This window comes from Phyllobacterium trifolii (genome assembly GCF_014192095.1).
GTDB lineage: Bacteria > Pseudomonadota > Alphaproteobacteria > Rhizobiales > Rhizobiaceae > Phyllobacterium > Phyllobacterium trifolii.
In genome coordinates this window covers 114,459-167,727 of the sequence record NZ_JACHXN010000012.1, presented here as the reverse complement: position 1 = coordinate 167,727, position 53,269 = coordinate 114,459, and the positions used below count along the sequence as shown (strand labels likewise).

The following is a 53,269-nucleotide window of genomic DNA, read 5'->3' as shown; positions in this document are numbered from 1 at the left end:
GAGCAACATCTGTTTTTCGCGAAGATACCCGATAAGGGTCGCGGTCGGGTCACCCGATGTCTCCGGGAGGCGAAGCTGTGAAGCTAGCACTGAAGGGACGAGTTGAGGATTCGTGATCGGAGCCAAGTCGACGAAGCAAAGGCCGTGCTTGTGCGATGATGACAACTGTTCCGCCACACGAAGGCCGACGGTCGTCTTTCCAATGCCGCCTGGGCCAACGATCGTCACCATCCGTAACCGTTTAAACCGTCCTTCGACGAACTTGATCGCTTCGTCACGTCCGATGGCTTGGATCAGCTGTCGTGGAAGGTTGTTCGGCGCAGTTGTTGTTTCAGGTTCGTTTTCAACGCGGGAACGGGTGAGAGGAGCAACGAAACGATAGCCCCTTGAAGGGACGGCGGCGATATACCGGGGAGCGGCTTGATTGTCGCCGAGCACCCTTCGAAGCAACGCGATCTGAACTCTAAGATTCGACTCCTCGACCGTGGTATTTGGCCAGGCACTCGCGATTAGTTCATCCTTCGTTGCCAGCTCGCCCGATCGCCCGGTCAATGTGATGAGAACTTCGAGCGCCCGCGAGCCGATTGTGACGGGCTCGCCGTCTTTGAGCAACAGATGCCGCCCCGCATAGAGGACGAACGAACCGAAGGCGGTCGCTTCATCAGCCGCAAGCGTTGGATTCGGTGGCGCTTGCCCTTGCAATTCTATCCTTTTCTAATAACGGCGCGGTTTAAGCGGTTGGCCGCGATTAGTCGAGGTCAACCGCTTGTAAACCTATAATCCATTTCGTAAAAGAACAATTGGGACACTCTTTAAGCGTTTGATCCGCAGCAGCGGTCTTCGTGAAGCCGCATCGCTCGCATGAAATTCGGCCCACATTTGTTTTTGCCGGCATTCATTTTTGGCGCTACAGCTTCCAAAGCGGAACGATGCCGGATCTGCGTACGTGCTTCGTGCAGTGGACCGAGCAATCGGTCGGTTCTAAGTGAGATGACCATCCAGCGGAACTCACCCCGTTGGATTAGTCCAACCTGATCAGCTTACGGAGGTTAATCCCCGTAGAGTGACACGCGGTCGCAAACTGACCGCTCGCCTTGAGGCGGCCATACGCAGTTCGCTATGAGTTCGACATTAGAACGTTGGCCGCGATCGGCGAGCGGTCGATCAAGCGACCAAGATGAAACGTCCGGTTTTGGGATGAGGCAAGACCTGCCACAATGACCGAAATGCGGGCGCTTTGCAGACTGACCGGATCCGACCTCATTGCGGTCGATCCAAGGTCATTGACGGCTTCCCGAAAGCTGTCACTCCCAGCGTTCCTAACAGTCGACGTGGTTGGGGCCGTTTCCGGCCGGGCAGCTTACGGGCGCGCGAACAACCAAAGCTGCCATCGCACCTCTATGTGCAAGAATCGACTAGGCCTGAGATTTGCCGGCTTGCGCAAGCGCAGAGCGGAAGTTTGGGGACACACTTGGCCGCGCTGGTTGCGGAGCCCTAAGCAGGAACTCTGGTATCGGGCTAGTTGGCAGACCGGACCATGATGACGTTGTCCGGACCGAACCAGGTCTTCATTTTTTCGGTCTTTGCGTCTGAGGGGGGATTGAGGTCAATAACTGCAAGTCGCCTTTTCGGTCGCGAGCAAGAGACGTAGAATAAGTTACGTGTTTTGGCCCAGCGGCGCGGGTTTTTCTCCAAATCGAAGTCCGTAAGGTACTTGTCAAAGGAATATTGGGTCCAGTTTGACCCCGCGTCATCCAGCACGACAATGACGTCGGGAAACTCCGCTCCTTTCACACCATGCTTCGTGGCAAAGGGCGTATGATCGAGAAAGAAGTCCACAAAACCAATTACCTGCGTGTAGGGCAGCTCCAGAAGGGCGGCGTAGAATTTTTCGTCAGCAGCGCGATATTTGGCGTCGACGGCGTCTTGGTCTGGCACCGGCAGTGGGCCATCTAATCGCGTGGCAAGGTCCTCCAGTAGGTCGAAAAGCTGCGCTTCCCGTAGAAATAGAAGAACGTCTCGGACGGTTCCTGTCCTCCTGATCTGCACCAGTCCTTCAAGGAGCTTGCGCACCCGTGCCTTGTCCGCGATAGATCCCAGCCTGAAATTGCTGAGTTTCAAAATCGAAATAGCCTGCCCGTGCCGCCCGGCTTCCCAGGCCGCTACCAGCGACTCTACCTTGTCAATGAAAAAGGCGATGGTCTTGTCTTCCCCTCCAAGGAGGTCTTCACGAAAGAATCCCCCACGGTCGCCGTAGATGCTAACCAGCTCAAAATAGCCTCCCTTGCGTGCGATTAGCTTGTGGGTCAGCAAAAGCTGTTTGGTTTCCTCCGCGTTCAGGGTCCAGCCACGTTCCTTCAAGAGTGCCTCTGCCGCATCCAAACCGCCTTCAGGCGGCGCACCAATATAAATCGCCTCGCCCTGCGCGTTGTCGGCCGCGGGGACTTGCTTGATGTCGTCACGCACATGGTTGAGCAGGTTGATGACTGCGATCGGACAACGCCGATTGTCCGGCTTAACTACGGGATGGAGTCGTGCGCGAAGCTCTGCCGGGATTTCACCAATACCCGGGTGGCTAGACCCACTGAAGATGTTCTGCATCTTGTCGCCAAAGAGGCCGACAATAACTTTGTCCTTTGCTGTCGGCAGAATGGTGTCCAGAACGATGTCGATAACCGGGCGACTGGTGTCCTGATATTCGTCAATGAAGATAAAGGGGTACTTGGCGACCGCTATCTGAGCGAGTCGGGGATGTTCCTTGAACATGATCCGGGCAACGTCAAGCAGGTCGTCGTGGAAAAGCCGACCCTTGCGCAGATTGGTCCCAAGATCTGCGTAAACTATACGCTTTCCAATCAGCGCGGCGGCCAATTCTGCGGCCTCAACCTTCCTGCTGCTTTCAGGTTTTAGGCCGTCGTTAAATACCAAGACAGCAGCCCGCAGCTCCTTCTGATGGGAAGCAATGAGACTCCAAAGGAAGTCGTGAATTGTCGTGACCGAAATGAGCGGATCGAGATTTACCCGTGACGCGATTTCGTTCTTGGCGACGTTGGTGAAGGTGATGCAGGCAACCTTCTGCCCCTTCGCCCTCAGCTCGGCAGAGTGTTGGCGCAGGATCAGTTGCAACACTTTCACGAGCGAGTATGTCTTGCCGGCGCCCGCACCGGCATCCAGCAGAAAGCTGGTGCGTGTTTTGATGCATTCAGCGAGTTGTTCGTCAGCGGAGGTCATCCCTGAACTCCCGCGAGCCACGCCAAACCATCTTTAATATACTTCGGTGTCTTCCATCCGGCGACAAGCATGAGGTCAACAGCGAAGTCTGCCTTCGGAAATTCGATGTTATAGGCATCCGCAATCAGGGCTGCTGCATCAGCGTGCTGGAAAAGATCGCCGGTTCCCAGCAGCTTGCCCTTGTTCGCATAAAGCCATTCGGCATTCGCGTAACAAAAGGCCTCTTCAAAGCTTCGGCCACAAAGACCCGCATTGGTTTCACTTACTTGGAACGCGACCCGGATCACGCCATCTGTCAATTGCTCCGGCGTTGCCGCGCGGATATCCGCAAGCGGAACCTTGCCTGGCAGCCATTTTGTCAACGTGGCATTGCTGGTCGTAATCCCTTCATCGACGCGACACTTTACCCGCTTCACCTTGATTGAATCCAGATCGGTAATGATCAGGGTAGGGATGCCAAGGAACTCGAGGAAGTCCTTGAAAATATGGGCATAGGCACCGCCGACTTCGACGATCGACAGATAGCTTGGCGTGAGGTCAACTCCCTCGGCACTTGCCGCTTCGATCATGCGTGGTAGCAGTAGACGTTCGACGGACCCTTCAATCAAAATTGCCTTGTCAGCATAGAAGAGGTCGCATCGCGTCAGGGTCAGGTATTTTGCGACAAACTCAAATGCTTCTCCTTGGCCCTTCGCAGTTTCCTCTCCCTTGAAGGCCATCAGGTCTTTTACGCCCGCGCTCCCTCCTTTTTTGCGGAAGTATCGCACGGCAGACAACCCTGCAGCAGCGGTGATGTGTGACGAGTGAGTTGTGATGACCAATTGTGTCCCTTCCTCTCCGGCATGACTCAGGAAGGACTGGGCCTTCCGCAAGAAAACAGTCTGCATCTGCGGATGAAGATGGGCCTCCGGTTCCTCGACAACAATGAGGTGAACCCTCGGGCGGAAGCCGTCTTCACCGATCAATGCGTCACGAAAGGCCTTGAGCTGAAGGACCATGTAGATGAGATTTTTGAATCCCAGACCATTAAACCGCTCGGGAAGCTGATGGGTCTTTGCTTCTTCACCCTCAATGTCGCCGGCGGGATCGATGGAAGCGACGTAGTATATTTTTGTGCTGTCCTTGAAGATGCCACCTGCAGACAGCTCTGCTTGCACCAATATCTCTGGTGTTTCGGGATAGCCGAAGAGCTTCAGCGCCTCAGTCACCTCCTTAAAGGCCTCGCCATATTTCGCCGTCAGCTCGACCGCTTGGGCGCTCACCACGGCTTCGACTGCCGCATAGTTCTCGGGATCGCTCGTCTTGAACCGCCGCTCGTAATGCACATGCAGTAACCGCGACAACTTCGTGGCCTGAGAGGAGGCTTCCTGATCCTCCATATGACGTTGGGCGGGAAGGAAGTCCACCTTGACAAGACGCTTGAGCAACGCGTTGGCGGCAGATGGAGCGAGCATTTCGCTGTCGTTGCCGTCGGTCGAAACCTTATAGTGTCGAAGTTCATACTGGCGCTCCAGCGTCTCCTTCAGCATCGCTGTGAGAGGCTGTTCCGGCCGCATGATACGGAATGCCTTGAAATCCTGTGCTGTCTGTTCGGGGGAGCGCGAGCAGTAGTCGATGCGAAGCACGACCTCTGCTTTGGTGTCGTCGAGGTCCATGAGAAGTTCCTCGGCAACGGAAAGGTCTTCTGCGATATCGGAATAGCTGAAGGTCAACTCCATCCTGATGAGCGGCAGCGGAGGCAGATTCCCACCCGCAAGCACGGCCATCTCGAAGGCCGCAAAAGTGGGATGGGTGCCTCCCCAGAAATCATCAAACCCGAAGCCTTTTTGGGTAGCGTTAAGAAACATGCGCAAAGCTTCAGCGACCGAAGTCTTGCCACTGTTATTCGGTCCGACAAAAACTGTCGTTCCCCCTTCCGTATGAAGATTAACGCGAGCTTCGCGAATGAGACGATAGTTTTTTAAAGAAACAACATTCAGTTTCAAATTGCGCTCCGGCCTATATTGTCCTGAACAAAGGTACTCCCAGTCGTGCGACGTCGCAACGCCGCCCGATCCGATGTCTTGTTTTCAGGCATCTATCCCTCGTAACTTCTCGTTTGCCTACATTGAGCGCGCGAACGGCGACATGTGGTCGGTTAGGTCAATATCGTTTTCAGCTGAATTGTCTGGCTAGCGGCCCATTCGCTTTTTCCTGTGATTGATTACATACGCCTGCGGCTCGATCCAGATACCATTCTTTACGATATCGGAGCTGTAAGTGGTCAGGGCTGCCAGGAGGTCCTGGTCATTGGGAAACTCGTAGCAGAACTGACTGAAAGCCGAGTAGTCGAGCATGACGAAAAAGTCTACGAGACCCTGCATCTCACGGTATCGAGCGACGAATTGACTGCCTTCGTCCAAGAACATTTCCTGGACTATGATTAGGCTGACAATGCTTTTGCCGGAAGCTTCGACGTCCAGGTCGTTGTCATCGACGGTAAGCTCGAGGATATCGTGTCCGCGCACATATTTCGCTGCCCCCTTTGCCTGGTTGACGGCTTTCTCGATCTGGTTTTGTGAGGTACGCCGCTTCCGATCCAGCGTACGGGCCAAGCTCGACCCGGTATTGGGACTGTCCTTGGCCTGTATCAGAACCAGATGAGTAGAATTTCCCGCCATCACATCGACGAGTTCTTTACCCGTATCTCTGCGGACTGGATTCAGGGCGATTTGGGGGCCTCTAAACGCGCTTTTCAGATTGAGGACTATGTCCCGCTCCTGGAAATAACCGGCATCTTCGCGCTCAAGCGTGGAACGCGAATGTCCCCCGCTGCCAAGGTAGTCATGGACCTCGGGACGGATGTCCGTGATGAAGATGTCGGAAGGAAAGAGTTCATCTTTGAAGACGACCTTTATAGCCTTGTCGTCGTCTGCAGTGGTCCTATGACCGAACCACTGCGTCAGGGCGGCGTAGATCCCGGTCACGGTCTCGTTGTGGTAGGTAAGCAGGCCGATCGGCGTGCGCTCGGCAATCACGCTACCCCCGTCCCGAAGGGTGGCCCGGTAGCTCATCCACTCCCGGTTATGCTCGTCTAGGAAGTGGATATCGAGCTCGCCGTAACCGAGCAATTCGAGGATGTCCTTGCCATCGGGGTCATTAAAGATGCCCGTCTGAATGACCAGGGGCTCCTCGTAATCATCGAAGAAGGCAGTCAATGCGACGGTGAGCCCTGATGTGGACATCAGCGGAGCGAGGTAGAAGCTGAAACCACTATTTAACCGGGCAGCCAGGATGTATTCTTTTCGAGCTTTGATGACGAGCAACAGCTTGCCGCTCTCGGGATGCCTGATCGGCAACAAGCCGCCGGGATACCCGTAAACTAAAGGCGCTAGTTCTGGATGTTTGAGGGTGAGCATGGCCAAGCCTATAGCAATATGGGGAGAAAGAAAGCGAGCGCTTTGGCAGCTTACAGTCACGTGGCCACGACAAGCCGCCGCCGGCGATCAGGTAGTACTCACCCGTCAATGGGCACCTTGTCGCATCTGCTGCGCGTCTGCTTTTAGGAACTCGTGGTGTACCGTTTGACGGCCGGAATAGGGCGCGAAACGGACATTCGTACCGAAACTACACGTGCGTATGACCGGGTCGGAGATGAGCCGTATCAGCGCCCCGACCGACCGGCAGGTACGGCAAGGACCGGTCCGCTTCGCGCAGGACCTCGTAACGCTGTCCGGTCCGCTGGTAGAATTCCCGATGCAATTCCAACGCCCGGACATACCGCTTGTATTCGGAAGCCTTGGCCTTGGCGTCGGCAGTTGCATCGTCCGGTACGCAGTAATGCAGCTTTCTCAACTTCAAGGCGACGGCGTTGACCTCAGTCATGTGGGTTTTGCCTCCCGGCTCCTTGAACAGGAGTCTTCCGGAATGGAAGCGGCGCGACGGCGTCCAATCTGCGTTGAGGTAATAAGCCTCCGCTACGTGGATGATATAATCGCCTTCAGGCTTGCGATTTTTTCTGGGAGTGGAATTTTTCATTGCGGTCTGGCTCTCTCTTGGTGGCTGGATGCCATTCAAGGATTGTCCGGCATTGCTGCCGGCGCAATGATGTCGGTCTCTGGGCGAAATAGAATCAGCACGGAAAACGCGCAACACAGCCAGATCGATCTGACCGTGACAAAGAATCCGCTGATATCGCGTGTACGGCCAGATGGGATGCTTGTTTGGCAGACAGATAGATCATTGCCGCAGTCTTTTTGGCACGAACCATAGGATCCGACGATCTTGAGCGTGTCCCCAACATTCCGATTTTTACAGAACGAGTTGAGGATGTGAGTAGAAAAATGCGCCCAATCGTCTCCGATGCTGCACATGTTGTCTCTTGGGATTCTCATTCGGGAGAATGATATGGAGTCGATGGAGGTCCTGCGTGGTATATAGGATTCGCTCTCTATATCCGCTACGAAGGTCGTCTGTTCAAGGATTCCTGCTCTCGAGAAAGTCCATCTTCCAGTCCGTACCCCTCGGTGAGTTCATGGTCCGCCTGCCAATAACCTGTGCCGCGATGGAGGAACCCCTCGATACCTTCTTCGCTGCATTCGCCTCCCCCGTTTTTCGCCTGTAGCCAAGTTCTGATACGCGGACGAAGGCTGATCGGTCGCGCCATTTGATCGCCACATGAAAATCGAAACGGGGCCAGAAACTGCGGCCAGATTTCAGGGAATGTGCCAGCCCGTTCCGATTTTCCTGTGACGATGCTGAAAGAAACGAACGTCGAGAGAAATCCTCGAGTAGCTCGCTTCCGTAGAATATGCAACAGAACCAACCGACATCCGCGCAACGGCAACCAAAGCCGAAACGACGATACAGCGCCTATTTTGCTATCCCTAGACGAATTGCAACACCTCCGGAACTAGACCCTTTGGCATGGTTTGATTGCTGATTTGATCGGGCTCTCTTCTCAAATCTTGGGTCATGGAAAGGTTTGAGGATTTCGCTCCGAAAATTGTGACGTCGTCCCGTCTTCGCGGGGCGAGTATTGCTTCAAAGCGCCAGAAAAGGCGAAGTGCGGTCGAAGACCTCGGGTTGCAATTTTCCGGTCTTCATCAGATGTTGCAACGTGTATGATATGGACAGGGCGTCGTCCAACGCATCATGCCCCTGCAACGGTGGATGTTCGACGCGATAGTAGTCCGCCAACTTGTTGCTGGGTGTCTTCGCTAAATCCTCGATAGGCATTCCCGCGGCGATTAGAAGCTTGACAGCGTTATCGAACCGGTGAGCCGGGATGGGCGGCTGAATCCCCGCGATATAGCAGCTGATGGCAACCATGTTCAGCTCATCCTTACCCCACGACCAGAACCGAGCACCATCCGAGAAGCTGTCAAGGCCAGAAAGGGCCTCTTGCAAGGTCAGGCCGTTGGTGGCGATGTTTTCTTCAGTGATGCCGGTGAGATTGGTGAAATAGGGATCGAGCGGATATTTTTCGCCAAACCGATCAATCGATCGAACATAAGCCTTGTAGGTATCCAGGAGAGGAAACGCGCCCTCGAGGCCCAGTCTAACGGCTCCGATTTGGGCAATGACCGGATCGGGATCAGCCGCTGCGCACCAAAATCGACGTTGCGACCCCTCGATGCAAAGAAACTCGCAATCAAATACAATAGCCGTTTTCATAGTCGACCTCTCGCAACAGCATACGATACGAATGTCGTTGGCAGCCTGGCTCAGATGCACGGTGATTGCCAGTCAAGCGCAAGCCGTCAGTTGAAAACTAGTGCGGTCGGCAACATAAAGATTCGTATTTCAATTGATCCGCTGGCCTTTCTCGGTCTCGAAGAGGTGAGTGTTGGCAATATCACCCTTTACCGAGAGCCGCTCGCCGACCCGGACTTCAGCTGATCTCGGGAATTCGATGGTGATAAGTTTTTCGGTTCCGGCATCGAGGTAACCGAAGGTCTGGCTGCCAAGCCGTTCGACCACCGCCAATTCGCCGCTGAACCACCCCTCGGTGGCGTCGCAGACGGTCAGGTCTTCCGGACGGATGCCGAAGGTAACCGTCTTTAATGCCACGGCTGGTCCGTCCCCAGCACTTATAGCGACGTTGCCTGCCGGCAATTGCAGAACAAATTTGTTCCGGGTGGATTCAACGACATTCACCTGCAAGGTATTCATGGTCGGACTGCCGATGAAACGTGCCACGAAGAGACTTGCTGGCTTGCGGTAGAGGTCAAGCGGATGCCCGATCTGTTCGACGTTACCCGCGTTCATAACGACAATCCGATCAGCGAGTGTCATAGCCTCCACTTGATCGTGCGTGACGTAGACGGTCGTCGCCTGCATGCGGCGATGCAGCTTGGCAATTTCAAGCCGCATCTCGACGCGAAGTGCGGCATCGAGATTCGACAGCGGTTCGTCGAACAGGAATGCCTTCGGTCGGCGAACGATGGCGCGGCCCATCGCAACCCGCTGGCGTTGGCCGCCCGAAAGTTGTGCCGGCCGACGCTCAAGATAATCCTGAAGCTTGAGGATATCGGCCGCGCTTGTCACGCGCTTGTCAATTTCATTGGTGGTCTCGCCGCGCATTTTCAGGCCAAACGCCATGTTTTCTTCAACGCTCATATGGGGGTACAGCGCATAATCCTGGAAGACCATGGCAATGTCGCGGTCGGAGGGCGGCAGGGCATTGACGACCTTGTCACCAATCCTCAATTCACCCGCGCTGATTTCTTCCAGCCCGGCGATCATTCGGAGCAGGGTGGATTTCCCGCAACCGGACGGACCAACAAGAACGAGAAACTCGCCGCTCGCGACATCGATATTTACCCCGTGGATCACGGGAACTGTCCCGTAGAGCTTTCGGATCTGCTTCAGACTGATCGCTGTCATTCGATTATTCCTCCGCCCGATACGTTATTGACTTTAATTATCGATATCAATATCAATAATGATAATTAGCGTCATCTGCAATCAAGAGGAGAGCTTGCAGTGCCCGACGACTCCATCACTCGCAGATCAAATCGCCCATCCTATAGTCCGCTTCCAGCAAAGGCGGCCGTGGCGTTCGATCAATTGAAGCGGGATATCATGCTGGGAGAGTTGCGCGCCGGCGAGCCGTTGACGGAGCTTGATCTGGCGGCGCGGTTCCAGTGCAGCCAGGGTACGATTCGCGAGGCTTTGCTGCAGTTGCAGGAAGAAGGGTTGGTGCGACGCCAGGGGCACCGGGGCACCCAGGTATCTGCCTGCACGGTCGATGAAGCCGTTGAAATGTTCCGCGTGCGCCAGCAGATCGAATGCAATGGCATCGTTCGCGCGCTGCGCCACAAGAGCCGGACTCTCGTTTCCGATCTTCAGGAACTTGCGGACGATATGGCAGAGTCCGCAAACAACGGCGACGAGCTCCAGCTCGCGGCGCTCGACCGGGATTTCCATCGGCGGATTTTTCGCGATGCCGACCTGCCGGCGCTCGATCCGATCTTGCACCGGTGCCTCGTTCACAATCATCGCTTCAAGATCTCAAGAAGTATCGGTTCCCGCGATCTCATGGCGACAGCACTACGGCATCGCGTCATAATTGAAGCTATAGAGCAGGGCGATGTAGCCGCTGCAACGCAAGCCTTGCATCATCATATCGCGACGATTGTTGACTTCGGGCCAACTGTGTTTCCGGACGCTGATCAATGAACGGCGCCGGTTTTTCCAATGAACTTTCAGCGGAAATGCGCGCGTTGTTGCTGCGCGTCGAAGAGGAGCTGGGGCCGCTACCTGATCCCACATTGCTGCCACCGGAAGAGGGCAGGGCGCAATCCGAACGTTCAAACCAGCGCAACAATGTAAACCTGCCGCCGCTTGCTCGGACGCGAAACATAATCGTTGCCGCCAATACGGAACTTGGTTCCCAGGATTGCCGCATGCGCGTGCTTGTGCCGCATGATGCGGGCGCCGGTGCTGTCCTGTTCGTTCATGGCGGAGGTTTTGCGTTCTGCAGTCCTGAAACGCATGAGCGTTGTGCCCGGGTTCTCGCCAATGAAACCGCGCTGCCCGTGCTCGTTCCCGATTATCGACTAGCCCCGGAACATCCATTTCCAGCGGGCCTGCACGACGTTGTCGCCTGCCTGCGTGCCGCATTCGCGGCGACTGCAGAAGCAGGCGTATCCACGGGACCGCTCATCATCGCAGGAGATTCGGCGGGGGCCAATCTCGCGCTTGCAGCCGTCATGCACGAAGAGAGAGCTGGACGTTCACTGCCGTCGGGCATGCTTCTGTTCTACGGCGCGTTTGGTGCCGACTTCACCACGGAGTCGTATGGCCAGTTTGCCGAGGGCCCCGGTCTGACGCGTGGCAAGATGCAACGATACTGGAACTGGTATTGCGCGGATGAGGATGCCCGCCGCAATCCGCTGGTGGCACCGTTACACGCCGATGACCCTATACTGCGCGCATTGCCGCCGCTCTATCTCCTGGCCGCCGGCGTCGATCCCCTCTTGTCCGACACGCTTCTGTTTGCTGATCGGCTGAAGGCTGTTGGCCGCAACGATCCCCTCACTGTTTTGCCGGGGGTAACGCATGGATTTCTGCAAAACACGAATGAACTGGCTGCTGCGCGGGAGGCGCTTGTGGCGGCCGGGGAGGCTGCTCGAGGAATGATCCGCGGCAGTTGAAGACCCATAACAAAGGTGGAGGAAACAATGAGCATTCTCAAGAAACTGGGTATCAGTTGCGCATTCATGGCCGGCCTGGCGGTGAGCGCCGCCAATGCGGCCGAAACGGTGCGGTTCTGGTATCATTTCGACAATCCGGAAAATCCGATGTCGGATCTCGTGGCGAAGTTCGAGGCGAAAAACCCCGATATCAAAATTGAAGCGGAAAATGTTCCATGGAACAGCTACTACGACAATCTGTATACCTCTCTGGTTGGCGGCAATGCGCCGGACGCCGGGATGGTCAAGCTTTTTGCGCAGCCGCGACTGGCTGAAATGGGTGCGCTGGAGCCGATTGGCGACCGTATCAACGCCTGGCCGGGCAAAGCCGATCTTCTCGATAATCTGCTGGAATTGAACAAGGGGCCGGATGGGCAGCAGTATTACCTGCCGATCCAGTACGTCGTGCTGTATCTTTACTACCGCGCCGATCTCTTCAAGGAGGCGGGCCTCAATCCACCGGTGACATGCGAAGACTTCCGCACGGCAGCGCAGAAATTGACCAAAGCGCCCGACACCTATGGTTTTGGCCTGCGCGGCGGCAAGGGCGGCTGGGACCAGTGGGGAACATTCGTCTTCTCGCAAGGCGCGGAACTCAAGCCGGGCGGCCTTACCAACCCTGAAGCTGTCGCGGCTAACCAGTGGGTGATCGATCTGTTCCAAAAAGACAAGGTTATCCCGCCATCGGCTCCAAATGACGGCTTCCAGGAAATTGTCGCAGCGTTCAAGGCTGGCAAGACGGCCATGACCATTCATCATATTGGCTCATCCAATGATTTGGTCAAAGCGTTGGGAGATAAGGTTTCCGCTGTTCCCGCCCCCAAATGCGGCGGCAAGCAGTGGACCTCCTATGGCGATGAATCCCTGGCGATTTTCTCGTCGTCACAGGTGAAGGACGCTGCCTGGAAGTGGATATCCTTTCTCGCCGAGGGTGAAAACAACGTTGCCTTCAACAAGGCGACGGGCCAGATGACTGTAACCAAGAGCGGTTCCGAGCATTGGACCCTGCATGAACGCCGTTTCGTTGACGCCACGGTCCAGTCTCTGCCGTTTGCTCACGTGCTGCCGCAAAGCACCGCGACAGCGGAGTTCGTCAATACCGCGTGGCAAACGTCAATGCAGCAAGCGCTCACCGGCCAGATCACCTCGCAACAGATGATGCAGCAGCTTGAGAGCCTCTTCGCGCAGTAGCGCGGAGGGGTTTCGCAGCACTGGTCGACGTCCGCCGAAAGTAGATTGTCCATGTCAACGCTTGCACCATCAGCACCTCACGATCTCACGCAGGTTCGCACGCTGCGCAGCCGGCTGATGCCGTATGCCCTGCTGGCGCCGGCAGTGCTCGTGACATTGTTCATCGTTTTCTTCCCGATGGTTCAGGCGGTCGTCACCAGCTTCTACGACCTGGTCCTGTGGAAACCCAATGCCAGCCGGTTCGTGGGCTTCGGCAACTACATCAAGCTCTTGCATGACCCGGTATTCTGGATTTCGCTCGGGCATACTGCCATATGGATCGGCTTGACGGTGCCCTTGCAGATGGGTCTTGGCCTGGTCGCCGCGCTCCTGCTCAATCGCGAGTTCCCATGGCGCGGTCTGGCGCGTGCCCTCGTGATAATTCCGTGGGCCTTGCCGAGCGTTGTCATCGCGCTGATGTGGCGCTGGATTTATGATCCAACCACCGGGGTGCTCAATGACATCCTGCTGTACCTGTCGATTATCCATTCAACCGTACCCTGGCTTGCCGATCCGCATCTTGCGCTCTATGCGGTGATTGCCACCTTGACCTGGCAGGGCTTTCCGTTTTTCGCGGTGATGATCCTTGCCGGTTTGCAGGGGATACCCCAAAGCCAGTATGAAGCCGCCTCTATCGACGGGGCCAGCACGTGGCGTCAGTTCGTCCATATTACCCTTCCGGGAATAGCACCCGTGCTGGCGACGGCGGGCCTGCTGCGTATTATCTGGGTCGCAAATTCCATGGATGTCATCTTCGTCATGACAGGTGGCGGCCCGGGCTATGCCACGCACACACTGCCGCTTTATGCGTTTATCAAGGCCCGGCAAAATCTCGATTTCGGCTATGGCACCGCCATTGCCGTTACGTTCACGATCCTTCTTGGTGCCATCGTGGCGGTCTATATCGTCCGCACCATGCGCGAGGTGGAACGATGAACAAACCCTCGACGCTCCGCCGGATTCTCACGACGGATATTCCTGTCGTTTTCATCATAATGCTCGCCATGGGGCCGTTCGTCTGGATGATCCTGACGTCCCTGACACCGACCGCGCAATTATCTGCGTCCGGCGTATCCCTGTCGCCGGCGGGGTGGAGCATGGACAATTATATCCGCCTGCTGGAACAGACCTCGTTTCTCGGCAATATGCTGGACAGTCTGATCATTGCTGCTGGTACTGTCGTCCTGGGCCTCGCAGTTTCAATCACTGCGGCCTACGCGCTGTCGCGTTTCCGCTTCCCGGGCCGCAAGCTGGTCATGCTGCAGTTTCTGCTGGTCAACATGTTTCCGATCGTGCTCCTGATCTTGCCGCTCTTTATCCTGATGCGGAAGATTGGCCTTCTCGATACGCATCTTGCGCTGATCCTCGCCAATTCAACTGTCGCCATTCCGTTCGCGGTCTGGATGCTGAGGAGTTACATCGGCGCTATTCCCCGCAGCCTCGATGAAGCGGCGATGATCGATGGCTGTTCCCGGCTGCAGGCGTTGCGTCGCGTCGTTCTGCCGCTGGCCATGCCCGGCATCATTTCGACAGGCATCTATATCTTCATTACCGCGTGGAACGAATATCTCTACGCCCTGACACTTGGCGGCCGGAACGTCCGCCCCGTTACCGTCGCCATCCAGACGCTGATAGGCGAATACCAGATCGAATGGGGTCTGCTCGCCGCCGGCGGTGTCGTCGGTGCGCTTCCCGCCACTCTGCTTTTCCTTCTCGTTCAACGCCGGCTTATCGGCGGCCTCACCCAAGGCGCAGTGAAGGGATGACTCTTATTAATATCAAAGAAGGACCCATGATGAATCCCATCGGATTGATCTCCATGCAATATGCAAGGCCATTCACCGCCGAGCATTTCCATCTCTTCAAGAAAATGCGCGAACTTGGCTTTGACTTCGTCGAACTGCTGGTGCCCGAGCCCGGCGAAATCGATCTTGCCGAAGCCCGGCGCGCATTGGACGATGCAGGACTTGGCGTCGTCCTCGCCGCGCGCGTCAATATGCAACGCAACCTTTCATCGCACGAGAAAGATGCCCACCGCGCCGGCATCGACTACCTGCGCTATACGGCGGACTGCGCAGCGGAACTCGGTGCGACCGTTGTTGGCGGCCCTCTGACCGGCAATCCACTGGTGTTTGCCGGGCGTGCGCCAGTACCAGTAACCGAAGAAGAGCGGTTGGCGCGCAAGGACCGCTGTGTCGCGGGACTGAAGGAAGCGGGCGATCACGCTGCGAAGGCCGGTATTCTGCTCGCCGTCGAACCACTCAATCGCTTCGAAAGCGATGTGTTGTGCACGACACAACAAGCCATCGAGCTGCTCGACACAGTGGACCATCCGGCGGTCAAGTTGATGCTCGACACATTTCACATGCACATGGAGGAGGCGTCGATCCCCGAGGCCATCCGGCTTGGCGGCGGTCATCTCGTGCATTTCCAGGCCAACGAAAATCATCGCGGCTTCCCCGGCACCGGTTCGACCGACTGGGTTGCAGTTTGTCGTGCGCTGCACGAGGTGAACTACAAAGGCCCGGTATCGCTTGAGCCTTTCCGCCGCAATGATGATCGTTTTGGCGTTCCATTCGCGCAGTGGCGTCCACCGCATGAGGACGAAAGCGAGCGCCTCGCGGCGAGCGCGGCGTTCATCAAATCCCATCTCACACTGACGGAATATCGGCGATGACACTGAAAATCGGTTGGATCGGTTGCGGCATTCACGCAACCCAGATGCTACTTCCCCAATTGGTCCGCCATGACGTCGAAATCGTCGCGCTCTGCGATATCGATGGCAAGCGTCTTGGCGATGCCGGCCGGCAGTTTGGCGTTGCGCGCCTGACCAGCGACGCCGAGGAACTCATCCGAACGCCGGGAATCGATGCGATCGGCATGGCCGTGGGGCCGGATCAGCATCTGCATTTCGGCAAACTTGCGCTCGATCGGGGTCTGCCTGTGTTTATGGAAAAACCCCCGTCAGGAACAGCGGCTGGCGCGCGGGAACTTCGCGCTGCGTCGGAGCGCGCCGGTAAACCGTTGCTCGTCGGTTTCATGAAACGTTATTCGGTCGGCAACAAGATTGCCCACAACATCATCAAGTCCGGGCGGTTCGGGCCGGTGCTTGGCCTTACCGGATACTACATGACCGCGCCGGGCTACTTTACCGGCAATGTCGATTATACCGGCTTCTTCCTGCATCACTGCGTGCACTATATGGATCTGGTGTCATTCTTCGTGTCGCCGGTGCGAACCATTTCAGCGCGAAAGGTGGAAAAAACACCGGGCAGGCTTCTTTTCCACGTCGGGTTCGAGTTCGAGTGCGGCGCCATTGGAAATATCGCAATGGGTACGATCCAGTCGCGGGGCACGCCGGTCGAACGCATCGAGTTGATGGGTGACCACCAGCGTCTCGAGGTAGATGATGTGATTGAGGTGCGGTGGAACCGCAACCCGCCCTTCAAGGTAGACGATCCCGAAGCGACACTCGCCGACGATGTCGACACTCTGACATGGAAGCCAAATTTTACGGCAGCGGCGAATGAAGATCCGAAGGGTTATTATTCACTCTTGGCCGATGTGGTTCCGGCCCTCGGCGGTGCGTCGACTGCTGCCCCGACAATTCATGATGGGGTGATAGCCATGGAACGGCTGGAGACTTTGCGACGGGAGCTTGATTTGTAATTTCCGTGGGCTGCCGCGGTCACTCGACGTTGGACTCCATGCAGCGATACGTAAATTTGTATTCTCCTTCGGGCTTTCCCGGGTTCCTGTCGTCTCTTGGGTTATGATAACAGGCTCCCCACCTGATCCCGGAACGCCCAGCAACACTCAAAAGCTGTAGTCCCCCTTTTGCGGCGATCACCGTGGCCGGATATAATTGGTCACCTTGGTGTTGTACTACGCTGGCACAATTCAATGGTTCTTCGGATGCCTCCTCAAAGCAGATTTCGATGACCACGTCGCGATCACAATTGTTGACGAAAAGCCAACCTTTTTCGTTTTCGGTCCCGATGACGCAGCTCTTGGCATCGTCGCTAAAAGAGGGAGTAACCTGGCCGAAAAACAGGATTAAGGCGATCACGGCAAGCGTCTTGCATTTCTTCAAAAGCCTCATGTGATTCAAGCTGATGCGTCCCCGATTCGTCAAACTTGATTTTGAAGCAGCCTACGACGACTATTTCATCTTGGCCACTGTCAGCCAGATACAAACTCTCGTCTGCGGCGCGCTTGACCCGCAACGCCATGAGGTGAGGTTGCCGGTCGACGCAACCAAACGATTCTATAGTTTGTTCCGGATTGTTTTTCTCCAGATCAGCGGTGCGTGCAGGTTGGCAGACCGCACCCGACCGGCGGTCGCATCGCTTTGGAGCCAGGCGACACTGCTCTTTACGATTTCATCCACTGGCTGCGAAAACGTCGTCAAGTTATAGGACGTCCATGAGGACTGCTCGATATCGTCGAAGCCGACGATGCAGAGATCTTCCGGAATGTTCAGCCCAAAGTCGTACCGTGCACCGTCCATCAGCCCGAATGCCATCAGATCGTTGACACAGAATACAGCGTCGGGTCGCTTCGGTTCGGTGAACAATGTCTGCGCAATCTTGCGGCCGCTCTCATAGACGGTGTTCCCGTGGCGCACGACCGTGACCTCAAGTCCGAATTCGGCGGCCGCTGCGATGAAGCCGCGTTCGCGCGCCATCAGACTTGGTGTTCCAACGTCGGAGTTGGCGAATGCGAGGTGTCTGCAGCCGGCGCGCAGGAATGCACTCACGGCCACCCGTGCCGCTTGACCATCGTCGAGATTGATACGGAACGGCCCATCAATATCATCGTCGCGATTGATCAGCACGATGCGCTGGCCGCTGTTGAGGCAAAGCCGGGTGATCGCCTTGTCCGGAAGACCAGACAACAGGATGGACGCGTCGGCGCGGTAGTGCAGGGTTTGCCGGAGTGCCGCGTCAACACTGCCATCGGAACGATCTGTGTTGATGAGCATGGCAATCTTGCCCGCCGTTTGCAATTCGTGGGTGAGAGCGCGCACCAGACGGGCGCGGTAGGGCGTATCCATCTCGGACACGACCAGGCAGACGATACCGCTTTCACTGCGCATCAGGCCGCGTGCAAGCTGGTTGACGTGATAGCCAAGCGCTTGCGCAGCCTCCATGACCCGCTGGCGTGTTTCCTCCGAAACACTCGCGCCGGGCGTAAACGTGCGGGATACAGCCGAGCGCGAAACGCCCGCCCGCTTTGCCACGTCATCAGCGCTGACGAATGATTTGTTCAACTGCATGAATCCATAGTTGTTCACGGTATCTTGCACGCGCTTGCGTGCTACTGCAACCACCAGACCGCTAATTTTATTGAAGGAACGCAATAGTCCGCTTGACAGGGAGACATATCGTGTGAAACTTTTGCACACGCTTGCAAAAAAGCGTGCGGCATGGAGGTGCCGCTTTGTCAGGGAGGAAAATCATGCGTTCTGTATTCGCAATTGCCGCCGCTTTTGCTGTTGGTCTTCAAATGATGCCAACCGAGGCGCGCGCAGCGGACAATCTTAATCTTATCTGTTCGGCCGATGTCGTTATCTGTGAATTGATGAAGGGCATGTTCGAGAAGGAGACGGGTATCCAGGTCAATATGGTCCGCCTGTCATCGGGCGAGACCTATGCCAAGATTCGCGCCGAGGCACGCAATCCGAAAACCGATATCTGGTGGGCAGGCACTGGTGATCCGCATTTGCAGGCCGCCTCCGAAGGGCTCACCCAGGAATATAAATCGCCCATGCTCGACCAGTTGCAGGATTGGGCGAAGAAGCAGGCCGAGAGCGCAGATTATAAGACCGTTGGCGTTTATGCGGGTGCGCTTGGCTGGGGCTATAACACCGAGATCGTCAAGAAAAAGGGCCTGAAGGAGGCCAAGTGCTGGGCCGACCTGATCGATCCATCCTTCAAGGGCGAAATCCAGATCGCCAACCCCAATTCGTCCGGCACTGCCTATACCGCGCTGGCTTCCCTGGTTCAGATCATGGGTGAGGACAAGGCATTCGATTACCTGAAACAGCTGAACGCGAATGTATCGCAATATACAAAATCAGGTTCGGCGCCGGTTAAGGCAGCGGCGCGCGGCGAAACGGCGCTCGGTATCGTCTTCATGCATGATGCTGTTGCCCAGATTGCTGAAGGCTTCCCCGTCAAGGCCGTTGCTCCTTGCGAAGGTACCGGTTACGAAATCGGCTCGATGTCAATCATCAAGGGTGCGCGCAATCTCGACGCGGCCAAGAAATGGTATGATTGGGCTCTTTCCGCCGAAGTGCAGTCGCATATGAAGGATGCAAAGTCCTTTCAGCTGCCATCGAACAAATCTGCCACCGTTCCGCCTGAAGCCCCGAAATTCGAGGATATCAAGCTCATCGATTATGATTTCAAGACCTATGGCGATCCTGCCAAACGCAAGGAACTGCTTGATCGCTGGGACAAGGAGATTGGTGCAAGCGCCAACTGAACTTGCTTTTGCCTGATGCGATATGTCCGGATCGTTCCGGACATATCTTCAGCGCAAGTAACTTCTGCGATGAACGAGGGCGGGTGGCGTTATGGAACCTAGCGACCGGAGATTGAATATTGCGCTCGGCATCGGGCTCGCCGGGTTGAGCCTTGTCCCGTGGTACAGGATCGAAAGCGGTTTTTTCGGCCTCGATTGGCTCGGCAATTTTCCGAACGGTTCCAACGAAGCGCCTGCTCTTCTGCAGATATTCGCACACGGCCGCTGGACACTTGCCGGCATCGCGCTGCTCTTCACTGTGGGCCTATGCGCGCGGGCTTTCAAAGTCTCGTCGCTTCGTTCAAATCTGCTGATTGCGGCCGGCGCCGCTGGAATTGTTTTCCTTGTGCTGCAGGGGCTCGCTGTCGGGTTTACCGGCTGGACCTGGACGATAACGGAAGCGCTGTTCGGACCGCTTGCCGATGGCCAGCCTTCGATGGGTGCGGGCGCGGGGCTCGTGGCGCTTTCCTTCGTCCTGATGTTTTCCTTCGGACTTGCCGAGCGCGGCGTGCTCCGGGGCGATGCCTTCGTGGTCGCTTCAATCGCGCTGCTTGTCTTCCTTGTCAGTATCTTTGTGTTCTACCCCGTGGGCAGCATGTTCATCGGTGCCTTTCAAAGTTTTGACGGCTCGTTCGATCCCTCCGGATTTGTCCGCAACATTCAGGATCCATCGATCTGGAGTCTGGATTGTCTTGTTGGGGGTAATCGCTGTGGTGTCGCATGGCGCACGCTAATGCTGGCTATCCTGTCGGCGTTCGGCTCCACATTGCTCGGGCTCTGCTTCGCGCTGGTTGCCACCCGCACCCGCTTTCCGTTCAAGAAGGGACTGCGGCTGCTGACAATCCTGCCGATCATCACGCCTCCCTTCGTCATTGGCCTCGCGCTTATCCTTCTTTTCGGCCGCGCCGGTGTCGTGACCCATCAGCTTTCCAACCTCTTCGGGATTGAGCCGGGCCGTTGGCTTTATGGCCTGACCGGCATCTGGATTGCACAGGTCCTGTCTTTCACGCCCATCTCGTTTCTGGTGCTCATCGGCGTCGTCGAGGGTGTCAGCCCGTCAATGGAGGAAGCATCGCAAACCCTGCGGGCGGATCGCTGGCGTACGTTCTGGAAAGTCTCGTTGCCTTTGATGAAGCCCGGTCTCGCCAATGCCTTTCTGATCGGCTTCATCGAGAGCATGGCGGATTTCGGTAACCCTTTGGTGCTCGGCGGTAGCCATGGGGTGCTCTCGACGGAAATCTTCTTTGCCGTTGTCGGCTCGCAAAACGATCCTTCGCGTGCCGCGGTGCTGGCGATCATCCTTTTGTTCTTCACGCTCTCGGCCTTCCTTGCGCAACGACTATGGCTGGCAGGCAAGAGCTTCGCGACCGTGACCGGCAAGGGAGATTCGGGCGCGCATATTGCCTTGCCGCGATCACTGTCCATTGGCGTTCATGCCATCGTCATTCCGTGGATATTGTTCACGCTGGTCATCTACGGCATGATCCTGTTCGGAGGCTTTGTCCGCACATGGGGCCTCGACAACACCCTGACCTTCGAGCACTACCAGCGCGCTTTCTCTTTCAGCTTTGAGAACGGCGCTATCGCCTGGACCGGCGTTGCCTGGAACTCATTCTGGACAACGATAAAGATCGCGTTGATTTCGGCCCCGCTTACAGCGGCGGTCGGGTTGCTGACCGCCTACCTGATCGTCAGGCAGCGGTTTGTCGGACGAAATGTATTTGAATTCGCGCTGATGATGAGTTTTGCCATCCCAGGCACTGTCATCGGTATCAGTTACATCATGGCCTTCAATCTCCCGCCGCTGGAAATGACTGGCACGGCGCTGATCCTCGTAGCCTGCTTTGTCTTCCGCAACATGCCGGTTGGCGTGCGCGGCGGCGTGGCGGCGATGAGCCAGCTCGACAAGAGTCTGGATGAGGCATCCTTAACCTTGCGGGCAACGAGCTTCCGCACCATCCGCAAGGTCATCCTGCCCTTGCTTCGTCCGGCGATCGTTGCTGCGCTGGTCTATTCGTTCGTCCGCGCCATTACATCGATCAGTGCTGTCATATTCCTGGTCAGTGCCGAATATAACATGGCAACTTCCTACATTGTCGGGCTCGTCGAGAACGGCGAATACGGCGTGGCCGTCGCCTACTCGTCAATGCTCATTGTCGTCATGATCGTTATCATTACCTGTTTCCAGCTGCTGGTGGGTGAACGGAAATTGCGCCGCGAGAATCGCGTTGCAACGGCCTTTATTCCGTCTGCCGCACCACAAGAGAAGGCCGCATCATGACCACTCATCACACCGGCTCTGTTGTTTTCACCAATGTCAAAAAGCAGTTCGGCACGTTTACGGCCATCCACGATCTGTCTCTGGACATCGAACCTGGCACACTTGTAACGCTGCTGGGCCCATCAGGCTGTGGCAAGACGACGACCCTGCGCATGCTCGCCGGGCTCGAGCATCCAACTGCAGGACGCATTCTCATCGGCGGCAAGAATGTCACCATGCTTCCCGCCAACGAACGCGATGTCTCAATGGTGTTCCAGTCCTACGCGCTGTTCCCGCATATGTCAGTGCTGGAGAACGTTGCTTACGGGCTTGAATCATCGAAGATGAAAAGGAGCGAGGCGCGGGAACGGGCGGAAGAGGGGCTGAAGCAGGTCGGTCTTGCCGGGTACGGCCAGAGGCTGCCTGCTGAACTCTCGGGAGGACAGCAGCAGCGCGTTGCGGTCGCCAGAGCTCTGGTGCTCGAGCCGCAGGTGCTCTTGCTGGATGAACCCCTTTCCAATCTCGATGCGCGCCTGCGGCGCCGTGTGCGCACGGAAATCCGCGAACTACAGCAGCGTCTGGGGTTTACCGCAGTCTATGTCACCCATGACCAGGAAGAGGCGCTTGCGGTATCGGACAGGATCATTGTCATGCAGGACGGCGCTGTTGCTCAGCAGGGTTCGCCACGCGAGCTCTACGAAGCTCCCGCATCGTCATTCATCGCCGACTTCATCGGCGAGGCGAACGTCCTGCCTTGCGAGGTCCTGCGTAGCGATGGGGGGCAGGCGATCATTCGAGTCGGAAAGCTGGAACATTCTGTGCCAGGCCGGAGCGCCCGCCCGGGACCGGCAAGGATCGCTGTCAGGCCCAATGCGATCACGCTCGAGGCGGCAGAGAGCGGGGCGTTTCCCGGCAGCATACGGCATGCGGCCTATCTCGGGGATCATGTGGAATATGAAGTCGAGACGGAGGCTGGCACATTATTCGTCGTAGATCCGGCCATCGACAGAACGCTTCCACCGGCGACCAATGTCAGCATCGGCTTTCACCATCGCGGCATCGCCATCATCAACAATTGAAATCTGCATTCATATCTAAGGAAAGAATATGACATCCGACGTCACCGTTGATCTTCAGGATCGCTTTGCCCTGGCCCAGAAGATGGCGATTGAGGCGGGGGCCGTGGCTCTTGCGCATTTCAACGCGCGCGAAAGGCTGGTTATTGAAACCAAGGCGGATCCACACGACGTCGTTTCGATTGCCGACCGCGAAGTTGAAGATCTTATTCGGACCCGGATTGCCGCAACTTTTCCGGCCGATGCGATCCTTGGCGAGGAGTACGGTGTCAGCTCGGGTACATCGGATTACACCTGGGTCGTCGATCCGATCGACGGCACGAGCCCATTCGTCAATGGCATGCCGACGTGGTGCATTTCCATTGCTGCCCTGCACGGGGAGGAAATAGCCATCGGTGTTATTTACGTGCCGTGCAATGACGAGCTCTACGCCGCTGCCGATGGCATGGGCGCCACATTGAATGGCAAAACTTTACGGCTCGATGCAAGCCGGACGATCCGTAATGCCGTGACCGGCATCGGCGCCAACAATCACGTGGCACCGGCGACTGTCGCGTCGATCGTCGAAAAACTGCTTGATGCAGGTGGAAACTTCATTCGCAACGGCTCGGGCGCCCTGATGCTTGCCTATGTCGCCGCGGGTCGCCTTGTTGGCTATTACGAGCCTTATATGCATGCCTGGGACTGTATGGCGGGCTATTGTCTCGTCAAGGAAGCCGGTGGGTGGCATCTTCCATTTCCGGTCGAAGGCGATGGCCTCACAAAAGGCTCACCTGTGCTTGCAGCCGCCACAGGTGCCGTTGACGACCTGCGGACAATCGCGGGGCTTTAGGTTTCGCATCGCCTGTGTGTGAAATAGCGTTGACGCGGGATGCCAATTGCAGGTTCTCGCTTGATCATGAGTCTGTGGTCAAACGCAACTTCAAATTTGGTTCATGGAGTTATGGCATAAGTGCCCGCAGAGTTGCATGATACGTGCCGTGGCGGCGCGGCGCGAACGACTATCAGAGGGGCTGAAATGAACGATCCAAAGCATGAGGCGGCAAACCAGGATTGGCTTGAAGCCGAGCTCGCCGATACACTCGACGAGGATTATGAGCTCGAACTTTCCGAGCCGGCACTGTCCGACGAGATTCGCAAAATCTACCGCAAGACTCATCCACCAACCATCCCGCGTATCGAGTATTTTCGGGCCTTGCTTTCACTCCAGGCTGAGTTGATCAAACTGCAGGACTGGGTCGCCTATCACAAGGAAAAGGTCGTCGTCGTATTTGAGGGACGCGACTCTGCCGGCAAGGGCGGTGTCATCAAGCGCATTACCCAGCGGCTCAACCCGCGCACTGCGCGCGTCGTGGCGCTGCCAGCTCCTTCGGACCGGGAAAAATCCCAGTGGTACTTCCAGCGCTACGTGCCGCATTTGCCCGCCGGCGGTGAAATCGTACTGTTCGATCGATCCTGGTACAATCGTTCCGGCGTCGAACGGGTGATGGGATTCGCAAATGAAGACCAGGTTCAGCAATTCTTCCACGATGTGCCGGAATTCGAACGCATGCTTGTCCGATCCGGCATCAGGGTTATCAAGTACTGGTTCTCCATAACTGACGAGGAGCAACAGTTGCGCTTCCTCATGCGCATTCATGACCCGCTGAAGCAGTGGAAACTGTCTCCCATGGATCTGCAATCGCGCGTGCGCTGGGAAAGTTACACCAAAGCCAAGGAAGAAACCTTCGCCCGCACCAACATACCCGAAGCGCCCTGGTATATCGTTGAAGGCAATGACAAGAAGCGTGCCCGTCTCAACTGCATTGCGCACCTTCTTTCACAGGTTCCCTACGAGCCCGTACCACACGAGGAGATCACCTTGCCTAATCGCGTGTTCAACCCGGACTATGAACGTAAAGTGTTGCCGCCCGAACTTTACGTTCCGTCAAAATACTAACCTGATGCCGGCAATCCCGGCTGCGCGTTGGTCTGTGATATCTTCTCCGTTGCCTTCCCAGAGCGATCATCGGGAAGGCAATCGTTTTGATCATCTTTAAACGCTGGGGGGATAGCGACAATGGATGAACACGAGATTGATGCGGTCAGGGCCCTGCTGCAGTCTCATCCGCGACCAACGAGCCTTGCCGAGCGTCGCCAGCGCCTCGATCTCGTCGCGGCCGACGATCCAATCGCCCCCGATATCCAGTTCAAGCATCAAATGGTCGGTACGATTGAGGCTGAATGGTCGCTGGCGCCGGGAAGCGACAGCACTAAGACGCTGCTGTTTTTTCACGGCGGCGGCTATTGCTCCGGATCGATCAAAAGTCATCGCAGGATGGTCGCCGAAACAGGTCGCGCCGCGCGTGTGCGCACGCTTGCACTTGGTTACAGGCTGGCGCCCGAGAACCCCTTTCCGGCTGCGCTGGACGATGCGCTTGCCGCTTTCGCGTTCCTGATCACACAAGGCGTTCCCGCGGCGTCGATTGCGATTGGCGGCGACAGTGCTGGGGGCGGGCTGACGCTGGCGACCATGATACGTCTGCGTGACGCTGGCAGACCGCTGCCCGGCTGCGCATGGTTGGTATCGCCATGGGTCGATCTCGAAATGACCGGCGCGAGCATGGACGAGAAGGCTGCCGTCGATCCGCTGATTCACCGCGACTATCTCGAAGAGCTCGCGGGCGCCTATCTTGGTGAGACCAGCGCTCGCGAGCCGCTCGTTTCGCCGCTCCATGCTGAGCTTGCGGGACTCCCGCCGATCCTCATTCAGGTTGGTTCGGCCGAGACACTTCTCGACGATGCAGCGCGAATCGCGCGTCGGCTTGGCGCTGCCGAAGTGGCGACGAACCTCGAGATCTGGCCGCACATGATCCACGCCTGGCCCCTGTGGGCGGCACGGCTGGCTTCGGGGCGAGAGGCGATCGCCTCGGCGGGCGCGTTCATAAACAGACACCTCGCGACTTAAGCGGCGAAACCGCCAGTCGAGGCGCGCCCGCCACCTGTGCAGGTCTAAGAAATTGTGGCATAGATGAGCGATGGCGATAAGTCTCTTGGCAGTCCACAACAGCGGCGGCGAGACGGAGCAGGCAGCGGGCAATTCGCTGGCCGTTGGCTACACCGTGGCTGTGCTGTGCTGGCTGCTGTCCGCCGGCGTCTATATCTCAGCAAAATGGGTCTCTCCCGAAATGCCGCCATGGGCGTTGTGCTTCTGGCGCGTCCTCATTGCGTGGGCGATCCTGCTGCCGATCGTGCGCGGTCATTTCGGCTCCATGGCTGCGCTCGTGCGGGCGCGCCCGCTGGAGCTGATTCTCGTCGGCGGCATCGGGCTCGCGATATGTCAGGGCATGGTCTTTATGGGGCTCGAGAAAGCTGACGCCACCACGGCCGGCATCATCATGGCGCTCATCCCGATCATCACAATGATCCTCGCCCGTTTGATCCTGGGTGAGCCGATGGGGAGATGGCAGGCGATCGGATCGATCGTCGCCTTCGTCGGGATCGTGGTCATCATTGTCAAAGGCAGCCCCGCGGCGCTGATGCGTCTCGACGTGAATCCCGGCGAACTGTGGCTCGTCGCCGGTGCTTTCTGTTTCGGCCTCTATGCGGTTCTGCTCCGCCGCGCGAAATTCGATCAAGAGCGTCTTCCGCTTCTGGTGCTGCTGCTCGGGGCTGCAGCGCTGACAGCGCTCCCCTTTTACCTTTGGGAACTTGCTTCCGACGAACGCTCGGCCCTCGACAGCAACGGGCTTCTAGCCCTGGCCTATGTGGCGATCCCCGGCGGAGCGCTGATGTATTACCTCTTCAATTGGAGTGTCGAAGCGTTGGGGGCAGGTCGGGCGGGCGTGCTTCTCTACATCCAAACGATATTCGTCGCCATACTCGCCTATTTTATCCTTGGCGAGCGCCTGCAAACCTATCATCTCGAAGGCGCTGCGCTGATAGTCGTCGGCGTGCTTTTTGTCATCCTGTTCAAGCCTCGGACCAAGCCTGCGGCGACCAAATCCCTCTAAGTTGAACTGATTGTGAATGGGCTCACTCCATTTGGCGTCTATGCTGAAGTTGCGATTCCAAATGAATTGGGGCGGAGCCCTGTGCGATGAATCTCATTGTTCGGACTGCGAGAAGTGCCATTCTGGGCCTGCTTGCCCTCGGCGCCATCATCTTCGGGTCGGCCGGGACACTAGACTACTGGCAAGGCTGGGCCTTCATTGTCGTCTTTACACTCTCGACAAACCTCATTGGTGTCTATCTTGCAATCAAAGATCCAGCACTGCTGGAGCGTCGCCTGAAAGCCGGGCCTGGCGCTGAAACGCGTCCGTTGCAAAAGGCACTGATAACAGTCGCCTTTGCCGGCGCCATTGCTTTGCCGGCTGTCTCTGCGCTTGATTATCGTTTCGGCTGGTCACACGTGCCGACTTCAGTCTCCGTACTGGGAAACGCCTTGGTGGCGCTGAGCCTGATGATCGATCTTCGGGTCTTCCGAGAGAACAGCTACGGCGCTTCGACGATCGAAAAGATGGAGGATCAAAAGGTGATCTCGACCGGACCATATGCACGGGTCAGGCACCCGATGTATGTCGGGGTGCTCGTCCTCGTTGTTGGGACACCGCTCGCCTTGGGTTCATACTGGGGCCTGTTGTTCCTGCTGCTCAATGTGCCGATCCTGATGTTGCGCATTCTGGACGAGGAAGAGATGCTGCAACAGGAACTCGAAGGCTATTCGGACTATATGGAAAAAGTGCGATACAGGCTTGTGCCCGGTCTGTGGTGAGCCTGTCGTCGTGCCGCTTGATGTTAGATCGACTTGACCTCGCCGCCGTCCATACGGAGTGTCGAACCGGTCATCCATCGAGCGCCGGGTGAGACAAGAAAAGCCATCAGCTCGGCAATCTCCTCCGGTTCGCCATAACGAGCGATGCCTGCATCCTGCGGGAACTTTGTGGTTGCCGCTTCCACGCTCATATTGTGGATCGATGCCCAATGTTCGAGATAGGATCGACGGCGGCCGGTCATCACCGGGCCCGGGAGAACGCTGTTCACCTGAACGCCGTCCGTGATTCCCCGATCTGAAAATGCCTTTGCCAGTGCCACGATCGCAGCGTTGATCGTGCCAACTGCGGCATAGGGTGCTTTTGGAAAAAGCGCGGAGTTGCCTGACATCAGTACTACCGAACCTTTAGCGTCTTTCAAAGCCGGCCAAGCGGCAATCGTCAGCCGGCGTGCGCCGTGAAGCTTGAGGGCGAGGCCGCCCTCCCATTGTTCATCGGTCATTTCAAAAAGATCGATTTGCGGCACCGCGCCGGCAATATTCAGCAGGGCATCGATGCGGCCATAGGTCGAAAGGGTCTGGTCAACAACCACCCTCGCTGCGTCCGGTTGTGCCAGATCGAGGTCAAGCACGAGAGCGTCGGCACCAGTCGTCCTCACCATTTCCGCCGTGGCCTCAAGCTTGGCACGATTGCGTGACACCAGCACGATCGAAGAGAAGTCTCGCGCGAGCCGGATCGCCGTGGAGTGACCGATCCCCTGGCTCGCGCCGGTAACAATTGCAACAGACTTTTGCATGCCAAATCTCCAACGATTCAAGAGCGAGAAAGGAATTCGCGAATGGCTGCGGCGATTTCCCCGGCATGCGTTTCGAGCGCGAAATGTCCGGTGTCAAAGAACCTTACATCGGCATCGGGGATATCGCGCTTGAATGCCTCGGCGCCCGGCGGCAGGAAGAACGGATCGTTCTTGCCCCACACCGCTAGAAACGGCGGTTTGTGCGTGCGGAAATAGGTCTGGAACGCTGGATAGAGGGCAACGTTGCTTTTGTAATCGCCGAAGAGGTCGAGCTGTATGTCGGCAGCACCCGGACGCGCGAGATAGAAATTATCGAGCGATTGACCATCCGGCGACACCATCGCTACATCGCTGACGCCGTGGGTATATTGCCAGCGGGTCGTTTCGGGTGTCAGCATAGCGCGCAACGCATCGCGATTTTCCTTCGAAGAATCTTGCCAGTAGGCGCGGATCGGATTCCACCCGTCGCTCAGGCCTTCTTCATAGGCGTTGCCGTTTTGCGAGATGATCGCGGTGATGCGCTCGGGATGCCGCATGGCCAATCGAAAGCCGGTTGGTGCGCCGTAGTCGAAAACATAGACGGCAAAGCGCTCAAGATGCAGGACCTCCGTAAAGCGTTCGATTACGCCGGCAACATTGTCGAAGGTGTAGCTAAACTTATCGCGAGAAGGCATGTCCGATTGACCGAAGCCCGGAAGATCCGGAGCGATGATACGATATTTGTCACTGAGAAGCGGGATCAGATCGCGAAACATATGCCCTGCGCTCGGGAAACCGTGCAGCAGCAGCAGGATCGGCGCGTCCGCAGGGCCAGCTTCTCGATAGAAGACGTTGAAGCCGTCGACATTGGCGGTGAGATATTTGGTGGTGGTCATTGGAGTTCTCCTGTCTCTGTGCCGTAACCGTTTTGCCACTTGCATGATGGTTATGGCTCATTGGTTAGTAACCTGTCAAGATGGTATTAGCAGGTTACTGCGTATTTGCGACCGTCCCCCTTTCGACTAATCGACAGGGATGTCGTGAAACCAAAATTTCAGGCAACCCGTCCACTGATAGCCTCCGGTCTTACGTAGAGAACCAAAGCGGAGCAGATCAGCCCAAAACCCAGCAGGGGAACGAACGGCGATACCAGGGCTGCCAGCGCAAAGATTCCGAGCGCAGCAAAAGTCCGGCGGCGAGCGAGCTGGCGTGCCTGGTCAGGCATCATGGTCGAATCCGCCTGTGTCAATACTTCCCGTTCGAAGGCCAGATTAACATCAGGCCGCGGCGCGGATTGCTTCTTCAATGATGTCCACGACTACGGAAGGCGCTGTGACACTTGGCGTATGATCCACGGAATGCACCCTCACGTGGGCCTTCATGCGCTCTGCCATAAAGCGCTGTGTGCCAGCGATAATCATACGATCGTCCTGAGCCAGTAGATACCAACTTGGCAGGCTGCGCCATGCAGGAACACCGGCAGGCACAGTGATGCAGGCAATGGCAATCGGACGCTGAACAGCGGCCAGCATGCCCTGCATTTCGGGATCGGCGTTCGGTGCGAAAGCCTTAGCAAAGGCGTCATCCGGAAGCCAGATCAGAGAGTTCTCGTCCGGTGCAAGCTTTGGCGCTTGCGGATGCGGCTCGGCGCGATAAAAGACGTCGGCCACCGTTTCTCCTTCATCGGGAGCAAGTGCAGCCACATAGACCAGTGCCTTGACTTTGTCGGAGTGTGTCTCGCCAATCACCGCACCGGCATAGGCATGACCGACGAGCACCACTGGACCGTCAATCCGCGCGATGGTATGGCTAACTGCCGCTACGTCATCAGCCAGAGAGGTCAAGGGCAATGGCGCAGCCACCACCTTGACACCATGCGACTTGAGAGAAGCAATCACGCTTGCCCAGCTCAATCCATCAGCCCATGCACCGTGTACAAGCACGACTGTCGTGCCTTTGAAATCCATCGTCTCAGTCCTTGATGTCTGCGTTAAGTAACCGCTTTATCGCTCGTTTGAAGGTTACTCAAGAAAAACATAACTTGTCAACGCGTCTTAGAGTGGTTACATCACTCAGAGCCAAATCACGCATCGGGGAGAAGGAACAATATATATGGGGCACGCATACCCGCCTGCAATTTTCGTTGCCGATAGTCCTGGACTTGATTTTTTGAATTCTGTTGCAACGCCCGTGGATTCGGTAGTGGACTGGATCGGCGGAGGCGATGGTCTTGTTGATTGGCTTTCACAAGCCAACCTTGTGCCGGAGACGGTGCTTGCCGAAATCAAGGCCGGCGCGATGCCGGGCGAACTGGACAAGGTTGCCGATCAGGCACGAAGCCTCCGCGAATGGTTTCGAGGCTTTGTCCGTGAGCATAAGGGAACTGCTTTGTCGGAGAAACACCTGAAGGAGCTGGAGCCGCTCAATAGGCTTCTCCAGAGAGACGAGGCTTTTACCGAGATTGTGGCAGCGGAGGACGGAGGGATCAAGACAAAGATGTCGCGCCGTTGGCGCTCACCTGAATCACTGCTTTTGCCGGTTGGACAATCGCTGGCCAAATTCGTCTGCGAGGAAGACTTCTCAGATGTGAAGGCCTGCGAGGGTCACGCATGCACGCTCATGTTCGTTGATCGCACAAGGCGCAAATCGCGTCGGTGGTGCAGTATGGCACTCTGCGGAAACAGGGCAAAACAGGCGGCGCATCGGACACGTTCAAAAAACACAGGGCTGCGGTGAAAATCCCATAAGACACGGGATCATCGTCTAGAGGTGCGCTTCCGGTTCCTGCGCTGCTATCTGCAGCCAATTGACGAAGAGGCCGGCAGCCTCATTGTTATGCTGCCTTGTCGGGACCACGACGAAATAAGCCCCTCTGGGCTTGATCGCGGCATCAGTCAGGCGAACCAGCCGTCCCTGCTGCAACAGGTCTTCCACGAGATGTGTCCAGCCCAGCGCGATCCCCTGACCGTTGAGTGCGGCATAGATCGCTTCGGTGTAAAAGCTGCAACGCAATCCCAGCGTCTTCTTGGGAACCACGATGGAAAATGACGAAAGCCACTCATTCCAGCCTGTCCACGTTGGATCGTCGGTTTCGTTGGAAATGAGGGAATATGAGGTCAAGTCCGCCGGAGTTTTGATGCGGCCGTCTGCCCCGGTATATCCCGGGCTGCAGACCGGGAAGACTTCGTCCTCGAACAGCAATTCCGCATGACCATCCGGCCACATGCCATTGCCGAATCTGATCGCAACGTCCACCTCGCCCAGTCGGAGGTTCGGCATGTTGTCCTGAGAGAGGATGCGGAGGTTGGTGTAGGGATATTGGCGCGAGAACTCTGAAATCCTGGGCATCAGCCAGAAATGCGAGAATGCAACTGTCGCAGAGATCGTCAGCTCGTCGCTGGAAGCATCCTTGCGAAGGTCGGTAACAGCTTCCGCGATGAGATTGAAGGCGTCGCTGGTGGCCGTCGAAAGCGCTTTGCCCTTGTCCGTCAAAACCACCTTGCGGTGCAGCCGCGTAAAAAGAGCGAAGCCAAAGTCCTTCTCGAGAAGATGTATCTGGCGACTGACCGCAGCCTGGGTGACGCCGAGCTCCTCGGCGGCCCTCGTAAAGCTCGACAGCCTCGACGCCGCTTCGAATACGGTAAGTGCCGTCAATGGTGGCAGCTGTTTCCTCAAGCTTTTCACTCTTCACTCCGATTTCGCTGAGCGGCGATCAGAGTTTCCCATTACCTCAGGTAATGTCAATGGCGCACATTTGTGCAGTTGAAATATCCCAATTTGCTGCGATTCTAGACACGATTGATCCATAAGGAAACATTATGCTCAATACGTTCCCATCGCCGATCTCTTCCTTGCTCGACGCGCGTATCGACGGGCACTCTCTGCCCGCTGGGCTGTACACCCGCGAAGATGTCTTCCAGGCGGACCTGGACGTGTTTTTTTCCAGGCACTGGATTCATGTTGGTCTCGAGTGCGATGTTCCGGAAGCCGGCGACGCTGTGGTCATCGACATCGGATCGACGAGCCTGATTTTGCTGAGGGACGACGATAACGACATCCGGGTGGTCCGCAATGTTTGTCGCCATCGCGGCGCGCGGCTGCTGGACGCTGGGTCAACCGTCATTTCCAAGCTGGTCTGCCCCTACCACCAATGGACTTACGAGCTTTCGGGTGAACTCAGTTATGCGCCGCATATGGGGAAGAACTTCGACAAGAGTTGCAGGAGCCTGAAGGCGGTCAACTTCAAGTCGATCGGCGGCCTGATCTATGTCTGTCTTTCCGACAATCCTCCGGAAGATATCAAGCGGCTGGAGGAGGTCATGGCTGGGCGGCTAGCGCCCTATGATATCCGGAACGCCAAGGTCGCACACCAGCTGGATGTCATCGAGAAGGGCAACTGGAAGCTCACCATGGAGAACAACCGGGAGTGCTATCACTGCTCGGCCAACCATCCGGAGCTGTGTGTTTCGTTCGTCGATCTTGACTTCGGATATGATCCCGACAGCCTGAGCCCGGAGGACCGGGAGGAGGCGGAAGCGCATTTCGCCATGTACGGCGAGCGCACGAAAGGCTGGGAGGCAGACGGATTTCCATCATCAACGGTCGAACAGGTGCGGAACTGTGAAACCAATTTCCGCACCCAGCGCCTGATTATCGCCGGGGCGGGTGAGTCTCAGACGGAAGACTCGACCGCCGCCTCGTCGAAACTGTTGGGGACCATGACCCGCAAGGATCTCGGCGACACGCATCTTTGGGGACACAGCAGCTGGTGTCACTTCATGGGCGACCATGCCGTGATCTCCATCGCAATCCCGCTCTCTGCCGATACAACCCTCATCCGGACGAAATGGCTTGTTCACAAGGATGCGATCGAGGGCGTCGACTACGATCTTGCCAAACTTGCCCACGTATGGACCGAGACCACCAATCAGGACGCAGAGCTCGTTGCTCGCGCCCAGGCCGGCGTTCAGGACCCAGGCTACGAACCTGGCCCTTATTCCAGGTTCACCGAAGTCGCGCTCGACGACTTCGCGACCTGGTACATTGAACGGATGCGCGCTCATGGTTACTGATCTCCTCCTCAAGGCTGTGGGTCCGGCAAGCGGCGGATATTGGGACCCGGAGATCGACGACGAACTCGTTTGCATCGACGTTCATGACGAAACGCATGACGTGAAAAGTTTCACGTTCGTGTCGCCCGAGCGGAAACAATTCGAATTCAGCGCCGGGCAATATTTCAAATTCGAGCTCGGCCTCGACAACGAAGACGACGGGCGCTGCTACAGCGTCTCATCGTCTCCACTTCGCAAGAACGCCATTACAGTCACGGTGAAGCGTGTACCGGGTGGAAAGGTATCGAACTGGCTGCACGACAATCTGATCCCGAGCGCGGCCGTCCGCGCGTCGGGGCCACTCGGACGTTTCGTCCGGCCAGCGGCGAAGAAGTACGTTTTCCTGTCGGGTGGCTCAGGAATCACGCCGCTCATGTCGATGGCGCGGGAACTTGCTGACACAGCCGAGTCGACCGATGTCATCTTTCTGCACGCTGGTAGAACTCCAAAAGACCTTATCTTCCGCGAAGAGATTGCAAACATTGCCCGACGCGTCGAAGGGTTCAGAATTCTGCTGCTTCCCGAGGACATCGGAGCCGAACGAGGTTGGCCGGGCATTTCAGGCCGGATTTCCAGGGAATTCCTTTCCCTGGCAGCACCCGATATCGCCGACCGCGTCGTCATGTGCTGCGGACCCGCGCCGTTCATGGCAGCTGCGAGAAAGATCAGTGCCGAACTGGGTGTTCCCGAATCCAACTACCTTGAAGAAAGCTTCGACGCCGTTGTCATCGAAGAAGCTCCAGCGTCAGCTTCCGGGGTTGTCGAAACGAAATCGTTCAGTGTGCAATTTTCGAAACAGGGCAAGTCTGTCGAAGTCCGCGCCGATCAGACGGTTCTCTCCTGTGCCAAAAAATCCGGTGTCAGGATTCCATCATCATGTGCAAGCGGTATCTGCGGGACCTGCAAGTCCAAACTTGTGAGCGGTGCCGTCGACATGAAACACGACGGAGGGATCAGGCAACGAGAGATCGACGCTGGTTTCTTCCTGCCGTGCTGTTCCAGACCGCTAAGTGATCTCGTCATTGAACGCTAGTCGCACCAAACGAGATGTCTTTCAGCTAATTTCGGCGGCGGGAAACCTTCATGGAACAACTGTCATATTGAAACGTTAGGTTGCGCTATGACCACACCGTTTCCCTCCGTGACCATTGAAATCCAGCCTGCCGGGAAGTCCCGGAACATCGCTTCTGTCCCAGAGGCCGCCGAAGTCCTGTTGATGGACTGGCCAATCCATGATGGCGTCAAACTGAAGGCGGCAAGGCAGAAATGTCTCGATGCGCTCGATGGTAAGGTAACGATTACGGAGTGCCGCTCGGCATTCATCGAAGCGGCCAAAGAAGCTCGCATATTCGTCGACTATCCGGCGAAGAGACTTTAGGTCACGTATCAAAGTTGCGCTTGAGAACGCCTGAGAACATCGGGTTACTGGCTATGTTGTCGGCGATTTCGGTCAGCTTCGGAAAAGATTGCGTGAATTCTTTCCTTCCCGGGCGCCAGTTGCGCATGACTGCAATATAGAGGTCGATCGCACAGAAATCATTGCCGAGGAAACAAGGCGTATCGGCGACATCCTCCACGTGGCCCCACAATGTCTTGCGATATTGATCGACAGTCCGCTTGTAGTCGTCCTGCGCATCTTTTGGCAATTGCCAGCGAGCCGGATCATCGCTGAAGTTCGACGTCGGGTAGATTTCGCTGACGATGTAAATGAGCCATCGCAGGAAGGCCGGCCGTTGTCGGTCGCTGGTTGCAGGCGCGAGTTGTGCATCAGGAAATGCATCGGCCAGATGAAGAATAATCGCTGCGCTTTCCGTCATGACATCGCCGCCCGGCATGATCAGCGTGGGAACCTGCCCGAGCGGGTTCAATTCCAGCAAACGGTCGCGATCGGGGCCCGGCTCGAGATAAGGGATCTCCTCGAGTTCGAATTCAGCGCCTGCCTTGAGCAATGCCAATTCGACGATAACCGACCCGCAACCTTCCGATCCGATGAGAACATACTTGCTCATTGCCGCTTCCTAGCTCCATCAGGTCTTGGCGTCATCCTCGACATCGACTTCAGGCCGGTCACTTCCCCTGACCGATTCCTGATGCCATGTGCCATCTGAAGTCTCATAGCTGATCTGCGCATCCTCGCCGCCAATTTGCTGGCGTTTCGCTGCCTCCCTGGCAGCTCTCAATGCGGCGTCATGGGAGGGAAACTTCTCAGACCAGACGTCTCCGAGCTTGTAGGCCCAACCGCCGTCATGGGCATGGACATGATAGGTGAGATGCATGAAAGTTCTCCCATTTGGACCGGCTGATCTGATCGCACAGTGCAGCATATCAGGCGAAAAGAAAATGAACCGCCGAAGATTTTGTTCCAGTCAAAATCCCGATCGGTGGCAAAGTAAATCTTCAGTGATTTGTCGAACGAATGGCCGCAGAGTTTAATGCAGGTCGTGAACTCATAAATCTGATTGAAATGGTATGAGGCCATCTCGCATCTTCTTGCCGTTTCAGGCGCCTTTTCTACCAGATTTATGAGTTTACGACCTCGCACACTTATCTCACGATAAACCAACCAAGCGAAGGGATGGGACATGTCCAAATCCAATGCAGCGCTTTCGGGCACATTCAGAATTGGCGGAGACATCGAGATCAATCGCCTCGGCTTCGGCGCCATGCGAATTACGGGTCCAGGGATATGGGGTGAACCGGCCGATCGTGCGGAAGCGATCCGCACGTTGAGACTTCCCGAACTTGGCGTCAATTTCATCGATACTGCCGATTCCTACGGTCCCAATGTCTCCGAAGAGTTGATCAGGGAAGCGTTGCATCCCTATCGCGGTATGTTGATCGCAACAAAAGCCGGGCTTGCGCGTACCGGCCCGAACCTGTGGACCCCGCTCGGGCGACCGGAATATTTGATCCAGCAGGCGTATGCAAGCTGCCGCCGGCTTGGTGTGGAACAGATCGGTCTCTGGCAATTGCACCGGATCGATACGAAGGTGCCAGAAGACGAGCAGTTTTCGGCGGTAAGGAAGCTCCTTGATGATGGGGTCATCCGCCATGCCGGCCTGAGCGAGGTGTCGGTTGCCGCCATCAAGGCGGCATCGAAGCATTTTAAAGTGGCGACGGTCCAGAACCGCTATAATCTTGTCGATCGAACCAGCGAGGACGTGCTCGACTATTGCAGCGAAAACAATATCGGTTTCATTCCGTGGTCCCCGCTTGCCGCGGGCGGTCTGGCCAAGCCGGGATCTCTCCTCGACAAGTTGGCTTCGGCTCACGGCGCCGGTCCAAGCCAGATCGCGCTGGCCTGGGTCCTGAAGCGCAGCCCGGTGATGCTGCCAATCCCGGGTACATCCAGGGCGGCGCATCTGGAGGAGAACATAGCAGCCGCGGCAATCGAACTTTCCAGCGAGGAATTCGCCGCGCTCGATGCGGAAGGGAAGGCTTGGAGGGCCGGCTAATCAATCCGGGGCGCAAGCATTTCCTGAAGGCGATCAAGAAGCGGGCGCTGACCCGTTATGATTTTTCGGTGCGCTTCATCGAATGAAAACCACTCCGCGCGGTCGACTTCCGGGAAGGTTTCCTTGCGGCCGCTCCGAGGCGGCCACTCGATTTCAAAGGTATTGCTGACGAGCCCGGCCACGTCGAAATTGCCTTCGAGCGCAAATCCGGTCACAACCTTGCCGCCCGCTTGGCGGATGGAGCCCAGAGACTGGAGTTCCCCATCAAGAACCATGCCTGTTTCCTCGGCAAATTCGCGTCGCGCCGTCAGTTCCGGATCATCGCCTTCGCTATACTCGCCTTTCGGAATAGACCAGGCTGAGAGATCCTTGTTGCGCCAGAAGGGGCCGCCGGGATGGACTAGCAATACCTTGTGATCGTTGCCGTTACCGCGGTACATGAGAATGCCGGCGCTCTGCTTTGCCATGTGTCTCTCCTCTGGTCACTTGATCTGAACCGTTTTGGCAAGCGGGAACGAGAACAACGTCGGAACCAGTAATCCGGCGGGACTATGGAACGACTGAAATAGGTGTATCGTCCGAATTGGGGTATTGCGGGGTAAATGCAAATCTGAGATCATCGCTCATCCTAGAAGTCCAAATAAAAAGACCAGGGAACAGGAGGAAACATAGTTCGTAATTCTCGATGGAGTACAACTATGATTTCGAATTCAAGCTACGCAAATATCGCTGTTTCGTACAAAACGGGGGGCAGCGGGTCATGAACGACAAGTCTTTTTCATCTCCAGTACTGATCAGCCTCGGTGCCATGGGGCTTCGCCTCGTCTCTTCGGCATGGGAGGCATTGGAGTGTCTCAAGAACCAATGGCCGCAGCAGGATGGGGTCGAATACCGGCGTGCCACGCGAATGTGCCGGGATGCCCTAGAAGGCTGGATGCCGCCGGCAAAGGCGAGGCAAGCATTCGTCATTGCCGCGCAGCGCGCGGGTGTGTTGATAGGCAAGCCCACGTTGAAATGAGCTGAAGTGGCGTGAGGTTGCTGCAGCGGATACGCCTGTCTCGCGCCGTCCGCATGGGCGCGAGAATTAGAGTCCTGACCGTCTTTTGCACTAGCGCAGAGATGACGCAGCTGTGCAAAGCGGCTTTCGTCGCTTACGGTTGTAAAAGCTGTCGCAATTCACCCGAAGGATGTTATTGAAATCGTTGAATCTTTGACGGTCATCGCCCTCGGATACGATGGGCACAGCCGGCTTACAATTCATTTAATTGAACAATTTCAATTCGTTAAGGCGCGTATTTCCGCGACCCTCCCCTTGTGACCAAACTGTAATATATCTGTCACATGACTGTTATAAACCTTCTGTAGACAGCGCTTACTTGAACAGTTTTCTAACGGGAGTAAAACGATGAACAAGCTTCTAACTACAGCTGCAGTGCTTGCGATCGCCGTAGGCGCGTCCACGGTTGCAGCGTCTGCACGCGACCAGGTCCAGGTCTCGGGCTCTTCGACGGTCCTGCCATACGCCAAGATCGTTGCCGAAACCTTCGGTGAAACATATCCGAATTTCAAGACGCCAGTCGTTGAATCCGGTGGTTCCGGCGCAGGCATCAAGGAATTCTGCAAGGGCGTTGGCGAAGACACGGTCGACATTGCCAATTCATCCCGCCCAATCAAGGAAAGTGAATTGAAGTCTTGCGCCGATGCAGGCGTCAAAGACGTCGAGGAAATCCGCATTGGCTACGATGGCATCGTTTTCGCCACCGACATCAAGGGTCCGGATTGGGCTTTGGCACCGAAGGACATTTACACAGCGCTTGCCGCCCAGATCGTTGTTGACGGCAAGCTCGCCGACAATCCAAACACCAAGTGGAACCAGGTGAACCCGGCCCTCCCGGACTGGGATATTGCCGCTTACATTCCTGGCGAAAAGCACGGCACACGCGAAGTTTTCGAAGAGAAGCTGATGACCGGTGGCTGTAAAGCTACTGGGGCTGCCGATGCGATCAAGAAGCTCGGCCTTGACGAAAAGGCCGCCGCTGCTGCCTGCGTCAAGATCCGCAAGGATGGCAAGGCAATCGATATCGATGGCGATTATCCGGAAACGCTGGCTCGTATCGATGCCAACAAGACCGGCGTTGGCGTCTTCGGCCTCGCATTCTATGAAAACAATGCCGACAAGCTGAAGGTTGCTACGGTTGAAGGTGTCGTTCCGAGCACGGAAACCATTTCTTCCGGCAAATATCCGGTTTCGCGCCCGCTGTTCTTCTACGTCAAGAAGGCTCATCTCGGTGTCATTCCTGGTCTGAAGGAATATGTCGACTTCTTCCTCAACGATCAGATGATCGGCCCGGACAGCCCGCTCGTCGAGTACGGCCTGGTTGCCGCCCCGGATACAGAACGCAAAGCCCAGCGCGATGCATTTGCTGCCGGTACAACAATGAAGTAAGCTTCGGCTTACGTAAACGGGCGGCTTCGGCTGCCCGTTTATCTTTTTAATTGACGTGAATTTTGCGGGACGGGGAAGATCCTAGATGTCCACTTTAATGGTGCTTGTGATTGTCATAGCGATTGCCGCGGCAGGATACTTCATCGGTCGCCAGCGCGCTGTCAGCAAAGAGGGCGGAAACGTCAAGCCGCATTCCCTGCCGCATTATCATGGATGGTGGGTTTTCCTGGCTTCTGCGCTCCCGGCTATCCTTTTTATCGCGGTGTGGGCTGCCGGAACCGGGGTCTACCTGGAGCGGTCAGCCATTGCCGAGCTGCCACCACGCACTGCCGACACTGTCATCGCCAGCCAAAGCCTTGAGCTTGGCATGGTCAGCGGGATTGCTCGCGGCCTGGACAGGCTTAGCGATGCAGAACGGGCCAATCTTCCGCAAACCTTTGCAGAGTTGCAGCCGCTTCTCGCCAACAAGGGTGTGGCGCTTGCGACCGAGGGTCAGGACTATATGATCCCCATCGCCACCGAGTGGAACAGGAACACCGCCTGGGCAAGCAGGATTGGCGGAATTGTCGCGATAGTGCTGGCACTTGCCGGCGCGGTCTTCGGCCTCTCCGGCGTCCACGTCCGGGCGCGGGCCCGTAACAATGTGGAACGTGTTATCCTTGGCGCGCTCATCGCGGCGTCGGCTATCGCCATTCTCACCACCATCGGCATCATCCTCTCGATGCTTTTCCAGACAATAACCTTCTTCCAATCGGTATCGCCTTCGACGTTCTTCTTCGGCACGGTCTGGGATCCGCGCTTTGCAGCGGCGGGTTCCGGCGGTTCACAAGGGCAGTTCGGCCTGATCCCTCTGCTCGCCGGCACGCTTTATATCGCGTTCGTTGCCATGCTGTTCGCCGTCCCGGTGGGCCTGTTCGCCGCCATCTATATGGCGGAATATGCAAGCCGCAGCGTACGTTCCGTCGTCAAGCCGCTGCTTGAGGTGCTGGCCGGTATCCCGACGATCGTCTATGGCTTCTTCGCGCTCGTCACAGTCGGTCCATTCCTGCGCGATCTCAGTGCAGCACTTTCCGGTGGTTATGCCTTTATCCAGGCGCAGAGCGTTTTGACTGCAGGCATCGTCATGGGTGTCATGCTGATCCCCTTCGTCTCGTCGCTTTCCGATGACATCATCACCGCGGTTCCTGGTTCGCTGCGCGATGGATCGCTGGGTCTCGGTTCGACCAAGTCCGAAACAATCCGCCGTGTTGTTCTTCCGGCAGCCTTGCCGGGCATCGTGGGCGCGCTGCTTTTGACCGCGTCGCGCGCCATCGGCGAAACCATGATCGTTGTGCTGGCTGCCGGCGTTGCCGCCAACCTCAACATCAACCCTTTCGAAGCGATGACGACGATCACCGTCAAGATCGTCAATCAGTTGACGGGCGATCTCGAATTCAATTCACCGCAAACCCTGGTGGCGTTTGCCTTGGGCCTCACCCTCTTTTTCATCACTCTGGCGATGAACATCTTTGCGCTCTACATCGTGCGTAAGTATCGGGAGCAGTACGAATGACCGACATAGCCCTCAATCCCGCTGCACCAGCATCTGCACGTCCGGCGCGCCGTGACATCGGGCTGAAGCGCCGTTATGCCGCCGAACGCCGTTTCAAGCTCTACGGTATCACCGCGATTGCCATCGGTCTCTTCTTCCTGGTCGCCTTGATGTATTCGGTGTTTTCCAACGGTTACACGGCCTTCTGGCAGACCGAGGTCAATCTCGCGATCAATCTCGACCCGAAGATTATCGATCCCGACAACAAGCGCGCGACTGATCCGAACGTCCTGCTGACAGCCAATTATCCGATCCTGGCACGCAATGCACTGGCGGAAAAATTGGGCGTGCCAGCGACGAACAAGCCTGCAATGCGTGAACTCGGCAAGCTGTTTTCGGAAGGGGTGCGCGGACAATTGCGCGACCTCGTCGTCGCCAATCCTTCGCTTATTGGCACGACGCAGAGCGTCTGGGTGCTGACTGGTGCGGATATCGACTCCGCCTTCAAGGGCCAGATCGATCTGACCGTCGATCAGACCCGCCGCAAGGTTTCTGACCAGCAGGTCGAGTGGATGAACAAGCTGAAGGGTGAGCGCGCGATGTCCCAGCGCTTCAATACCGGCCTCTTCACCTATGGCGCGTCGAGCCGCCCCGAGACATCTGGTCTTGGTGTTGCGCTCATCGGCTCGCTCTACATGATGCTGATCGTCCTGTGTCTCTCCCTGCCAATTGGTGTCGCAGCGTCCATCTATCTTGAGGAGTACGCCAAGAAGAACCGGCTGACGGACATCATCGAAGTCAATATCAATAATCTCGCGGCTGTTCCGTCGATCGTGTTCGGCCTTCTTGGATTGGCCGTCTTCATCAACTTCTTCCACATGCCTCGCTCGGCCTCGCTGGTCGGCGGTATGGTGCTGACGCTGATGACATTGCCAACGATCATCATCGCAACGCGCGCAGCGCTGCGAGCCGTTCCGCCATCGATCCGCGCGGCGGCTCTGGGCGTCGGAGCGTCGAAGACCCAGATGGTTTTCCACCACGTCCTGCCGCTGGCCGCCCCCGGCATCCTGACTGGCACGATCATCGGTCTCGCGCACGCGCTCGGGGAAACGGCGCCGCTGCTTCTGATCGGCATGGTCGCTTTCGTCGCCAACAGTCCAGTAACGCCGCTCGATCCTTCCACGGCGCTGCCAGTGCAGATCTACATGTGGGCCAACGAGGCGGAGCGCGCCTTTGTCGAGCGGACGTCTGGCGCTATCATCGTGTTGTTGATTTTCCTCGCGGTCATGAACATCACAGCTATCATTCTGCGTCGCCGCTTCGAGCGGCGGTGGTAACGGGTCGGGAAAGGCTCTAATTATGAACCTGATGACGGAACGAAATCTCGAAAAAGCGGTAAACGACAAAATGAGCGCTCAGGGAAATGCGATCAAGATGCAGGGCAAGGACGTCACCGTCCACTATGGTGACAAGCAAGCCCTGTTCGGTGTCAGCCTCGATGTGCCGGAGAAGATGGTAACGGCCCTGATCGGCCCCTCGGGCTGCGGCAAGTCCACATTCCTGCGCAGCCTGAACCGCATGAACGACACGATCGAAGGCTGCAAGGTCGGCGGCCTTCTTACGCTCGATGACGAGGACATCTACAATCCAAAAATCGACGTGGTGGAGTTGCGTGCCCGCGTTGGCATGGTTTTCCAGAAGCCCAATCCCTTCCCGAAGTCGATCTTCGAGAACGTGGCTTATGGCCCGCGTATTCATGGTCTTGCCAAGAACCGCCAGCAACTCGATGAAATTGTCGAGAAGAGCCTGCGCCGTGCCAGCCTGTTCGAAGAGGTGAAAGATCGCCTGCACGAAGCGGGTACAGGTCTTTCCGGCGGCCAGCAGCAGCGCCTTTGCATTGCGCGCGCCATCGCCGTCAGTCCGGAAGTCATCCTGATGGATGAGCCGTGCTCAGCGCTAGATCCCATCGCCACCGCCAAGGTGGAGGAACTGATCGACGAATTGCGCGAGAATTATACGATCGTCATCGTGACGCACTCGATGCAGCAGGCGGCACGCGTATCACAGCGCACCGCGATGTTCCATCTGGGCAATCTCGTTGAGGTAGGTGATACGGAAATGATGTTCACCAGCCCGACGGAAAAGCGCACGCAAGACTACATCACCGGACGCTTCGGCTGATCACGGGAAAGAGGTTAATATCATGACCGAACAGACAGCTCAGCACACCGTCCGTTCCTACGACGAAGAACTGAAATTCCTGACGCACAAGATCGCCGAGATGGGCGGGCATGCGGAACGCATGGTCGAGCAGGCCGTCGCTGCCATGGTCAATTCGGACAATGCGTTGGCACAGCGGGTGATCTCGGACGATTTGATCCTTGATGCCGGTCAACGCGAGATCGACGAAAAGGCGATTACCATCATCGGCAAGCGCCAGCCCATGGCTATCGACCTGCGTGAAGTCATAGGCACGATCCGCATTTCATCGGATCTGGAACGCATCGGCGATCTTGGCAAGAACATTGCCAAGCGCGTGGTTGCGGTCACCGATACCAGGCAGACACTTTCGGTCTATCGCGGGTTGCAGACGATCGCCGAACTGGCTTTGACGCAGCTCAAGGACGTACTCGACGCCTACGCCACACGTTCGGTCGCGCAGGTCAATATCGTGCGCGAGCGCGACGACGAGATCGATGCACTCTATACGTCATTGTTCCGCGAACTTCTGACCTACATGATGGAAGATCCGCGCAATATCTCCGCCTGCACGCATCTACTTTTCTGTGCAAAGAACATCGAACGCATCGGCGATCATGCGACGAATATAGCAGAGACAGTTTATTATATTGTGACGGGAACGCAGCTTCCGGCAGAGCGCCCGAAGGAAGATCAATCCCACACAATCGTAGTGGATGAACCTCTCGCGTCCTAGTTTTCAAAGGTAGAAAATGGCTATAGCTCCCAAAATCACCGTTGTGGAAGACGAGGAAGCCTTGAGCGTCCTCCTCAGGTACAATCTTGAAGCTGAAGGCTATGCAGTCGAGACGATCGCGCGCGGCGACGAAGCGGAAATAGCTTTGCGAGAGAAAGTGCCGGATCTGTTGATCCTGGACTGGATGCTGCCCGGCCTTTCCGGCATCGAATTGTGCCGGCGACTGAGAGCAAGGCGCGAAACGGAAATCCTGCCGATCATCATGCTGACGGCACGCGGCGAGGAAAGCGAGCGGGTGCGCGGCCTTGCGACCGGCGCGGACGATTATATGGTCAAGCCGTTCTCTACACCGGAGCTGCTTGCTCGCATCAAATCCATGCTGCGCCGGGTCAATCCAAGCCTTCTGTCGCATGTGCTGAGCTTTGGCGACCTCAAGCTCGACCGCGAGCAACACCGCGTCTACCGCAAGGAACGCGAACTCAAACTCGGCCCGACGGAATTCCGTCTCCTGGAATTCCTGATGCAATCTCCCGGCCGTGTCTTTTCGCGCGGTCAGCTGCTCGACAATGTTTGGGGCGCCGACATCTATGTAGATGACCGCACCGTCGACGTGCATGTCGGGCGCTTGCGCAAGGCTATCAATATTGGTCGCTCCATCGATCCGATCCGCACAGTGCGCGGCGCGGGATATTCATTCGGCTAATTTATTACAGGCGACGGGTTATCTTTCCAGTCAGACCAAGGAACCATTGTCCAGCACCTTCGTTACTCCCGCGGTCGATTACTTGCGCAACGTCAGATTGCGTTAATCGCGAAACCGCCAAACGAATGGGAGTCTTACAATGGCCGAGAAGACACTGGACAAACTCTTTCATGAAACTCTGAAGGATATCTACTACGCCGAGCGCAAGATTTTAAAAGCCCTGCCGAAAATGGCAAAGGGGGCGGCGTCCCCGCAACTAAAAGCTGCTTTCGAGAAGCATAGGGACGAGACGGAAGTCCATGTCGAGCGTCTGCAACAGGTTTTCGAAATTTTCGGCAAGCGTGCACAGGGCAAGACTTGCGAGGCCATAGAAGGTATTATCGCCGAGGGCGAGGAAATTCTGGACGAATTCAAGGATCAACCTGCTCTGGATGCCGGATTGGCATCCGCAGCTCAAGCCGTTGAACATTATGAGATCGCGCGATACGGAACCTTGGCGCGCTGGGCCGGAGATTTGAATATGCCCGACGCGAAGAAACTGCTGGGAGCAACCTTGCAGGAGGAAATCGCCACCGACGCCGCGCTGTCGAAACTGGCCGAAGGCTCACTCAACCGGGCAGCGGCTGCCTGACTATCTGCAAAACGCTCCGAAAAAAAAGAAAAATGATCCAGAAAGCCCGTCATCCAGTGGCGGGCTTTTCTCTATTTCTGCCGTTCCCATGGAGGGATGAACCTTCCATCCAGATATTCATCCAGGTAGCCGGAATGAACCGGGATGGCGAGATCTGGCGATTTGAGGAATGCAAACGCCCAGCCTGCGAGGTTGCCGTCTTCATCGCAGATTTTGATCGACTTGCGAAAATTGCCGGGCAAGCCAACGGATTCGAGTGCGTCCAGAAGAGGCAATTGGCTTTCGGCAATGTCGTAGAGTTCGCCTTTTACGCGAAAACCGGTGCCCGGCAAATCCAGCATCATCGGAGCAAACCAGGATCCGGCAATGAGCATGGGAAATCGCTCGACCGTGCGGCAATTTCCCAGAAACACGGCATCATTCAGGCCGTGGGCATGCAGCGGGAAACCTTTCTTTAAAGTGCCGAAGGCGAATATTCTCATCGGAAGTCTGCAACGAATTTGCCAAATCCAGTCAGGCCGTGAGCCGAACGGATTTTGAGAACTTGTATGTGGGTAGGCAGCTCGATCAGGAATTCACTGTCCCGGGCGAGATGATGGATGCTGTTGGGGTCGCCTCCAGTGAAGTGCGCCATCGACTCCACGTCCTCCCAATAAGAGATCGTCATGAACTCGGTCTCGTCCTCCCGGTCCTCCCGCAGGGTCTGAACCCCGAGCGCTTTTTCGATCAGCGGCTTGATGCCAGCTTCGTAATTATACGCCTCGTATTCATCCGCGTGTTCCGGCTGGGTTCGGCCACGCCAAATGCGGGCAATCGTCGGTTGTTTGGTCATCGGTCGTCCCTCGGTTGTGCTGTTGGTCGAAAACGCCAGATGGAAGCAGATAGTTCCTCCATTGCAGCATGAACAATTCGGATGCTTGGGGGGTAGCATCAGATGCGATGAAGGAGATTCAGATGACAAAGAAACTGGTCGAGAAGGAAGGAAGACGTTGTATCGTCATCGTCATCGTCATCGCCACGTCCGCAAGCAAGGGAGGCAAGGGACGTCTCGAAGTTCGGTTCAAATACGCCGATGAAGCGACCCGCCCAGCCTGAAGAGCTGGCACCCGCCTATGTATTCCTGGCGTCGTCCCATTGCTCAAGCTACATTACTGGCGAGATTCTGCCCGTGGTTGGCGGCTATTGAGGAGGGCGGCACTCATGGCGCTCTAGCCTACCTCATCGGGTTTCAGAGGCTTGGGTGCGTTTTCGTTGGCTGCACCGTGAAAAATTTGCCCGGGCTCATCAAGCCGGGTAATCATACCTTTTTCCATGCGGAAAACACCGTGTTGCCCACCCTGGCGGGCAAAATCGGTCTCTAGATCGCCCCATGAGCCAAGAAAATTGCCGCAGGAACTACAGTGTATCGGCGAATTTGAATTTATGTCTGCAGGTATGTCCAGATAGATTGTACCACAGTTTGCGCATTCCAATTTGTGGTCCAGCCTTTGGCCCATCCAAGTACCCCTTCGCATTGCATGCAAGACAACATTACGCCGTTTGTAAACAAGCGCAATTATATGTCTAGCAGCAGACAAAGCAGCTCATGTTGCCGGATCGCACCTTCAGGTACGGCCAAATTCCCTCCTCAGTTCGTCTTTGGCACGCTCCAATACATTCTTTTGTTTGTCGGGTAAGTTGTGGCCGGCACGGTTGATATAGAACGTCAACATCGACATCGCGGACCGGTAAGGACTTGATTTTCGTCGGTCCGACGCTTCTGCGGACCGCTTCAGCGAGACGGCAATCTTGTGCGGGTCGTGCTGTTCGAAAACATGGGCTTCAAGGTCGAGCGCGTCACTATTCTCGGTGACATCCTTTGACCATTTCTCTTTTGGCTTGCCGGCCATTTTGAAACCTCCAGTGATCGTTCACTCGAATGTTACTTTCTTTGGATCGAATGCTGCATGATCCCGGATTGCAGCGACGTCCGGTATGGGGTCTTCATAAGCCCACATGGCATCGCTGGCCGACTCGCCCTGACCTGTGACCCGCCAGTAGGAGGCGTTGCCCTTCCAAGGGCATTTCGTGCTGGTTTCGGTCTTTTCGAGATGGGCGAAATAGATATCGTCGAAGGGGATATAGAGAACTGGATTGTGTCCGGGTTCCAGTAATTCCAATGCCCGTTCCGTCGAAGCTATTACGACATTGTGAAATCGTACGGTCACGGGGTGAGAATATGGTTTGATCGTGATGCCGCTATCCATGGTCTATTCCTTTTTTGCAATTGACTGACCGGAGCTTCGTTGAGTTTTAAGCCGCAAGGAAGCAAAATGTTCCCGGCGAATGAAAAAGTGAACGAACCGTACCGAGTCTATTCTTCACGGGAACCCGGGTACTTTTGACGCGTTAAAAAAGCATAGGAGAAATACCCCATGACGGAGACCAGATTGCTTACGGACCATCAAGAGATACGAGACTGGGCGGCGGCGCGATCCGGCATACCCGCCATTCGCGATGCAGAAGAACTGATTGGAAGCGACGAACCCGTGCTCTCCATCCGGTTCGGCCAGCATGCCTATGAGGATGATGACCACCAGGGCGCGGATCGTCCTGAGGATTTCGGCGGGCCGCGTCTCGTAGAATGGGATGAATGGTTCGCCCTGTTCGATCAGGAAGGCCTCGGTCTCGTGGTTGCGGAGGACGTGCCAGGCCAACGCGACGAGTTTCACGAAATCATTCGCAGATAGGCGCCGGATAGATCGCTGTGGACAAGCTATTGGCGGGCGAACGTCTCACCGCAAACTCCTTGAGCGAACTCAGATCCGAGGCCAGCTGCTACTACTCTTCATGATAGATGCGGTCGGTGGCCCGATCGCGGGCTTCCCGTTCATAACGGCTCAGCCGGCGCTGCCTCATTCCGAGTGCCAGCAACAGGCCCAATATGAAGGGCCCACCAATTAGTATCAGAAGCCATGAATACTCAGCCATGGTTGCACTCCCGTTTCGGCTCTAACCGACGAGCGCACAATAGGTTCCCGATTCACGGCGCGGAGGGTGTGACTCGCCATATGGTGTTGCCAACATCGTCCGCCACCAGAAGAGCGCCGGCCTTGTCGACGGCAACGCCTACCGGACGACCGAGAGCCTTATCGCCATCGACAAAGCCCGTCAGGATATCTTGCGGAGGTCCATTCGGCTTGCCGTTGCTGAAAGGAACGAAGATGACCTTGTATCCGCTGCGGGGCTGGCGGTTCCAGGAGCCATGCTGGCCGACAAACGCGCCGTTTTTGTATTCAGGGCCAAACAGTGAACCGGTATAGAACGTCAAACCCAGCGAAGCCGTATGTGGCCCAAGTGCATAATCCGGCTTTATCGCTGAGGCGACAAGCTCCGGGTTTTGCGGGCTGACCCGCACATCGACGTTCTGGCCGTAGTAGCTGTATGGCCAGCCATAAAACCCGCCATCCTTGACCGATGTCATATAGTCCGGGACAAGATCGCTGCCGATCTCGTCGCGCTCATTGACCGCGACCCAGAGTGCGCCATTGTCGGGGTTCCAGGACAGTCCATTCGGGTTTCGCAGACCCCACGCAAACAGCCTGGTTTTTTTCGTGTTCAGGTCGATCTCGAGGACGGCGGCCCGGTTGGCTTCCGCGTCGATGCCGTTCTCGCCGACATTGCTGTTCGATCCGACCGTCGCATAGAGTTTTGTCCCGTCGGCGCTGGCGATCACATCTTTCGTCCAGTGGTGATTGATCGGGCCGCCTGGCAGATTCGCGATCTTTTCGGGTGCCGCGGTTATTTTGGTCTCGCCATCGCTATAGGGATAAGCGACGATCGCATCGGTATTGGCGATGTAGAGCTTGCCGCCAGAAAGGGCCATCCCAAACGGCGAATTCAGGTTCTCAAGAAACGGCTCCTTTGTCTCGGCCACGCCGTCATTGTCGGCATCGCGCAGTAGCGTGATGCGGTTCGGGCTTGTCACCCCCGCACCAGCCCTGCCCATGACGAGGCCTTCGACCCAACTGCGGATGCTGAAGGATTGGTTCTGCCGGGCGGGCGCATTGGTTTCGGCTACAAGCACATCGCCATTGGGCAGGACATGCAGCCAGCGCGGATGGTCAAGGTCCTTGGCGAAGACGTTGACTTTCATCCCTGCAGCAACTGTCGGCGTTTTGCCTTCCGGCCAAGAGGAAGCCTCGGCGATGTTGACCGTGGTGATGGGTTTGGGATTGGGCGGAGGCAAGGTCGGGTCGGGGCCGTATCCCTGTTCAACGGGAATTGTCGCGGACTCCCGCGAATAGAAGTAGACGCCGGCCGCCGCGAGCAGTGCGAGCACCAGCAACGCACCTATGATGAGAAAGGCAGTTTTCATGGCTGACCCTTGAATGGAGACCCTGGAGTTGTGCAACGCACGAAAATAAACAAAGTTGCCGCGAGCGCTGCGGCAAACTGGCGTGTTCGTTTCGTCGTTTGCTCACTACGCCGTTTTTATATCTTTGCCCTTGCAGTCCAATCGAAAAAATATTCATCCCCTTCTATCCTCGCGCTGTGGATTTGTCCGACCGTCAAACCACGGCAATCAGAAGGATGAATACGATGCTTCCGCGTTCAGGAATCTATTATGCAGCCCAGCATATGCACCATGCACAGCGGGTCACCTTGCCCCCGCATAAAATCCAAGACTCTGAAATCACCTCCGCAGGCTACCGGGAGGAACTTGGTGTTTTCCTGCGCCTTTGGTTGGTCATCCTTGCGGGCGTGGCCGTCATCCTGTTGAGCAGCTGGCTGGTGACAGGGTGATGCGCGAAATATCACGAAATGCGGCTTCAGAGAGGTCTGAAGCCGAGGTCAAAGAACCGGACGGTCTGGCAGGAGACATCAAATCCATCAGATCTCTCATTCCGCTCGCGCTGGGGATGCTTGTCCTCATGGCAGCTCTTGCCTCCCTGATGAAAATCCTGCCCTGATCAACCAGTACTCATCGGCCTCAGCCTCAGTAAATTTCAAATCCTTATAGTTTTTTTATTTCTTCTCCCTTTGTCCCGTCTCGAACTTTTATGGCGTTCCAAGCCATATTCCGCTGCGATCAGCGAGCTTGGCGGTGTTGCCACTGCCCCATCTGATTGGACCATTTATGCAATCAATAAGGAGTTCTATCGATGGACATTGTTGTTCTCGCGATAGGTATTTTGTTCTTCGTCCTCTCGCTGGCTTACACCAAAGCCTGCGATAATCTGTGATGGCGAGGATTAGCAAATGACTATCGATTATATTCTCGGCGGCGCTGTAACGTTGTTCCTCCTCGCCTACCTCACCTATGCCCTCGTTCGTCCGGAGCGCTTCTAAGAGACCGTTGATTACTCCAGCTTGACGGGCATCTGATGCGGTTCTCTTCGCTTCCGGTGCTCATGGACGAAAATGTCCACTGCGCTCCGGTTCTCGAGAACCGCACCAGCTCCCTCGACAAGCTGAATTCTCAAGCGGTCTCCAGCGCATTACCGGCCAAGGCCCGGAAAGCTACACCATGACTCTCAACGGTTGGATACAGATACTCGTCTTCTGCGGGATCATCATTTTGCTCGTGAAACCGCTCGGCGGTTACATGACGCGCGTCTTCAACGGCGATCGCACATTCCTTTCGCCCATCCTCGTTCCCGTGGAGCGAGGCCTTTACCGCATAGCCGGAACAAACGAGCGGGAGGAGCAGCATTGGACGACGTATACAGCGGCGCTGCTGTTCTTCAGTTTGGCCGGCTTTATCGTTCTCTATTTCTTGCAGCGGTTTCAGGGAGCGCTTCCCTATAATCCTGCCGCAATGGGCGCAACCGAGCCCGGGCTCGCATTCAACACGGCCGTCAGCTTCGTGACCAATACGAACTGGCAGAATTACGGCGGCGAAAGCACGATGTCGTATCTCGTGCAGATGGCAGGCTTTACCGTTCAGAATTTCGTCTCGGCGGCAACCGGTATTGCCATAGCGATCGCGCTTATCCGTGGCTTTGCACGAGCATCCGGCAAGTCAATCGGTAATTTCTGGGTCGATCTGACCAGGTCTACGCTCTATATCCTGCTGCCGATCTGCATCGTCCTGACAGTCGTTTACGTCTATCTCGGCGTTCCGCAAACGCTCGGAACCTATGTGGATGCCACGACGCTGGAAGGTGCGAAGCAGACGATCGCTGTTGGCCCGGTTGCTTCGCAGCTCGCGATCAAGATGCTCGGCACCAATGGCGGTGGCTTCTTCAACGTCAATTCCGCGCATCCGTTCGAAAATCCCGATGCCATCTCGAACCTCATCCAGATGGTGACGATCCTTGCGATCAGCGCGGCTTTGACCAATGTGTTCGGCCGCATGGTCGGCAACCAGCGTCAAGGCTGGGCGATCTTCGCCGTCATGGGCATTCTGTTTATGGCGGGTGTTGTTGTCTGCTACTGGGCCGAGGCTGCCGGTAATCCGCTGGTCCACGCTCTTGGGCTCGACGGCGGCAACATGGAAGGCAAGGAAACACGCTTCGGCATCCCCTTGTCAGCACTGTTTGCGGTGGTCACCACAACCGCCTCCTGCGGTGCCGTCAATGCGATGCATGACAGCTTCATGGCGATCGGCGGCATGATACCCCTTATCAACATCATGCTGGGCGAAGTGATCTTTGGCGGTGTCGGGTCGGGTCTTTACGGTATCCTCCTCTACGTGATCATTGCCGTGTTCGTGGCTGGCCTGATGGTTGGCCGTACGCCGGAATATCTTGGCAAGAAAATCGAGGCGAAGGAAGTCAAGATGGCCATGCTGGCTGTTCTGGTTCTGCCTTTGGCGATGCTCGGCTTCACCGCCATAGCCTCGGTTCTGCCGTCTGCGGTCGCTTCCATTGCCAATCCCGGTCCGCATGGTTTCTCGGAGATCCTGTACGCCTATACCTCGGCTGCGGGGAACAATGGCTCAGCCTTCGGTGGTCTGTCGGGCAATACGGCCTGGTACAACCTTACTCTTGGCGCCGGGATGTGGATGGGCAGATTCTTTGTCATCATTCCAGCCCTGGCGATTGCTGGTTCGCTGGTTGCCAAGAAAACCGTTCCGGAATCCGCGGGCACCTTCCCAACCCACGGCGGCCTGTTCGTTGGTCTGCTCGTCGGTGTCATCCTGATCGTCGGTGGTCTCACCTTCTTCCCGGCGCTGGCAGTCGGTCCAATCGTCGAGCACCTCGCAATCGGCCTCGGGCAGACATTCTGATGGGCCCCGCCATGCGTCACAGCTACCTGCAGTTCAATCTCAAGCCCCGCGCTGGAAATTTGGCGCGGGGAGCAAAAAAGCGTGTGCGCGCTTCCGACATCATTCTCGGTATGACGCTGATAATGTTGTTCGTCTGGCTCGCCGCATACGGGTTTATTCACATTCACAACTGGAGTCTCAAATGAGCCAGTCCAAATCAGCGAGTCTTATGGACTCATCCATCTTGATACCTGCAATCGGCGGCGCTTTCAAAAAGCTAAACCCGCGCAGCCTCATCCGAAACCCCGTTATGTTCGTCGTCGCCGTCGTTTCAGCCCTGACGACCGTGCTTTTCGTCAAGGACATTGCAACAGGCGGACAGAGCCTCGGTTTCTCCTTCCAGATCATCATCTGGTTGTGGTTCACGGTGCTCTTTGCCAACTTCGCCGAAGCGGTGGCCGAGGGACGAGGCAAGGCCCAGGCAGATTCGTTGCGCAAGGCGCGGACCGAAACCCAGGCGAAGCTCCTTTCCGGCGATGACCGCACCAATTTCAAGCTTGTGCCTGGCGCGAGCTTGAAGGTTGGCGACATTGTCCTCGTCGATGCCGGTGATATCATCCCGTCAGACGGCGAGGTTGTCGAAGGTATCGCCTCGGTCAATGAATCAGCAATCACTGGCGAGTCCGCTCCTGTCATTCGCGAGTCCGGTGGTGACCGGTCTGCAGTGACTGGCGGA

At 56.5% G+C, this 53,269-nt stretch carries 57 protein-coding genes and 1 pseudogene (1 of these 58 running past the window's edge); 35 read left to right on the top strand and 23 right to left on the bottom strand.

Going from position 1 to position 53,269, the window contains the following annotated elements; genetic code table 11:
• The 7 genes from FHS21_RS18840 to FHS21_RS18810 all read right to left on the bottom strand — a co-directional run.
• Nucleotides 1-702 (bottom strand): winged helix-turn-helix domain-containing protein (locus tag FHS21_RS18840; protein WP_183663666.1); only part of this gene is annotated, 702 nt, incomplete at its 3' end.
• A gap of 816 nt (nucleotides 703-1,518) precedes the next feature.
• The gene (locus tag FHS21_RS18835) at nucleotides 1,519-3,231 is read right to left on the bottom strand and encodes a UvrD-helicase domain-containing protein (RefSeq protein WP_183663664.1); all 1,713 of its coding nucleotides are present in this window, start codon (nucleotides 3,229-3,231) and stop codon (nucleotides 1,519-1,521) included.
• On the bottom strand, nucleotides 3,228-5,216 hold the full coding sequence (locus FHS21_RS18830; RefSeq protein ID WP_183663662.1) for an ATP-dependent nuclease: 1,989 nt from the start codon (nucleotides 5,214-5,216) through the stop codon (nucleotides 3,228-3,230). The genes FHS21_RS18835 and FHS21_RS18830 overlap by 4 nt, the downstream gene beginning before the upstream one ends.
• Before the next feature lie 186 nt (nucleotides 5,217-5,402).
• Entirely contained in the window at nucleotides 5,403-6,629 is a 1,227-nt protein-coding gene (locus FHS21_RS18825) for a hypothetical protein (RefSeq protein ID WP_183663660.1), read from the bottom strand.
• A 208-nt stretch (nucleotides 6,630-6,837) separates the two neighbouring features.
• Nucleotides 6,838-7,248 carry a hypothetical protein gene (locus FHS21_RS18820; RefSeq protein WP_183663658.1) on the bottom strand — a complete coding sequence of 137 codons (411 nt, stop codon included), beginning with the start codon at nucleotides 7,246-7,248 and terminating at the stop codon, nucleotides 6,838-6,840.
• 1,005 nt (nucleotides 7,249-8,253) lie between these two features.
• Entirely contained in the window at nucleotides 8,254-8,886 is a 633-nt protein-coding gene (locus FHS21_RS18815) for a 3'-5' exonuclease (RefSeq protein ID WP_183663656.1), read from the bottom strand.
• A gap of 129 nt (nucleotides 8,887-9,015) precedes the next feature.
• Complete coding sequence (locus FHS21_RS18810) at nucleotides 9,016-10,098, bottom strand: ABC transporter ATP-binding protein (protein WP_112524047.1); 1,083 nt, start codon at nucleotides 10,096-10,098, stop codon at nucleotides 9,016-9,018.
• 99 nt (nucleotides 10,099-10,197) lie between these two features.
• On the opposite strand from FHS21_RS18810, the gene FHS21_RS18805 reads away from it, so the two are divergent.
• The 7 genes from FHS21_RS18805 to FHS21_RS18775 are packed head-to-tail and all read left to right on the top strand — an operon-like array spanning nucleotide 10,198 to nucleotide 16,808.
• Nucleotides 10,198-10,893, top strand: coding sequence for a GntR family transcriptional regulator (locus FHS21_RS18805; RefSeq protein WP_312879899.1), 696 nt, complete (start codon nucleotides 10,198-10,200; stop codon nucleotides 10,891-10,893).
• Nucleotides 10,890-11,870 carry an alpha/beta hydrolase gene (locus FHS21_RS18800; RefSeq protein WP_183663654.1) on the top strand — a complete coding sequence of 327 codons (981 nt, stop codon included), beginning with the start codon at nucleotides 10,890-10,892 and terminating at the stop codon, nucleotides 11,868-11,870. Before FHS21_RS18805 ends, FHS21_RS18800 begins: the two co-directional genes overlap by 4 nt.
• A 27-nt stretch (nucleotides 11,871-11,897) precedes the next feature.
• On the top strand, nucleotides 11,898-13,100 hold the full coding sequence (locus tag FHS21_RS18795) for an ABC transporter substrate-binding protein (RefSeq protein WP_183635544.1): 1,203 nt from the start codon (nucleotides 11,898-11,900) through the stop codon (nucleotides 13,098-13,100).
• A 51-nt stretch (nucleotides 13,101-13,151) separates the two neighbouring features.
• A complete protein-coding gene (locus FHS21_RS18790; RefSeq protein ID WP_183663652.1) occupies nucleotides 13,152-14,075 on the top strand; it encodes a carbohydrate ABC transporter permease in 924 nt (307 codons plus the stop codon).
• Nucleotides 14,072-14,905: a carbohydrate ABC transporter permease gene (locus FHS21_RS18785; RefSeq protein ID WP_183663650.1), complete on the top strand. Its 834-nt coding sequence runs from the start codon at nucleotides 14,072-14,074 to the stop codon at nucleotides 14,903-14,905. The genes FHS21_RS18790 and FHS21_RS18785 overlap by 4 nt, the downstream gene beginning before the upstream one ends.
• A 29-nt stretch (nucleotides 14,906-14,934) precedes the next feature.
• Nucleotides 14,935-15,816 carry a sugar phosphate isomerase/epimerase family protein gene (locus FHS21_RS18780; protein WP_183663676.1) on the top strand — a complete coding sequence of 294 codons (882 nt, stop codon included), beginning with the start codon at nucleotides 14,935-14,937 and terminating at the stop codon, nucleotides 15,814-15,816.
• The gene (locus tag FHS21_RS18775) at nucleotides 15,813-16,808 is read left to right on the top strand and encodes a Gfo/Idh/MocA family protein (protein WP_112524035.1); all 996 of its coding nucleotides are present in this window, start codon (nucleotides 15,813-15,815) and stop codon (nucleotides 16,806-16,808) included. The genes FHS21_RS18780 and FHS21_RS18775 overlap by 4 nt, the downstream gene beginning before the upstream one ends.
• Nucleotides 16,809-16,827: 19 nt before the next feature.
• Here FHS21_RS18775 and FHS21_RS18770 read toward each other — a convergent pair whose 3' ends face one another.
• Complete coding sequence (locus FHS21_RS18770; RefSeq protein WP_158482170.1) at nucleotides 16,828-17,250, bottom strand: hypothetical protein; 423 nt, start codon at nucleotides 17,248-17,250, stop codon at nucleotides 16,828-16,830.
• A gap of 156 nt (nucleotides 17,251-17,406) precedes the next feature.
• Nucleotides 17,407-18,411 carry a LacI family DNA-binding transcriptional regulator gene (locus tag FHS21_RS18765; protein WP_246411096.1) on the bottom strand — a complete coding sequence of 335 codons (1,005 nt, stop codon included), beginning with the start codon at nucleotides 18,409-18,411 and terminating at the stop codon, nucleotides 17,407-17,409.
• A 188-nt stretch (nucleotides 18,412-18,599) separates the two neighbouring features.
• On the opposite strand from FHS21_RS18765, the gene FHS21_RS18760 reads away from it, so the two are divergent.
• The 8 genes from FHS21_RS18760 (at nucleotide 18,600) to FHS21_RS18725 (ending at nucleotide 27,756) form a co-directional block, all read left to right on the top strand.
• Entirely contained in the window at nucleotides 18,600-19,628 is a 1,029-nt protein-coding gene (locus FHS21_RS18760) for an ABC transporter substrate-binding protein (RefSeq protein ID WP_112524027.1), read from the top strand.
• Between the two features lie 91 nt (nucleotides 19,629-19,719).
• Entirely contained in the window at nucleotides 19,720-21,948 is a 2,229-nt protein-coding gene (locus FHS21_RS18755; protein WP_183663648.1) for an ABC transporter permease, read from the top strand.
• The gene (locus FHS21_RS18750) at nucleotides 21,945-23,006 is read left to right on the top strand and encodes an ABC transporter ATP-binding protein (protein WP_112524022.1); all 1,062 of its coding nucleotides are present in this window, start codon (nucleotides 21,945-21,947) and stop codon (nucleotides 23,004-23,006) included. Before FHS21_RS18755 ends, FHS21_RS18750 begins: the two co-directional genes overlap by 4 nt.
• A gap of 28 nt (nucleotides 23,007-23,034) precedes the next feature.
• Nucleotides 23,035-23,835: an inositol monophosphatase family protein gene (locus tag FHS21_RS18745; protein WP_112524019.1), complete on the top strand. Its 801-nt coding sequence runs from the start codon at nucleotides 23,035-23,037 to the stop codon at nucleotides 23,833-23,835.
• Between the two features lie 186 nt (nucleotides 23,836-24,021).
• Nucleotides 24,022-24,942, top strand: coding sequence for a polyphosphate kinase 2 (gene ppk2, locus FHS21_RS18740; RefSeq protein ID WP_112524230.1), 921 nt, complete (start codon nucleotides 24,022-24,024; stop codon nucleotides 24,940-24,942).
• A 120-nt stretch (nucleotides 24,943-25,062) separates the two neighbouring features.
• Nucleotides 25,063-25,950 carry an alpha/beta hydrolase gene (locus FHS21_RS18735; protein ID WP_112524016.1) on the top strand — a complete coding sequence of 296 codons (888 nt, stop codon included), beginning with the start codon at nucleotides 25,063-25,065 and terminating at the stop codon, nucleotides 25,948-25,950.
• Nucleotides 25,951-26,020: 70 nt separating this feature from the next.
• The gene (locus FHS21_RS18730; protein ID WP_112524013.1) at nucleotides 26,021-26,995 is read left to right on the top strand and encodes a DMT family transporter; all 975 of its coding nucleotides are present in this window, start codon (nucleotides 26,021-26,023) and stop codon (nucleotides 26,993-26,995) included.
• 86 nt (nucleotides 26,996-27,081) lie between these two features.
• Complete coding sequence (locus FHS21_RS18725; protein ID WP_183663646.1) at nucleotides 27,082-27,756, top strand: methyltransferase family protein; 675 nt, start codon at nucleotides 27,082-27,084, stop codon at nucleotides 27,754-27,756.
• A gap of 23 nt (nucleotides 27,757-27,779) precedes the next feature.
• Here FHS21_RS18725 and FHS21_RS18720 read toward each other — a convergent pair whose 3' ends face one another.
• The 4 genes from FHS21_RS18720 to FHS21_RS18705 form a co-directional block, all read right to left on the bottom strand.
• Nucleotides 27,780-28,550: an SDR family oxidoreductase gene (locus FHS21_RS18720; protein ID WP_112524006.1), complete on the bottom strand. Its 771-nt coding sequence runs from the start codon at nucleotides 28,548-28,550 to the stop codon at nucleotides 27,780-27,782.
• A gap of 17 nt (nucleotides 28,551-28,567) precedes the next feature.
• Entirely contained in the window at nucleotides 28,568-29,425 is an 858-nt protein-coding gene (locus tag FHS21_RS18715) for an alpha/beta fold hydrolase (RefSeq protein ID WP_183663644.1), read from the bottom strand.
• A gap of 158 nt (nucleotides 29,426-29,583) precedes the next feature.
• Entirely contained in the window at nucleotides 29,584-29,757 is a 174-nt protein-coding gene (locus FHS21_RS18710) for a hypothetical protein (RefSeq protein WP_162701773.1), read from the bottom strand.
• 49 nt (nucleotides 29,758-29,806) lie between these two features.
• Nucleotides 29,807-30,496: an alpha/beta fold hydrolase gene (locus FHS21_RS18705; RefSeq protein WP_112523997.1), complete on the bottom strand. Its 690-nt coding sequence runs from the start codon at nucleotides 30,494-30,496 to the stop codon at nucleotides 29,807-29,809.
• A gap of 145 nt (nucleotides 30,497-30,641) precedes the next feature.
• On the opposite strand from FHS21_RS18705, the gene FHS21_RS18700 reads away from it, so the two are divergent.
• Nucleotides 30,642-31,265, top strand: coding sequence for a CGNR zinc finger domain-containing protein (locus FHS21_RS18700; protein WP_183663642.1), 624 nt, complete (start codon nucleotides 30,642-30,644; stop codon nucleotides 31,263-31,265).
• Between the two features lie 27 nt (nucleotides 31,266-31,292).
• Here FHS21_RS18700 and FHS21_RS18695 read toward each other — a convergent pair whose 3' ends face one another.
• Nucleotides 31,293-32,213: a LysR substrate-binding domain-containing protein gene (locus tag FHS21_RS18695; RefSeq protein WP_183663640.1), complete on the bottom strand. Its 921-nt coding sequence runs from the start codon at nucleotides 32,211-32,213 to the stop codon at nucleotides 31,293-31,295.
• Nucleotides 32,214-32,347: 134 nt separating this feature from the next.
• Here FHS21_RS18695 and FHS21_RS18690 point away from each other — a divergent pair, with 134 nt between their 5' ends.
• The 3 genes from FHS21_RS18690 (at nucleotide 32,348) to FHS21_RS18680 (ending at nucleotide 35,018) form a co-directional block, all read left to right on the top strand.
• Nucleotides 32,348-33,601 carry an aromatic ring-hydroxylating oxygenase subunit alpha gene (locus FHS21_RS18690; protein WP_183663638.1) on the top strand — a complete coding sequence of 418 codons (1,254 nt, stop codon included), beginning with the start codon at nucleotides 32,348-32,350 and terminating at the stop codon, nucleotides 33,599-33,601.
• On the top strand, nucleotides 33,591-34,673 hold the full coding sequence (locus FHS21_RS18685) for an FAD-binding oxidoreductase (protein ID WP_112523985.1): 1,083 nt from the start codon (nucleotides 33,591-33,593) through the stop codon (nucleotides 34,671-34,673). The genes FHS21_RS18690 and FHS21_RS18685 overlap by 11 nt, the downstream gene beginning before the upstream one ends.
• An 87-nt stretch (nucleotides 34,674-34,760) precedes the next feature.
• Entirely contained in the window at nucleotides 34,761-35,018 is a 258-nt protein-coding gene (locus FHS21_RS18680; RefSeq protein ID WP_210283569.1) for a DUF982 domain-containing protein, read from the top strand.
• A 1-nt stretch (nucleotide 35,019) separates the two neighbouring features.
• Here FHS21_RS18680 and FHS21_RS18675 read toward each other — a convergent pair whose 3' ends face one another.
• Both FHS21_RS18675 and FHS21_RS18670 read right to left on the bottom strand, forming a co-directional pair.
• A complete protein-coding gene (locus FHS21_RS18675; RefSeq protein ID WP_183663635.1) occupies nucleotides 35,020-35,649 on the bottom strand; it encodes a glutathione S-transferase family protein in 630 nt (209 codons plus the stop codon).
• An 18-nt stretch (nucleotides 35,650-35,667) separates the two neighbouring features.
• A complete protein-coding gene (locus tag FHS21_RS18670; protein WP_112523979.1) occupies nucleotides 35,668-35,916 on the bottom strand; it encodes a DUF2188 domain-containing protein in 249 nt (82 codons plus the stop codon).
• A gap of 306 nt (nucleotides 35,917-36,222) precedes the next feature.
• Between FHS21_RS18670 and FHS21_RS18665 the strand changes: the two genes are divergently transcribed.
• Nucleotides 36,223-37,095, top strand: a complete 873-nt coding sequence (locus tag FHS21_RS18665; protein WP_183663633.1) for an aldo/keto reductase — start codon at nucleotides 36,223-36,225, stop codon at nucleotides 37,093-37,095.
• Here FHS21_RS18665 and FHS21_RS18660 read toward each other — a convergent pair.
• On the bottom strand, nucleotides 37,092-37,562 hold the full coding sequence (locus FHS21_RS18660; protein WP_183663631.1) for an NUDIX hydrolase: 471 nt from the start codon (nucleotides 37,560-37,562) through the stop codon (nucleotides 37,092-37,094). The genes FHS21_RS18665 and FHS21_RS18660 overlap by 4 nt on opposite strands.
• Nucleotides 37,563-37,855: 293 nt before the next feature.
• Between FHS21_RS18660 and FHS21_RS18655 the strand changes: the two genes are divergently transcribed.
• From FHS21_RS18655 to FHS21_RS18620, 8 genes are all read left to right on the top strand, one after another.
• The gene (locus FHS21_RS18655; protein ID WP_112524224.1) at nucleotides 37,856-38,113 is read left to right on the top strand and encodes a DUF982 domain-containing protein; all 258 of its coding nucleotides are present in this window, start codon (nucleotides 37,856-37,858) and stop codon (nucleotides 38,111-38,113) included.
• Nucleotides 38,114-38,500: 387 nt separating this feature from the next.
• Entirely contained in the window at nucleotides 38,501-39,541 is a 1,041-nt protein-coding gene (locus FHS21_RS18650) for a substrate-binding domain-containing protein (RefSeq protein WP_112523969.1), read from the top strand.
• Nucleotides 39,542-39,626: 85 nt separating this feature from the next.
• Nucleotides 39,627-41,093 carry a phosphate ABC transporter permease subunit PstC gene (gene pstC / locus FHS21_RS18645; RefSeq protein WP_183663629.1) on the top strand — a complete coding sequence of 489 codons (1,467 nt, stop codon included), beginning with the start codon at nucleotides 39,627-39,629 and terminating at the stop codon, nucleotides 41,091-41,093.
• Nucleotides 41,090-42,409, top strand: a complete 1,320-nt coding sequence (gene pstA / locus FHS21_RS18640) for a phosphate ABC transporter permease PstA (RefSeq protein ID WP_183663627.1) — start codon at nucleotides 41,090-41,092, stop codon at nucleotides 42,407-42,409. The genes pstC and pstA overlap by 4 nt, the downstream gene beginning before the upstream one ends.
• Nucleotides 42,410-42,479: 70 nt before the next feature.
• Complete coding sequence (pstB, locus tag FHS21_RS18635) at nucleotides 42,480-43,253, top strand: phosphate ABC transporter ATP-binding protein PstB (RefSeq protein ID WP_245426403.1); 774 nt, start codon at nucleotides 42,480-42,482, stop codon at nucleotides 43,251-43,253.
• Between the two features lie 22 nt (nucleotides 43,254-43,275).
• Nucleotides 43,276-44,007 carry a phosphate signaling complex protein PhoU gene (gene phoU, locus FHS21_RS18630; RefSeq protein WP_112523958.1) on the top strand — a complete coding sequence of 244 codons (732 nt, stop codon included), beginning with the start codon at nucleotides 43,276-43,278 and terminating at the stop codon, nucleotides 44,005-44,007.
• Between the two features lie 16 nt (nucleotides 44,008-44,023).
• Complete coding sequence (gene phoB / locus FHS21_RS18625) at nucleotides 44,024-44,710, top strand: phosphate regulon transcriptional regulator PhoB (RefSeq protein WP_162701772.1); 687 nt, start codon at nucleotides 44,024-44,026, stop codon at nucleotides 44,708-44,710.
• 139 nt (nucleotides 44,711-44,849) lie between these two features.
• Entirely contained in the window at nucleotides 44,850-45,341 is a 492-nt protein-coding gene (locus tag FHS21_RS18620) for a YciE/YciF ferroxidase family protein (protein WP_112523954.1), read from the top strand.
• Between the two features lie 71 nt (nucleotides 45,342-45,412).
• Here FHS21_RS18620 and FHS21_RS18615 read toward each other — a convergent pair whose 3' ends face one another.
• The gene (locus tag FHS21_RS18615) at nucleotides 45,413-45,823 is read right to left on the bottom strand and encodes a gamma-glutamylcyclotransferase family protein (RefSeq protein WP_112523950.1); all 411 of its coding nucleotides are present in this window, start codon (nucleotides 45,821-45,823) and stop codon (nucleotides 45,413-45,415) included.
• Nucleotides 45,820-46,173 (bottom strand): antibiotic biosynthesis monooxygenase family protein, encoded by a 354-nt coding sequence (locus FHS21_RS18610; RefSeq protein WP_112523947.1) that lies wholly within the window; start codon nucleotides 46,171-46,173, stop codon nucleotides 45,820-45,822. Before FHS21_RS18610 ends, FHS21_RS18615 begins: the two co-directional genes overlap by 4 nt.
• Before the next feature lie 189 nt (nucleotides 46,174-46,362).
• Here FHS21_RS18610 and FHS21_RS18600 point away from each other — a divergent pair.
• Nucleotides 46,363-46,527, top strand: a pseudogene (locus FHS21_RS18600) (SDR family oxidoreductase); the annotation flags it as partial.
• A 418-nt stretch (nucleotides 46,528-46,945) separates the two neighbouring features.
• Here FHS21_RS18600 and FHS21_RS18595 read toward each other — a convergent pair.
• Together FHS21_RS18595 and FHS21_RS18590 are read right to left on the bottom strand one after the other, a co-directional pair.
• Entirely contained in the window at nucleotides 46,946-47,230 is a 285-nt protein-coding gene (locus FHS21_RS18595) for a DUF3175 domain-containing protein (RefSeq protein ID WP_112523939.1), read from the bottom strand.
• 21 nt (nucleotides 47,231-47,251) lie between these two features.
• A complete protein-coding gene (locus tag FHS21_RS18590) occupies nucleotides 47,252-47,587 on the bottom strand; it encodes a DUF427 domain-containing protein (RefSeq protein ID WP_112523936.1) in 336 nt (111 codons plus the stop codon).
• Between the two features lie 168 nt (nucleotides 47,588-47,755).
• Here FHS21_RS18590 and FHS21_RS18585 point away from each other — a divergent pair, with 168 nt between their 5' ends.
• A complete protein-coding gene (locus FHS21_RS18585; protein WP_183663623.1) occupies nucleotides 47,756-48,070 on the top strand; it encodes a hypothetical protein in 315 nt (104 codons plus the stop codon).
• Nucleotides 48,071-48,161: 91 nt separating this feature from the next.
• Here FHS21_RS18585 and FHS21_RS18580 read toward each other — a convergent pair whose 3' ends face one another.
• Both FHS21_RS18580 and FHS21_RS18575 read right to left on the bottom strand, forming a co-directional pair.
• Complete coding sequence (locus FHS21_RS18580; RefSeq protein WP_162701771.1) at nucleotides 48,162-48,311, bottom strand: hypothetical protein; 150 nt, start codon at nucleotides 48,309-48,311, stop codon at nucleotides 48,162-48,164.
• A gap of 52 nt (nucleotides 48,312-48,363) precedes the next feature.
• Nucleotides 48,364-49,698: a PQQ-dependent sugar dehydrogenase gene (locus FHS21_RS18575; RefSeq protein ID WP_183663621.1), complete on the bottom strand. Its 1,335-nt coding sequence runs from the start codon at nucleotides 49,696-49,698 to the stop codon at nucleotides 48,364-48,366.
• A 224-nt stretch (nucleotides 49,699-49,922) separates the two neighbouring features.
• On the opposite strand from FHS21_RS18575, the gene FHS21_RS18570 reads away from it, so the two are divergent.
• The 5 genes from FHS21_RS18570 to kdpB all read left to right on the top strand — a co-directional run.
• Nucleotides 49,923-50,126, top strand: coding sequence for a hypothetical protein (locus tag FHS21_RS18570; protein WP_158482169.1), 204 nt, complete (start codon nucleotides 49,923-49,925; stop codon nucleotides 50,124-50,126).
• Nucleotides 50,126-50,293: a hypothetical protein gene (locus FHS21_RS18565; RefSeq protein WP_162701770.1), complete on the top strand. Its 168-nt coding sequence runs from the start codon at nucleotides 50,126-50,128 to the stop codon at nucleotides 50,291-50,293. Before FHS21_RS18570 ends, FHS21_RS18565 begins: the two co-directional genes overlap by 1 nt.
• Before the next feature lie 289 nt (nucleotides 50,294-50,582).
• Nucleotides 50,583-50,672: a K(+)-transporting ATPase subunit F gene (locus FHS21_RS18560; RefSeq protein ID WP_100003438.1), complete on the top strand. Its 90-nt coding sequence runs from the start codon at nucleotides 50,583-50,585 to the stop codon at nucleotides 50,670-50,672.
• Between the two features lie 178 nt (nucleotides 50,673-50,850).
• Nucleotides 50,851-52,554 (top strand): potassium-transporting ATPase subunit KdpA, encoded by a 1,704-nt coding sequence (kdpA, locus tag FHS21_RS18555; RefSeq protein ID WP_183663619.1) that lies wholly within the window; start codon nucleotides 50,851-50,853, stop codon nucleotides 52,552-52,554.
• Between the two features lie 181 nt (nucleotides 52,555-52,735).
• Nucleotides 52,736-53,269 carry the start of a potassium-transporting ATPase subunit KdpB gene (kdpB, locus tag FHS21_RS18545; RefSeq protein WP_112523917.1) on the top strand. 1,560 nt of this gene lie beyond the right edge of the window, so only the first 534 of its 2,094 coding nucleotides appear in the window; the start codon lies at nucleotides 52,736-52,738; its stop codon lies off the right edge, out of view.

Bases quoted from the DNA above. Each gene is read 5' to 3' on its own strand.
- FHS21_RS18595 (WP_112523939.1), bottom strand. From the start codon at position 47,230: ATGGCCGGCAAGCCAAAAGAGAAATGGTCAAAGGATGTCACCGAGAAT.
- FHS21_RS18670 (WP_112523979.1), bottom strand. From the start codon at position 35,916: ATGCATCTCACCTATCATGTCCATGCCCATGACGGCGGTTGGGCCTAC.
- FHS21_RS18710 (WP_162701773.1), bottom strand. From the start codon at position 29,757: ATGATGCCTGACCAGGCACGCCAGCTCGCTCGCCGCCGGACTTTTGCT.
- kdpA (WP_183663619.1), top strand. From the start codon at position 50,851: ATGACTCTCAACGGTTGGATACAGATACTCGTCTTCTGCGGGATCATC.
- FHS21_RS18685 (WP_112523985.1), top strand. From the start codon at position 33,591: ATGGTTACTGATCTCCTCCTCAAGGCTGTGGGTCCGGCAAGCGGCGGA.
- FHS21_RS18565 (WP_162701770.1), top strand. From the start codon at position 50,126: ATGCGCGAAATATCACGAAATGCGGCTTCAGAGAGGTCTGAAGCCGAG.
- FHS21_RS18620 (WP_112523954.1), top strand. From the start codon at position 44,850: ATGGCCGAGAAGACACTGGACAAACTCTTTCATGAAACTCTGAAGGAT.
- FHS21_RS18720 (WP_112524006.1), bottom strand. From the start codon at position 28,550: ATGCAAAAGTCTGTTGCAATTGTTACCGGCGCGAGCCAGGGGATCGGT.
- FHS21_RS18650 (WP_112523969.1), top strand. From the start codon at position 38,501: ATGAACAAGCTTCTAACTACAGCTGCAGTGCTTGCGATCGCCGTAGGC.
- FHS21_RS18750 (WP_112524022.1), top strand. From the start codon at position 21,945: ATGACCACTCATCACACCGGCTCTGTTGTTTTCACCAATGTCAAAAAG.
- FHS21_RS18725 (WP_183663646.1), top strand. From the start codon at position 27,082: ATGAATCTCATTGTTCGGACTGCGAGAAGTGCCATTCTGGGCCTGCTT.
- FHS21_RS18690 (WP_183663638.1), top strand. From the start codon at position 32,348: ATGCTCAATACGTTCCCATCGCCGATCTCTTCCTTGCTCGACGCGCGT.
- pstA (WP_183663627.1), top strand. From the start codon at position 41,090: ATGACCGACATAGCCCTCAATCCCGCTGCACCAGCATCTGCACGTCCG.
- FHS21_RS18590 (WP_112523936.1), bottom strand. From the start codon at position 47,587: ATGGATAGCGGCATCACGATCAAACCATATTCTCACCCCGTGACCGTA.
- FHS21_RS18680 (WP_210283569.1), top strand. From the start codon at position 34,761: ATGACCACACCGTTTCCCTCCGTGACCATTGAAATCCAGCCTGCCGGG.
- ppk2 (WP_112524230.1), top strand. From the start codon at position 24,022: ATGAACGATCCAAAGCATGAGGCGGCAAACCAGGATTGGCTTGAAGCC.
- FHS21_RS18795 (WP_183635544.1), top strand. From the start codon at position 11,898: ATGAGCATTCTCAAGAAACTGGGTATCAGTTGCGCATTCATGGCCGGC.
- FHS21_RS18825 (WP_183663660.1), bottom strand. From the start codon at position 6,629: ATGCTCACCCTCAAACATCCAGAACTAGCGCCTTTAGTTTACGGGTAT.
- FHS21_RS18730 (WP_112524013.1), top strand. From the start codon at position 26,021: ATGGCGATAAGTCTCTTGGCAGTCCACAACAGCGGCGGCGAGACGGAG.
- FHS21_RS18835 (WP_183663664.1), bottom strand. From the start codon at position 3,231: ATGACCTCCGCTGACGAACAACTCGCTGAATGCATCAAAACACGCACC.
- FHS21_RS18705 (WP_112523997.1), bottom strand. From the start codon at position 30,496: ATGGATTTCAAAGGCACGACAGTCGTGCTTGTACACGGTGCATGGGCT.
- FHS21_RS18800 (WP_183663654.1), top strand. From the start codon at position 10,890: ATGAACGGCGCCGGTTTTTCCAATGAACTTTCAGCGGAAATGCGCGCG.
- FHS21_RS18785 (WP_183663650.1), top strand. From the start codon at position 14,072: ATGAACAAACCCTCGACGCTCCGCCGGATTCTCACGACGGATATTCCT.
- FHS21_RS18580 (WP_162701771.1), bottom strand. From the start codon at position 48,311: ATGGCTGAGTATTCATGGCTTCTGATACTAATTGGTGGGCCCTTCATA.
- FHS21_RS18755 (WP_183663648.1), top strand. From the start codon at position 19,720: ATGGAACCTAGCGACCGGAGATTGAATATTGCGCTCGGCATCGGGCTC.
- FHS21_RS18735 (WP_112524016.1), top strand. From the start codon at position 25,063: ATGGATGAACACGAGATTGATGCGGTCAGGGCCCTGCTGCAGTCTCAT.
- FHS21_RS18715 (WP_183663644.1), bottom strand. From the start codon at position 29,425: ATGACCACCACCAAATATCTCACCGCCAATGTCGACGGCTTCAACGTC.
- FHS21_RS18575 (WP_183663621.1), bottom strand. From the start codon at position 49,698: ATGAAAACTGCCTTTCTCATCATAGGTGCGTTGCTGGTGCTCGCACTG.
- FHS21_RS18760 (WP_112524027.1), top strand. From the start codon at position 18,600: ATGCGTTCTGTATTCGCAATTGCCGCCGCTTTTGCTGTTGGTCTTCAA.
- FHS21_RS18745 (WP_112524019.1), top strand. From the start codon at position 23,035: ATGACATCCGACGTCACCGTTGATCTTCAGGATCGCTTTGCCCTGGCC.
- phoB (WP_162701772.1), top strand. From the start codon at position 44,024: ATGGCTATAGCTCCCAAAATCACCGTTGTGGAAGACGAGGAAGCCTTG.
- FHS21_RS18665 (WP_183663633.1), top strand. From the start codon at position 36,223: ATGTCCAAATCCAATGCAGCGCTTTCGGGCACATTCAGAATTGGCGGA.
- FHS21_RS18585 (WP_183663623.1), top strand. From the start codon at position 47,756: ATGACGGAGACCAGATTGCTTACGGACCATCAAGAGATACGAGACTGG.
- FHS21_RS18775 (WP_112524035.1), top strand. From the start codon at position 15,813: ATGACACTGAAAATCGGTTGGATCGGTTGCGGCATTCACGCAACCCAG.
- FHS21_RS18815 (WP_183663656.1), bottom strand. From the start codon at position 8,886: ATGAAAACGGCTATTGTATTTGATTGCGAGTTTCTTTGCATCGAGGGG.
- FHS21_RS18780 (WP_183663676.1), top strand. From the start codon at position 14,935: ATGAATCCCATCGGATTGATCTCCATGCAATATGCAAGGCCATTCACC.
- FHS21_RS18675 (WP_183663635.1), bottom strand. From the start codon at position 35,649: ATGAGCAAGTATGTTCTCATCGGATCGGAAGGTTGCGGGTCGGTTATC.
- FHS21_RS18570 (WP_158482169.1), top strand. From the start codon at position 49,923: ATGCTTCCGCGTTCAGGAATCTATTATGCAGCCCAGCATATGCACCAT.
- FHS21_RS18655 (WP_112524224.1), top strand. From the start codon at position 37,856: ATGAACGACAAGTCTTTTTCATCTCCAGTACTGATCAGCCTCGGTGCC.
- FHS21_RS18610 (WP_112523947.1), bottom strand. From the start codon at position 46,173: ATGACCAAACAACCGACGATTGCCCGCATTTGGCGTGGCCGAACCCAG.
- FHS21_RS18660 (WP_183663631.1), bottom strand. From the start codon at position 37,562: ATGGCAAAGCAGAGCGCCGGCATTCTCATGTACCGCGGTAACGGCAAC.
- FHS21_RS18560 (WP_100003438.1), top strand. From the start codon at position 50,583: ATGACTATCGATTATATTCTCGGCGGCGCTGTAACGTTGTTCCTCCTC.
- FHS21_RS18615 (WP_112523950.1), bottom strand. From the start codon at position 45,823: ATGAGAATATTCGCCTTCGGCACTTTAAAGAAAGGTTTCCCGCTGCAT.
- FHS21_RS18820 (WP_183663658.1), bottom strand. From the start codon at position 7,248: ATGAAAAATTCCACTCCCAGAAAAAATCGCAAGCCTGAAGGCGATTAT.
- FHS21_RS18700 (WP_183663642.1), top strand. From the start codon at position 30,642: ATGGGGCACGCATACCCGCCTGCAATTTTCGTTGCCGATAGTCCTGGA.
- phoU (WP_112523958.1), top strand. From the start codon at position 43,276: ATGACCGAACAGACAGCTCAGCACACCGTCCGTTCCTACGACGAAGAA.
- FHS21_RS18790 (WP_183663652.1), top strand. From the start codon at position 13,152: ATGTCAACGCTTGCACCATCAGCACCTCACGATCTCACGCAGGTTCGC.
- pstC (WP_183663629.1), top strand. From the start codon at position 39,627: ATGTCCACTTTAATGGTGCTTGTGATTGTCATAGCGATTGCCGCGGCA.
- pstB (WP_245426403.1), top strand. From the start codon at position 42,480: ATGAGCGCTCAGGGAAATGCGATCAAGATGCAGGGCAAGGACGTCACC.
- FHS21_RS18810 (WP_112524047.1), bottom strand. From the start codon at position 10,098: ATGACAGCGATCAGTCTGAAGCAGATCCGAAAGCTCTACGGGACAGTT.